The following is a 56,002-nucleotide window of genomic DNA, read 5'->3' on the forward strand; positions in this document are numbered from 1 at the left end:
TTGACCTGCTTCGCCACCAACACTCCCGGCGAGGCGATCGCCGGGCTCGAATTGCGCCACCGCCAGCGCGCCCGCTGCGAGGACCGCATCCGAGACGCCCGCTCCACCGGCCTGCGCAACCTCCCGCTCCACGGCTTCGCACAGAACCAGATCTGGCTGGAGATCGTCCAACTCGCTCTGGACCTGCTGGCCTGGATGCCGATGCTCGCCCTGCCCGGCAAGACCCGCCGCTGGGAACCCAAGAAGCTTCGCTTCCGCCTGTTCTCAGCCGCCGCACAACTCGTCACCACCGGCCGGCGCCGCTACCTCCGCCTCGCGGCGCACTGGCCCTGGACCCACGTGATCACCGCAGCGGCCGACCGGCTCCACGCCCTGCCGAATCCCGGCTGACCAGCACCTTCGAGTCCCCGCGGACAGCATCACCCCACCGGAGCAGTGGAACCCGGCGCCTACCCGACCCGACAGCCGGGCCACCACCATTCTCACAACCAGCCCACAACAGAGAAACGGCCCGCCGAAGAAACCGACGAACCGTCATGCAAGATCGAGGCTAGCGCAGATCACACGTATTAGCGTGACCAGGGCGGGATGCAGATGACGTCGCCGCGCCATCGAACGTCGAGATCGGCAGGCACAGGGATTTTGCCGCGCCGGGTCAAGACGTTCGCGTGGTTGTGCGCATGGGTCAACGCGCCGGATGGAGAAATCGGTTACGCGCCTCGTGGATCCGCGATGTCGAGCACGAGCTTAAGCCGGTGACGTGGCCGGGGACCACACGCCGAACCACTGCTCGGCGTTGTACGCCTCGAACCGTTCCAGTTCGGTGAAGCCGAGCTTCGCCGCGAGGCGCATCGAGCGGGCGTTGGCGGTCTGGGTGTAGAGCACCACCGGCTCACCGGGAAGCGCGGCGGCGAACCAGTCGAGTGCAGTTGTGCACGCCTCGGTGGCGTAGCCGCGCCCCCACGTCTGCGGCAGGAACAAGTAGCCGAGCTCGGTCTGCCCGGCTTCCAGACGGCGGTCACCCGGAGGCGAGGGGGCGTGCGGGTCGAGCTGGATCGTGCCGATCGTCGCCCCGTCGAGCTCGACCACGAAGAAGCCGGGGCGCTGCCCGGGCACCTCGGGCACCGTGCGTTCGAGCTCGGCACGCGGTCGAGGGCCACCGAGGTAGGTACCCACCTCCGGCGAGGCGTTCAGCTCGATGACCGCCGCACGGTCCCGGGCCTCGGACTCACGGAGCACGAGCCGCTCGGTCTTGATCGGAGCAGGCGGCCAGGCGAGGGGTCTGAGGTCAGCCATGGCGGGCAACCTATCCCACGCACGCCGGGCAGGAGCCTCGGGCGGCCGATGCCTCAGCGCAGAACCGCCGAGAGCAGGTCCGCGCCGAGCGTCGTCAGGGCGGAGGAGTCCAGCGTGTAGCGCACGTAGCGGCCGTGCCGCTCGGTGCCGAGCAGACCGGCCCGGCGCAGCTGCGCGAGGTGGCGCGAGACCTCGGGGGCCGTCAGCCGCCAGGCGCCGGCGAGTTCGCCCGTGGTGTGCGGGCCTCGGACCAGGGTGCGTACGAGCCTGAGACGTACCGGATGCGCCAGGGCCTTGAGCCGGAGTTCGACGACATCCAAGGACACCACGGGGTCTGCCGCCCCGGGCTCCTCGGCCACTGGGTACTGCAGAACCGGCTGCCTGCCGCGGGCGTGAACGGCCACGAGGTGCGGCGTGCCGAAGACGGTCGGGATGAACGTCACCCCGGTCTGCCTGGCGCTGGTCGCCGTGTCCTGGAGCTTGTCCACGACGATGCACTCGCCGCCGGCCGGACCGCGCCCTTCCCGGCCGCTCCCGGCGCCCGGAACCAGGACCATGGCGGCGGAGACCGACGCGAGGGCGGGGGCGAGCCCCTTGCGCGCGAGCAGATCGGTCTTCACCCGCACGTCCGTCGCGAGTCGCGCCGCCAGCCCCGGCCATGCGGCGTCGAAGAACGCCTCGGCGCACTGCTCCAGCGTCCCGCGCACCCGGGCGCGTACGGCCGCCGGATCCGCCAGCAGCCGCTCGGCGAACGCCTCCTGTACGGCGCCGCGCGCCTGCGCCCGGCCCAGCGCGCGCTCGCGGGCGGCGCCGTCGGTGAGCGGTGACGCGTCGCCGAAATGCACGCGGTCGTTGCCGCAGGTGGTCACCAGCGCCGACGCCACATACGTCTCGTCGTCGATCCGGTCGACGTCGTCCAGTTCCTCCTTCAGGCTCTGCCGCGGCCGGGCCGGCAGCAGGAAGTCCGCGCGCGAGGAACGCCACAGGAACTCCGCCTCCTGTAGGCGCTCGGCCAGCTCCGGCCGCAGCCGTCCGCGTACGTCCGCCGTCCAGGCGGCCAGGTGCGGGTGGTGGTCGGCGGCGGCGAGCGCGTGCAGCATCGCGGTCAGCTCCGCCAACGGCGACGCGGCGAACCGGAGCCGTGCGGCCGGCAGCCCCGTGATGTCGATGCGCAGCGCCATGCCCCGATTGTCGCCGGTGGCGCCGCTGCCCGGCACGTGGGTCGACCGGATCGGTCAACCCACGTGACCCGGTGTCCGCCCGCCCGCACGGTGGTCGGCATGAAGACGAGCCCGCCCACCACGTCCCCGCCGGGGCTCGACCCGGTGCCCGGCTCCACTCCCGTACCCGCCGACACCGGGCCGACTTCCGTTTCCGTACCCGCCGAAGCCGAGCCGGCTCCTGCACCCGCCGGAGCCGGCCGCGCCGCCGGGCGCCGGACCCTCCCGCGCCCGTACCCGGGGCCGCGGGTACGGGAGTTGCTGCGGGCCTCGGGCGGCGGACGCTACGCCGTCGCGCAGGGTGTGGACGCCCTCGGCAACGGCATGCTGCGCCCCTTCCTGCTGCTGTACGGGATCGATGTGCTGCGGCTGTCCGCACCGCTGGCCGGCACGGCCATGACCCTCGGCGTCCTCGGCGGGCTCTGCGCCACGCCCACAGTCGGCCGCCGGCTCGACCGGGGGCCGCGCAGCGCGGTCGTCGCCGCGTCGATGCTGGTACGGGTCCTCGGCACGCTGCTGTTGCTGGCGGCCCCGGCGGGCGGGATCGGGCAGTTCACGGCGGCGGCGCTCTTTCTGGGCATCGGCAACCAGGCCATGCCCGTCGCGCACGCCGCCCTCGTCGCCACCGTGTCCACGGGGCGTGAACGGGACGCGGCGCTGGCCGCCGCGCGCTCGGTCCGCAACGCGGGCATGGGCCTGGGAGCGCTCGTCACCACCGGGTGCCTTGCCGGCGGCGCACCCGCGCTGCGTGCCCTCGCGGCGGCGAGCGGCGCCGGCTTTCTGCTCGCGGCGGCGCTCGCGGCGTCCGTACGGGTAAGCGCGGACCCGGCGCCGGCCGGGCCGAACCGGAGGCGCTCCGGATCCGTGCCGAGGGTGCGCGCGCTGCTGTCGGCGAACGTCGTCTACGTGTTCTGCCTGAACGTTCCCGAGATCGCACTGCCGCTCGTCGTGGTGAGCACGCTGCACGCCTCACCGATGTGGGCCGCGGGGATCTTCGTCGCCAACACGGTGCTCGTGGTCGCGCTCCAGGTTCCGGTGACCGTCTGGATGGCGCGGTTGTCCAGGAACACGGCGATGGCGATGGCCGTCGCCGGCCTCGTCATCTCGGCGTCCTACATGGGCTTTCTCGCCGCCTCCGCGCTGGGTCACGGCATCGGGGCACCGGCCGTCGCCGCCGTGTCGGTGCTCTGCACGCTGGGAGAGATCATCTACGCCGGCAGTGCCGGGCCGCTGCTGCTGGAGCTCACACCCCAGTCCATGATCGGCCGGGCCCTCGCGCGCTTCCAGCTGTCCACCGGCCTGGGCCTGGCCCTCTCCCCCGTGATCATCACCGCCCTCGCCGCCCACGGCGCCGCCGCGCTCTGGCTCACCCTGACGGCCGTCACGCTCCCGGCGGCGTACGTGGTGGGCCGGCAGGCAGGCAGCCAGGGGGACTGACCGCGAACGCCGGGCCATGGCACCGAACTCCTCGGCGATGTCTGCGAACGCAGGGCCGCGGAAGTGGCTGGCTGTCATGCTCGTGCTGTCGAGCTGCTCACCGGGGGGTTGGTGCACTTGGAACGGGTGATCCGTGCGGCAGCCGCAGCCGTAGCCGTCATGGCGCTTCTCGCCGGGGCGGCCGGGTGCAGCGCCGGTGGGCACGCCAAGCCGACGAACACGGTGAACGCGGCGACCCGGCCGGCCAACCCGCCGCGACTGTCGGTGTCAGCCCCACCCGTACACACCGCCCCGCCCGTCGAAACGGACCCGGCACACCCCTTGTCCATGCCCGACCACCAGAAGGTCCTCTACCGGACCGAAGGCGGACGGGGATCGGCCCAACTCACCGTGCTCCCCCGCATTCCCCGCGGAACCCTGGGCATCGCGGTGCTGTGCGACGGTCCGGGGCGGATCCTGGTCCACCTCGGCGGCATCGCGTCGTTCGCCACCGTCTGCGGAACCGGAACCAGCCCGGGCGTCTACAACGAGATCGCCCTCGGCAGCGCCAAGAGATCGGTCGCGCTCTCGGTGACGGGAAGCAGTCACAACGAATGGGCCCTCACCGTGGGATGGACGTCGGTCATCGCCCCTCCCTCCTGACGGCCCAGGCCCGCACGCAGCAAGCTTGCACAGACCGTAACGATCCACGTACGTACAGCACTCCGCGTGTCCATCACGTACGCAAACGGCTCGGCACGACCCGACCAGCCGCCTGGCGACAGCCCGTGACGAGAGCGACCATGAAGGAAGAAGGCCCGCACCGCAGGACTCGGTCCGGGATACGGCACAAGCACCCGTGCGGAGCGAGCGAAGAACAACCGGCGTCCCTCGCAGGCAGGAGGAGACCATGGCCGGGAACATCAATCTCGCGTTCGACTATCCGCTCCTCGGCGTATTCTGGACGATCTTCTTCTTCGGCTTGGCCGTTTTGTGGTTCATGCTGCTGTTCCGGGTCGTCGCGGACATCTTCCGGGACCACGACCTGGACGGATGGGGCAAGACGGGCTGGCTGCTGTTCGTGATCCTGCTGCCCTTCCTCGGGGTCTTCGTGTACGTCGTCGTCCGCGGCCGGCAGATGAGCGCACGCGAAACGGCCCACGCCCAGGCCAGGCAGCGGGCATTCGACTCCTACGTCCGCACCACCGCCGGCACCGGCTCGTCCCGGACCGGTTCGTCCCAGGTGGAACAGCTCGCCAGGCTCACCGAGATGCACGACAAAGGCGCCATCTCCGACCAGGAATTCCAGGACGCGAAGACCAAGGTCCTCCACTGACCCCACCCACGGGTGGACGGCACTGGGCGCGGCCGTGCTCCGGGCACCTTGCCCGCCGAGGCCCGGAAGCGGGAGGGGGAACTCCCGCTTCCGGAGGCCGACGGCACAGGACCGGGCCCGTACCCCGGGGCGGGCGGCTACACGCGGGGCTGGGCCGGTTGGGGGGAGCGGTGGTGGGTGAGGAATGCACGGAGGGAGGTCGGGGGGCGGCCGGTGAGGTGTTCGATGTCGGTGGTGGGTGTGAACTCGCCGGCGGCGACGGCCTGGAACCAGGCGGCGGTGAACCGGGCCCAGGGGTCGGGCATCCCGGCCTGGACACGTGCGGCGACGTAGTCCTCGACCGGTGTGTCCTGGTAAGTGACGGGCGCGCCGGAGATTTCCCCGAGCGTCGTGGCGACGTCGTCGAGGGTGAAGGTGCGGGAGCCGGCGAGGCTGTAGCCGCGGCCCGCGTGGCCGTCGGTGGCCAGGACGGCGGCGGTCGCCTCGGCCATGTCGGCGCGGGTCGCCAGGGCGGTCGGGGTGCGGCCGGCGGGCACCCGGATGACGCGGTCCGGGGCGAGTTCGCCGATCAGCATGTCGAAGGACTCCAGGTACATCGAGTTGCGCAGCACGGTGACGTCGAGCCCGGACGCGGCCAGTTCGCGCTCGGTGTACTCGTCCCACTGCGTCGCCTGCGGGATCACGACGTCCGACCCGGCACGGCGCTGGACGGCGGTGTAGTGGAGGTGGCGCGCCCCGGCGGCCTTGGCGGCGTGGATCACGTTCCGGTGTGCGGTCTCGGCGTCGGTGAAGGCCCTCGCCGAGATCAGGAGAAGCTTCTCCACGCCGTCGAAGGCCGGTACGAGGCCGTCGGGGTCCTCGTAGTCGCCGCGCCGCACCAGGACCCCGCGTGCGGCGAGGTCGGAGAGGTCCTCGGGGCGGCGGGCCAGCGCCGCGATCCGGCCGGCGGGCACCCGCTGGAGCAGGAACTCCACGACGCGGCGGCCCAGTTCCCCGGTGGCGCCGGTGATCATGACGAGTCCGCTCATGCCCGGTCTCCTGTCGCAGCGGCCGGCTGTCCCGGCACGAAGGGAACGGTGTCGGGTGCCTCTCGACGCGCGGCGAGAATCGCGCGGGCGGCATCGCCGATCGGCAGACGCAGCGGGAGCGGCGAGGCCTCGGCGGCGTCCGCGATCTCGACGGCGGCCTGCTGCGGGGTGATGGCCCCGGTCATGCCGCCGCTGTCGGCGCCCGGCACGGCGATCGCGCGGTAGGGGTCGTCGGCCAGCGCGTAGTGGGCGACGTCGTCCAGCGCACCGGAGCTGACCGCGCCGGGTTCCAGCAGGGCCGCTTCGAGCCCGAACGGTGCCACCTCGATGGCCAGTGCCTCGACCAGGGCCTCCAGTGCCCACTTGGTCGCCTGATAGGCGGCGCCCGGGGGCAGCACGATGCGCCCGACGACGCTGGAGACGAACAGCAGCCGGCCGCGGCCGCGCGCCCGCATGCCGGGCAGGACGGCCTGGGCGACCCGCAGCGAGCCCAGGGTGTTCAGGTCGAACAGCTCGGCCGCCTGCTGCGCGGGCGTGGCCTCGACCGCGGCGAAGAAGATCGCTCCCGCGTTGGAGATCAGGACATCGATCTCGCCGGCCTCCTGGACCGCCGCGGCGACGCTTGCTTCGTCGGTGACGTCGAGCGCCAGCCGCTGGTCGACGTCGAGGCCGGTCAGCGACCGGGGGTCCCGGGCGGTGGCCACCACGCGGTGGCCGCGGCGGGCGAACTCTGCGGCGGTCGCGCGGCCGATACCCCGTGACGCACCGGTGATCAGTACGGAGGTCATGACATCTCCTGTCGGTTCGTCTTCTGTCGGTTCGTCTTCCGGGTCGAGGCACCGGGAACGGCGCGGGTGCCCGGCACAGCGGCAGCGGGTGGAATCGGGGACATGGTGGTGCTCCATTGACGGGTACTGACGGATACTGACCGGTGCTGACGGGTGCGCCTGCCGGTTGAGGATCAGGCGGTGGTGCGGGCACCGCGGGTCACGGCCACGGGTTCGGGGGTGAGCGGGGCACCGCGGTCGCGGCCCAGCAGCGGAAGGCAGGCCAGCGCGGCGACGAGGGCGAAGGCCGCGGCCCACCACCAGCTGCGGGAGAAGCGGTCGAGGTCGCCGGCGGTGACGGTCGAGGACCCCACCACGATCACGAGGATCGCGACTCCGACGACGTTGCCGAGCTGGCGGCCCATCTGCACGACGGCGCTGCCCGTCGACGTCTGCTGTGGCGCGAGCCCGGCGCTGGCGGCACGGATGATGGTGGGGATGGCCAGGCCCACCCCGACGCCCTCCACCAGCCAGCCGGGCAGGATCTGCGTCGCGTAGTGGGGGTGGACGGTCAGGGAGGTGCCGATCAGCAGCCCGCCGCCGCCCATGAGGAGGGAGCCGATGATCGTTTTGATGGCGTCGGGGAGCCTGTCGTGGTAGCGGCGCAGTCCGATCGCCGTGACCGAGACCATGACCGGTCCGGGAGCGATGGCCAGTCCGGTGCGGACCGCCGACCATCCCCAGCCTTCCTGGAGCCACAGGACCAGGCCGAGCAACTGGATGCCGAAGCAGATGCCGAGCGCGAGGTTGGCGAGGTTACCCCAGGCGAAGGCCCGGTGGCGGAAGAGGGCGAGATCGACGACCGGCGCCGCCGCCCGCGCGGAGCGCGCCAGGAACAGGGGGGCGGCGGCGACAGCGACGGCGAAGGCAATGAGGGTGCGGCCGCTCCCCCACCCCCACGTCGGCCCCTCGACCATGGCGAGGGTGAGGGCGCCGATGCCCATCACGAGCAGTGCTCCGCCGAGCAGATCGGGGGTGCCGGTCTCCGTGCTGTGCCGGGAGTCCGGTGCGACCAGCGCCGCCACGACGAGAGCGGCGATGCCGATGGGAACGTTCACGACGAAGATCCACCGCCACGAGACCTGCACCAGCAGCCCGCCGAGCGCCGGGCCTGCCGCCGCCCCGAGCGAGCCGCTGATCGCCCAGAGCTGGATCGCGCGCCGACGCCGTTCCTCGGGGATGGCGGTCAGCACCAGCCCGAGACTCGTCGGCACCAGAGCGGCGGCCCCGACCGCCTGGAGGCAGCGCAGCCCGACGAGCAGCCACAGGCCTCCGCTCAGGGCGCAGCCCAGGCTGCCGGCGGTGAAGAGGGCCAGGCCGATCAGGAACGCCGGCTTGACGCCGTAGCGGTCGCCGAGCCGCCCGGCCGGCACCAGCAGGGCGGCGAAGACGATGGCGTACGCGTTGAGAATCCAGCTCAGATCGGCGAGGGACCCCTTGCCCAGAGCCTGCCCGATCGGGTGCAGCCCGACGTTGACGATGAACACGTCCAGGCCGCTCATGAACGTCGCCATGCACAGGACGCCCAGGAGAACGGCGGGACGGGAGTGATGGCGCTGGGCGCCGGATTGACTCACGGTTGATCCCCAGAGGGTTTGACTTTCAGACTCACTGGCGAGCCTAACAGGTGAGTTTGAAAATCACACCTTGTGCCCGGAGAGGGGCGCTACGGGGCGCGAGCCGTCAGCGTCGCGCCGAGCAAGCGCCCGGTTCGGGGGCCGTGCACTGCAGCGGACGCGAACCGGAAGCGCGCCCGGGCCAGGGGTGAGCGCCGGCCCGGATCACCTCACGGCATCGGCAGCCGCCCACTAGAGGGCGTGGTTCTCGCCCCAGATCTCCAGCTCACGGAGCACCGGCGCGATGGCGCGCCCGGCGTCGGTGAGGATGTACTCGTCGCGCGGGGGGTGCTCGCTGTAGCGGCGCCGGGCGATCACCCCGCCCTCTTCGAGTTCACGCAGCCGGCTGGCGAGCCTGTCCCGGGGTGCCCCGGTGTTGGCCTGGATGTCGTTGAAGCGATGGACGCCCCGGGACAGATCACGCAGGACCAGCAGGGACCACCGGTCACCGATCACGTCCAGCGCAGCGGCGATCGGGCAGCCGCGTCCACCGCCGATCTCTATGGATTTGCTTTTCAGACTCACGCCATCCAGGATATCCCAGGCGTAGGTTTGACTATCAGACCCGCTCGGGACCGCGGTGCCGGGCCGGGCGCGCCCATGGAGGCAGCCGGCCGGCGCCGGAAGACCGAACGCCGATCCGTTCCCTTTCCCTCAGGAGATCGCACATGTCCGTGGCCGACCCGACCGGGAACGAAGCGCTGGTCCGGCGCTTCTACGAGCCGCTGAACACCGGTGACACCGACCCCGTGGACCAGTTGCTGGCGCCGGGCTGGGAAGTCGAGCCGCCCCTGGAGGCCGGCCCCGGTCCCGACGGATGGAAGGGGACCGTCGCCTACATCCGCGGCGTCCTGGGCGACCTGACGCTCACCATCGAGGACGTCGTCGCCGCCGGCGACCGGGTGGCGGTGCGGCTGGTCATGCGCGGCACCCAGCGCGGTGAGCTGCTGGGCGTTCCGGCCACCGGCCGCCAGGTCGCGATCCGCGCGTCCGACTACCACCGGATCGAGGGCGGCCGCATCGTCCAGAGCTGGCACCTGGAGGACTTCTACGGTGTCCTCCAGCAGCTCAACGCGGCAGCCGGCGCCTGACAGTGCCGACAACGGGGGTCAGTGCCAGGTCGTCCGGTGGTCGCGGTGGGTCGGGAGGTAGGCGCCGGGCGCGAAGTGATGGTCGTAGAAGTCCGGGTCCAGGTGCTGGGCCTGGAGGTAGTTGAGGATGTGGACGGTGGGCACGGTGCCGGGCACCTTGCCGAAGGTCTCGTCGATGTAGCGCACCTCGTCGGTCAGCAGACGCACGAAGCGTTCGTCGTAAGGGGCGGCGGAGGACCGTACGCGGCGGGTGTCGCGCCACGGGCCGGGCGTGTCGGGGTGGAACGGGCCGCCGGGGCCGAACTTCCGCTCGGTGAAGCGCCGCACCGCCTCGGTGGCGTCCCGGACGTGGGGGCGGGCCAGGGTCTCGAAGACGCCGGTGAGGCCGGTCGGGTTGGGCAGGGCCCACCTGTCGTCGTGCTCGGTGTGGAAGCCCAGCCCGGGGACGGCCGGGTCGCCGGACGCGCCGAGCACCGAGAGCCGGTCGATCCCGTCGAAGGTCCAGCCGCCGAGGCCCATGGCGCCGAGCAGCAGATGGCCGTTGTAGGGGCCGGTGATGAGTTCCGCGCTGGCCTCGGCCAGGGAGTACTGCTCCACGAAGGAGAGCGGGTACGGGTCGCCGGCGTGGCGCAGCGACGGGTCGTCCGCGCCGGGGACCGGGCGCCCGTTGATGTCGTCGTAGACGCCGTAGCCGTTCTGCAGGAAGAACGCGAGGTTGGCGATCAGGTGCTGGGCGAGATCCGCGACGGGGACGACCAGCAGCGAGCCGGGGTGGTTGGCGATCCAGGTGTTGTGCCCCTCCAGGTACGGTTCCTCGCGCGGCAGCCACAGGCGCTCGGGTGAGAGCTTGCGGTAGCGGGCCGTGGTGGCGCCCAGCCACGCGTCGACGTCGAAGTCGTCGCCCTCGAAGCCGTCGTCTTCGGTGTCGTCCCGGCCACCGCCCGGGACAACGCCGCCCGGGACGACACCGGCGGGGACCTCGCCGCCGGGCGGCGCGTCGCGGCTGGACAGGAAGTACGTGCCGGAGTCGTCGGTGAAGAAGAACTCGGTGGTGTGGAAGCCGGCGGCGGAGGGGAAGGTCCGGCCGCCTGCCGAGCCGGGATAGTTGGGCAGGGCCGGGGCATAGCCGGGGTGGTGGGAGATCCCGAAGTTCCATCCGGTCACGCCCGTGACAACGGCCAGGACGAGGGCCCGCTCCACCTCGCTGAGCGGCTGTACCGGCCTGCTGCTGGTGAAGGCCAGCTCGCCCGCCGGGATGCTGCCGCCGACCGGAAAGCGGCGCGAGCGGCGTCCGTTGACCGCGGCGACCAGGGGAAAGCGCAGCAGGGCGGCGATCGCGGCGCGCTCCTGGTCGGAAATGCGTAGCGCGGTGCTGGGGGTGCCGGACATGTGGGGTCTCCTTCGGTACGGGGGGGCGGACGGGCTGCGGTGACCAGCGTCCACGGGCTGCGGGCGCCGGCTACGCAAGCGGCGGCTTCTCGCTCGGCTCCCCACCCGGCTGCGCGGCGATCGGGTGCAGCGCCCTCCAGAGCACCGTGCCGGTCACCCGGCCGCGGTCCAGGACCGGCGCGATCTCGCCCTCGGCCCGGCTCCAGGCGGTCACGGCCCGGTCGGACAGGGGCAGCCCGATGCCGAGCCTCGGCCCGAACGGCCGGACGGTCCCAGTGACGGTCACCGCGCCGCGCAGCCGGCCGAGGGTGGTCCAGCCGATGAGGTCGGAGTGATGCGGCGCGAGCAGGCGTCCGCTGCGGCGGTACGCGGCCAGCACCACGTCGTCGTCCCCGAAGCCCTCGGCCTCGAGCCGCCGTACGGCCTCGGCGGGGTCCTCGTGCCGCTCCACCAGGGGTGCCGCGGTGGCGTGGTCGGCCGCCGTCGGGCCCTGGGCCGGCGCCGGCCCGCGGAAGCCGTTGGCGGCGAGCCACCCGTCGTTGAAGTACGTCGACAGGTAGGCCCTGCCCGAGTCCGGCAGCAGGGCGACCACGGTGTCGTCCTCGGTGAGGTGCTCGGCGACCCGGAAGGCCGCCGCCAGCGCGACGCCTGACGAGCCGCCCGCGAGGATGCCCTCGGTCCGGGCCAGCCGCCGTACGGCGTCGATCGCGTCCTGGTCCTCGACGGCGACATAACGGTCGATCACCCCGGAGTCGAGCGCGAGCGGCCAGACGTCGGCCGCGGCCTCGGGGTGAAGGAAGTGGCCGGCGCCCTCGATGTACTTCTGGCTGCCGTCGCCCCCGGAGTAGACCGACGTGACGGGATCCGCGCCGATCACCCGGACCCGGCCGCCGCTCACCTCCCTGAGGTAGCGGCCGGTCCCCGAGATCGTCCCGCCGGTGCCGACGGTGGCGACGAAGTGGGTGACCGCGCCGGCGGTGTCCGCCCAGATCTCAGGGCCGGTGGTGGCGTAGTGAGTGGCCGGGTTCGCCGGGTTGTCGTACTGGTCGACGAACCAGGCGCCGGGTGTCTCGGCGGCGAACCGCAGGCCCTGGGAGCGCATGCTGTCGGGGTGGTCACGGGGGACGAAAGCGTCGACCAGGCGCACCTCGGCTCCGTAGGCGGCCAGTTGGTCCCGCTTCTCCCGGGAGGTCTGGGAACCGGTGAAGACCACCATGCGGTAGCCGAGGTGAGCGGCCGCCAGCGCCAGGCCGATGCCGGTGTTGCCGCTGGTCACCTCGACCACGGTGCCGCCCGGGCGGAGCGAGCCGTCGGCCTCGGCCCGGCGGATCATCGACAGCGCCGCCCGGTCCTTCACGCTGCCGCCCGGATTCTGCCACTCGGCTTTGACGTACACGCGCGGGCGCAGTCCTTCGGCGGCGCGGGTGAGGCGGATCAGCGGTGTCGCGCCGATGGCGTCGAGCACGGACTCGTATCTGGCCATGGGCTCTCCGTAAGGTGTCGGGCGGCCCGGGTGGGCCGGATGTGGCTTGTGGCGTTTTGCCTTCAGCGGCTTCCATGAAGTGTCGAACTCCCGCGGCGGGCGGCGCGCCGCCTCCCGGCTCTTCCCGCCGGACGAGGGGCAGCGGGGCGGTCACGGTTTGCGCAGGCCGGCAGCCGACGCCGTTGCCGCGGGAGCGCGTACGTGCGGACGTACGGCGGTCGTGCGGGCCAAGGGATACGGGGACCTGCCGCGGGAAGCGGCGGACCGTCAGCGACAGAGCGCGGCGTGGGTGCGGCCCAGATCGACGTGCCGGCGCTTCGTCCGGCCGGGCCGCAGGGTGGTGGCCCCGGCCGGCGCGACGCGCGATGCCTTCACGACGACTCCGATCGGCCCGGGCACGAGGGCCGGGGCGGTGCGCTGCGGCCGCGGGAGTTGCTCCTACCGCGTGTTGACGGTGCGGAACGACGGTACGTGCCAGGTGGCGGGCTCCGTCAAGACCGCGCGACCGGGAGTCGGCCGAAGCGCGGGTGATCCCGTGATCGCCCGGATCAGCGGGAGACGGCGGCGACCGCCCGCAGCGCGATGTCCACCGAGGCCTGCAGGTCCTCGCGGCCGGCGCCGGCCGCGGCGTGGACGGCCAGGCCCTGGCCGAGGGTCACGACAAAGCGGGCCAGGGCCGCGGTGTCGGTACCGGGCGTGAGGTCGCCTTCCCGCGCCGCCCGGGCCAGCCGCTGCGCGAGCGTACTCTCGAAGGCCGACCGGTAATCGGCCAGGAACTCGGAGATGCCGCTGTTGGCCGGCGCGCAGGACAGGCCGCCCTGGATGGACAGGCAGCCGGGTGGGTGGCCGCCGCTGGTAAGGGCGTCGACGGCGGCGCGCAGATAGCTCTCGATGACGGCGTACGCGGTGGGCTGCTCCAAGGTGGCCGCCGCGTACGCCACGTAGGTGTCCCGGTAGCGGGCGACGGCGCGCCGGAACAGCTCTTCCTTGCTGCCGAACACGGCGTAAAGGCTGGGCTTGTTGATGCCCATGGCGCCGGTGAGCTCGCTCATCGAGGCGCCCTCGTAGCCGTGCTCCCAGAAGACGTGGACCGCCCGGTCGAGGGCCTCGAGTTCCTGGAAGCCCCGCGGCCGTCCCCTGCCGCGGCGGTCGTCAACGCTCATGAACCCCACTTTACCGCCCGGTACAAAAAAAGTGCTAGCGTGGCGCTGCAACCGATCGGTACAAAAATAGGGAGCCATCTCATGGGACAGCTCGACGGCAGGACCGCCCTGGTCACCGGCGCCACCTCCGGCATCGGCCTCGCGGCGGCCCGAGCGCTCGCGGCCGAAGGGGCGTACGTCTTCCTGACCGGACGACGCAAGGAGCAGCTGGACGAGGCCGTGGCCGGGATCGGCGCCGACCGGGCGACCGGGATCCGCGCCGACGTCACCGATCTCGCGGACCTCGACCGGGTCATGGCGGCCGTCGAGGAGACGGGCCGGGGCATCGACGTGCTGTTCGCCAACGCGGGCATCGGCGAATTCGCCGCCCTGGGCGAGATCACCTGGGGGCACTACGCGGACACGTTCAACACCAACGTCGGCGGCATCGTGTTCACCGTCCAGAAGGCCCTGCCGCTGCTGAAGAACGGCTCGTCGGTCATCCTTTGCGGCTCCAACATCGACATCAAGGCATTGCCGTCGATGAGCGTCTACGCCGCCTCCAAGGCCGCCATCCGCTCCCTCGGCCGCAGCTGGGCCGCGGAGCTGGTCGGCCGGGGCGTCCGCGTCAACACCATCGCTCCCGGGCCGACCGAGACCCCCGGCCTGCTCGGGCTGAGCCCCGACGAAGAGCAACTGCGCGCCGGCCTCATCGCAACGGTGCCGATGAACCGCATCGCCCGGCCCGAGGAAACCGCCGACGTCGTGGCCTTCCTCGCCTCCGACCGCAGCAGCTTCATGACCGGCGCGGAGGTCTACGTCGACGGCGGTGCCAGCCAGCTCTGACCGCGTCCCGGCGGTGATGCCCTGGGCACGGGGCGGCTTGGGGCCGGGCGCCCCCCTCGCCGCGCCCGGCCCCCCGCTCGACGGCCGGCCGAGGCTTCCGCACGCGCCTCGGCCGGCCGGTTCTCCTGGACTCATGCCGCCCCGTACGACTGCCGCGGGGCTTGCCGGCAGGCCAGGAAGAATCAGTAGTACTGGTACGCCCCGACCTGCTCGGTGTGGGTGCGCCCGTGGTTCTGCTGGACGACGACCTTGTACGGCGTGGCGGGCTTGACCTTGGTGCTCTTGAAGGTCCACCAGTGGCCGTTGCAGTAGGCGTAGGAGTGCGAGCCCAGCGTGCGGTACGGGTAGTCGGCCTCCACCAGGCTCGCCTTGGCCTTGGTGCCGTCGCCGCCGTTCCAGCACCGGTACTTCACGGTCACGTTGTAGGCGTGGACGCCGAACGCGCCCGAGACCCACTTGGAGTGCCGCGGCTTGAACTTCGACTGCCAGATCGTGTGCCACTTCGCGGCCGCCCGGGTCTGGGCCGCCGGGACCGCCTGGGCGTGAGCCGCCTGCGCCGCGGCCGCACGGGCCGGTGCGGGGGCGGGCGCGGGAGTGCCCGCGTGGGCGCTCCCGCCCCAGCCGAGGGCGATGGCCGCCGTGACAGCCGCCGCGGTTCCCAGTGAGCGTGTCTTTCGCATGGTGATCTGCCTTCCTTTCACCGGCCCGACGCCGGTGGACCCGCGCGTTGCCGTGCGGTCCTGCCGGTTGTGCCGTCCTGCCGGTTGTGGACACTGCGGAATCACGATGCACGGCCGATCGTGCGGAAACCGTGCGAACAACCTAAAATCGCCGGTCAAGCGGGGTATACCGGGAGGAACACCGGTAAGGTCGGGGGGTTCGTGATGGCGGTCAGGTTCCGATTACTGGGTGGCGTCGAGGCTCAGGTCGGCGGCGTGACGGTCGACCTGGGACATCCGAGACAGCGTGCGGTGCTGGGCGTGCTGCTGATGGAGGCCAACCGGCCCGTATCCACCACCCAGTTGCTCGACAGGGTGTGGGGCGAGCACTGCCCCAAGCGCGGGCGGGAGACCGTGTACACGTACCTGTCGCGGCTGCGTACGGCGCTGCGCGGCGTCGACGGCGAACTGCGCCTGGACCGCCGCTCCGGGGGTTACCTGCTCAGCGTCGACGAACAGGCCGTGGACGTCCATCAGTTCCGTCACCTGGTGTCCCGGGCCCGGACCGTCGGCGACGACCAGCAGGCGCTGGAACTCTTCGAGCAGGCCCTGGGGTTGTGGCGGAGCGAGCCGCTTTCCGGGCTGGACACGCCGTGGGCCACGGGCCTGCGCGTCGCTCTGGACGACGAACGGCTGGCCGCCGAACTCGACCACGCCGACGCCGCGTTGCGCCGCGGTCGGCACACCGTACTGCTCCCGAGCCTGTCCGCTCGCGCGACGCGACACCCGCTGGACGAGCGCGTGGCCGGCCAGATGATGCTCGCCCTGTACCGCAGTGGCCGTCAGGCCGATGCCCTGGAGCACTATCAGGGGCTACGCCGCCGGCTCGCCGACGAGTTGGGCGCCGATCCCGGTCCGGACGTACAGCGCCTGCACCATCGGATACTCACCGCCGAACCGTCGCTGGCCGCCCCGAGCGCCCCGTACGTCCCCGGGCCGCAGGCGGCGGTGGTCCCCCGCCAGCTCCCCGCGGCAGCCGGCCACCTCGTCGGCCGGGCCCCCGAACTGGCCGCGCTCGACGCCCGGATGGAGTCGGCGGCCGGCGCGGGGACCGTGGTGATCACGTCGGTCGGCGGGACCGCCGGAATCGGCAAGACCGCGCTGGCGGTGCACTGGGCGCACCGGGCCCGGGACCGGTTTCCGGACGGACAGCTGTACGTGAATCTGCGCGGCTTCGACCCGCGCAGGCAGCCGGTGGACCCGGCCGACGCGGTACGCGGCTTCCTCGACGCCCTCGGCGTCGCCCCGCAGCACCTCCCGCACAGCCCGGAGGCGCAGGCCGCCCTGTACCGCAGCCTGGTGGACGGCCGGAGAATCCTCGTAGTGCTGGACAACGCCCGGGACGCCGAGCAGGTCAGGCCGCTGCTGCCCGGCACTGCGGGCGCGGTGACCGTGGTGACCAGCCGCAACCCGCTGTCCGGCCTGGTCGCCGTGAACGGCGCGCACCCGATCAGCGTGGACCTGCTCACCGAGGACGAGGCGCGGCAGTTGCTGGCCGCCCGGCTCGGCCCCGGGCGGGTGGCCGCCGAACCCCAGGCGGTGCGGCAGATCATCGCCCAGTGCGCACGGCTGCCGCTGGCCCTGACCCTCGCCGCCACCCGCGCCGAACAGACCGGCTTCCCCCTCACCGCGCTGGCCGCGGAACTGGCCGAGGCCGGCCGACGGCTGGACGTCCTGTCCACCGACGACCCGGCCAGTGAGGTACGGGCGGTGTTCTCCTGGTCCTACCACGCCCTCACCCCACCGGCGGCCCGGCTGTTCCGGCTGCTGGGACTGCATCCCGGCCCGGACATCTCCGCCGCGGCGACGGCCGGCCTGGCCGCCCTGACACCACGTGAAGTACGCGCTCTGCTGGCCGAACTGACCCGGGCCGGCCTGCTGACCGAGCATTTGCCCGGCCGGTACGCCTTCCACGACCTGCTGCGCGACTACGCCGCCGAGCAGGCCGACACCGCCGACTCGGCCGGGGAGCGGCACGCGGCGGTGCACCGGATGCTGGACCACTACGTGCACACCGCGCGCACCGCCGCCGGGCTGCTGGAACCGGCCTGGGAACCGCCGGCCCCTCCCCCGCCGCAACCCGGGTTCCGCCCGGAACACTTTGCGGACCACGAGCGGGCGCTGGCCTGGTTCACCACCGAACACGCCGTACTGCTGGCCGCCGTCGCCCACGCCGCCGCCACCGGACGCGACGCCCACACCTGGCAACTGGCCCAGGCCCTGGCCACCTTCCTCGACCGGCGCGGACACTGGCACGACCTGGCCGTCGTCGGCAGTGCCGCGGTGGAGGCCGCCGACCGGCTGGCGGACTGCCTCGGGCGACCGGTCGCCCACCGTATCGTCGCCCGCGCCCATCACCGCCGTGGCAACCTGGACGACGCCCAAACCCACCTGCTGCGCGCCCTGGATCTGTACGGGCAGGCCGGCAACCTGCACGGGCAGGCCGACACCCACATCGACCTGGCCAGGGTGCAGGCGCGTAGGGGCCCGCGGGTCATCCCCGGCATCCTTCCTCATGTCCACCGGGCCCACACCCTGTACGAGTCCTCCGGCCACCGGCTGGGCCAGGCCCAGGCGCTGACCGCCATCGGCTGGTCCCACGCCCGCCTCGGCGACTTCACACAGGCCCTGGTCTGCTGCCGGCAGGCCCTGCCGGCGCTGGAGGAATTCGACGACCGCGAGGGCCAGGCCCATGCCTGGGACAGCATCGCCCATGCCCACCACCACCTGGGCCGGCGCCCCCAGGCCGTCGCGTGCTTCCACCGCGCCCTCGACCTGTGCCGCGCCCTGGGCGACCGCTACCTCGAAGCGGACATCCTCCACCGCCTTGGCGACACCCACCTCGCCGAACACGACCCCGACGCCGCACACGACACCTGGCAACAAGCCCTGGCCATCCTCACCGAACTCGACCACCCCCACGCCGCCCAGGTCCGCGCCAAACTCACCGCCCTCGACACGCTTGGCTCAACCGGTGGCCGTACGTCCGGCGCCCGGCTTTCCGACACGGCAGCCAGCGGCTGGGGCTGATCCGCACGGATCGTTCCGGGAGTTGACGCACCCACTTCCTGACTCTCAAGGCGATCGAGGCGCTGGCGGAACACGTCGGTCTGCTCCAGACATCGTCACTTCAGCAAAGCTGGTCGGCGGCGAGCGCCGGCTCAGGCCGTCACGTGCCGGAACCAGTACACGTAGGTCCGAGCGAGAACCGTCGCTTCCCGAAGTACATCGCCCCACCCGTCACCTCTGGTCAGCGAAACAATGTCGTCCCTTTGCCTCCGCGCCTCACCCTCCGCGAGGGGAGGAACCTCGGAATCATCGGAATCATCTTCCAGAAAGGCCGCCGCAGAATATGCGGCCAGCAACACATTGAAGCAGTTCCGAGCACTGTCCTCGACATCCGCCCACGTTCTCAGCACATAGTCGGCCAAGGATGCCACATCCATGGCCCAGGCCCCCCACCCAGGCAGCTCTTCGTAGGGAGCTTCGCGCGGCCCGAGGACATCGCGTACCCCCTGATTCAAAGCAGATGGATCCGTCTGCGGCGACCGTCCTTCGGCGCGGTCCACGGCATATTCCGAAACCTTGTGAACCAAGGCTGCAACCGCGCCGAAATCAGCTGAAACCCGGGGATCGTCCAGCAAATCAGCCACACGGACAAGGCAGGCTGTCGCAACCTGTCCCTGCTGGAAAGGGCTGATCGACGCCACTGCAGCAGCAGCGTACTCGCGATCGAACATTTCTTTTCCTCATCAATCCCAGACGAATTGACTCTGCCCTGTCAGTTTTCCACCGCCAGGCAGGGATTGATTCGACCAAGAATAGCAGTTCCGTCGCTGGGCCCCACCGACCGCGCGGGGCCGACGGATTTACTGAACGAATCGAAGAGCGCGTTTTGACACCAGGGGCACACAGGCCTGTTGGATGCACCAGCGATTGGTGTCCACCCCTGACTGCGGATGTGGCTGAGAGCGCTTGTCTCCGCATCGCCTGCCACCCTGTCGGACATCTCCTCTCCGTCCTGAAGCCCTTCCTTTATCAGGCGGTCCAGGCCACGCTTTGCACCTCCGCTCCATCCGACCACGTCATGGAAATTCCCGTCGCCGTCGACAGCACGGATTATCGCGGTGGAACGCCTGCCTTGCGCGCCCTCCGGAAGGAGGTTGTGCAAATCATCGACGCGCGACTTCAGTTGCGCGGCGATCTCTTCATTGCCGCAGTTGTGGACGAGGACTGGCGTCCCGCCGGCTTCCACATAGTACGTGTGGAGATCGCCGACGGTGAGGTCGTAGGTGGTGGTGTGGGCGTGGAAGAGGTGGAGGGAGGTGACCTGGGCGGAGCCGGTGGGGGTTTGGAGGAGGTCGCCGACGTGGAGGGACTTGGCCTCGACGAAGGCCGTGCGGGTCTCGTCGTAGAAGGGGTGGTGGAAGGTGGTGGTCAGCCGGCCGTCGGCCGGGGCGGACGGTGTGACTGAGGGCCCCGCGTGCGCGGCGGCCCGAGCCGAGTCCGCTCTGACCGGACCCGCATCCACCGGAGCCGGAGCCGTCGCCGCCACCGGTGCCGCCGACACATCGGCCGGCGAGAGCCCCGCGTGGTGCGAGGCGCCCAGCGCGCCCAGCACCGCCGCCGATGCCGCCAGGCCCAGCGCCGCCCGCCGGACCGCCTTGCGCGCCACGGAACTCACCGCCGACCGCGCCCCCGACGACGCCGAGGACGTCCACTCGCCCTTCACGGGGCGCACCGTCAGTTCGACGAAGTCGTGATCGGTCCGGGTGACGATCACCGCCGTGACCGCGTGGGACTGCGTGGCCGAGGCGCCAGGCACCGCGTCGGCGATCTTGTCGCCCACCTTCACCTGCTTGCCGCCGAGCGAGGACGGGGCACCTCCTACACCGGTGCCCGGCTTCTGGCGCCGGTCCTGCTGCCTCTCACGCTGCCGGTGATCACCAGGATGCTCACGGCGATGTTCAGCTCCCCCCTTCGTCGGAACTTCCCGGCGAAGGGCCGGCCCGGGCAGCCTCGCGCGAGTACGAGGCCGAGCGGCCCCGGGCGCGAGCGGGAAAACGCAAACGGCAGAGATGAACCCGGGCGGGTACCGGACACCCAGCCGAGCCCTTCACTCTGCCCGTCACCGGCCGCTGACATATTGATGCAAGGCACGCCACGCCGCGTGCAACGATCGCGGCATGACCGACCAGCATTTCCTCCTGCCGCCCGGCACCCCACCCGCGGGCGTGAACCGCGGATCGGCCATGGCGGCACTTGCGGCACTCTTGGACCGCTCGGTCGACCAGATCGCGGGAGCCGCGGCCGACGTCCGTTACTACGATCGGGAAGCGATTCGTGCGGCATCGGATGTGTGGGACAACAACCTGCTCCCGCTGTTCTGGGCGGCGAGCACGGCCAACGCAGGCAAGCGCGAGCGCCGGGCTCTGGCCGCGTTGGAGTGGATGGCCGCCCTTGGCGAGCGGCGGCGCAGGTGGATGATCGAGCAGGCCGCGATCGCCGGGGTCGGACTTGAGCCGCTCCTACCACCGGCCAGGCCTGACGCCCCGGGCCGCGGCTATCGCGGATACGTCATGACGCCGGTGTGCCGGCTCACTCGGCAGACCGTGGACGATCTGGTCCCTGACTACGATCTGGCGACAGCATCCGTCCGGTGCCTTCGCGTGGAGCGCGCCGGTACTCGCCTGACCGCCTTCCTCCAGTTGGTCGCTCCCCGCACGTACGCCGTCGGCCAGAGCGACGCGCAACCTGCCCTGCTGAACGTCATGCTGGAGGGCGTCACCGACGCCGTCTTCGACGATCTCTCCGACGTGCGGGGAGCGAACCTGGACCCCCGGGTGGACGGGATCGCGATATCCGTGGGCACGGGAAGCCGGCTCCGTGCCGCAAGCGGCGAATACCGTCTTGACGACCATTCCTGGCACCTGTCGACCGCCGGCCGCCGTGCTCACGCGGTCACTCCGCGCGCCTCAGACCGTATGCGTCCACCAACTACCCGAGGCCTGGGGGCCGATGCTTAGGCCGCCGCTGTCCTGCTCCGCCACGCCATGTGGGAGATGCGCTCCGTACGGTATGCCGCCCGCGCGGATCACGTCCCCGTACTCAGCCTGTGCCGGGCCTTCGCGGGAGCGGGGCAAGCGATCGTGGCCGCGGGATCCCGACGCGGCTCCCGTTCCCGTGAGGCAGCCTTCCGCGACCTGATCCACACCTGGGCCGACCAAGGCGGCCCGGCAATCGCCCGCTGGTTCGCCGACATCCTCAGGGAAGGCGCAGGCCGCTCCGATCTCATCGAAGTTCCCGAGGAGCCGGAGCCAACTCCCCCCTCCCTTGCCGAGCCCCGTCCCCCCTTGGACACACCCCCGCAGGCGGCCCTCGTCATGGCCACCTGGACGGCAGCACACACCGACTACGGCGAAGAGCGTCCAGCCGCCGCACAGCTCCAACTCGCCCTGCCGCCGCGCCCCGACGAGAGCCCATCGGCACCCTGGCGGCTACGGACCACCAGTTGCACCGAGCCCGCTGCCTTCCGCGTTCACATCGACGCTTTCCAGGGCCCCGGGCAACTCACCCAGACAGGAAGACCAACTGCCGCCTCGACCTGCACCACGGAGCCCTGCTCGTCGCTGCCGAAGGTGGCTGGAGCGCGTCGGTGAGCTGACGCTGCCGCGGTGTCGCCTCCTGTTCAATCGTCCGGCGCCCACACAGGCGCAGCGCCCATCTTGACGATCGCGAAAGGCACGGCGCGACCATGCGGACACGCGTCCCGGTGACCAGCACACCGCGGCTGATACTGACCAGGCCACACCCCGACGACGCCGACTGGGTCTTCGCCATACACGGGGATCCGGCGACCAACCGGCACAACCCGCACGGACCGCACACCTCGCTCCAGGAGAGCGCTGGGTTCCTCGCCTCCGTGCTCGCGGACTGGGACCGCGACGGCATCGGCTACTGCGCGGTCAGCGCCTGCCAAGACCCCGCCACCGTCATCGGCTTCGCGGGAACCCGGCTGATCGACCTCGCCGGCGACCGTGTGCTCAACCTCTACTACCGGTTCACGCCCTCGACCTGGGGACAAGGAATAGCCCAGGAAGCCGCCCGCACAGCACTCGACCACGCCCGGGCCCGCTTCCCCGGCACGCCCGTCGTCGCGCTGATCCGCGAGGACAACCAGCCCTCGAAGCGTCTTGCCGAACGCCTCGGCCTCCACCCCGCACACAGCCGGACGTGACATCTACCGCCTGCCGCCGACCGAGCCCGTCCACGTCGCGGCCCGATAGGCGGCGGGCATCCCGGCGCCCCGGGGCTGGGCCAGGGCGATGTCAGACCCCTGTGGAACAGTCGGGCTTCTCACCGCAGGTGGTCGAGGAAAGGGACGAGAACGTGCTGCCGGAGATTGTCGGGCGCGATGCATTCGCTGCTCTGGTCATCAGAACCGATTACGACGACGAGAGCGCGTGGCGGGCGGTGGTGGCGGAGGTCTCGCAGCCGTGGGGTTTGAACGGCGAGTACGAGGCCCGGGTGCACCTGGTCGACGATCCGGTGTGGGCCGGGGCCGCGCCTGATGCGGTCCTCGGCGTGGTGGAGCGGGATGAGGAGCTCAGCGTGGTCTTCGTCGCGGACAAGGTGACGATGCGCTCCGCCCACCGCGCTCTGCTCGCTCTCGACACCTTCGTCGAGGACGAGGACCTGGACCCGATGTACTACCAGGAACTCATCGACTCCCCGCCGGCCCGGGAGTTCCGCACCACCCCGGCCGCCGTGCACGACGTACACGTGAATCTGGCCATCGCGAACCTGGACTTCCAGGACTTCACCGAGGCAGCGCTCGCCGATCCCGAAGGCGTTCTCCGGCCCATGGGTTGAGGGCGGCTCGGGGGGCGGCCCCGGGTGCGTCGTCGGGGGTTGCTCGGGGGCGGGTCGGGGGTGTGCCCGATGTCCGGCGGGGGCGGGGCCGGACAGGATGGGGCGGGCCGGGTCCTTCCGGTCGTACGGATTCCAGGGAGTGTCACATGCAGTTGCGCGCCCGTCGCGTCGCCGCCCTTGGACTGGCCGGCTCGGTGCTGGCCGTCCTCGCCGTCGGGTTACCGGGACCGCGGGCAACGGCCGCGAGCGCCGCGCGTACGCCCGCTTCAACGGCGGCCGCCTTCCCACCCCTGGCCCCGGCCGCGCTGCGGGCCGCCATCGAAACCCGGCCCGGTGACGACGCCTCGGGGGCGGTCGCGCGAGTCGGCGAGCCGGGCGAGGTCTGGCGGGGCGCCACCGTGGACAGCCGGACCGGCCGGGCGATCCCGCGGAACGCGCACTTCCACATCGGCAGCGTCTCGAAGGTGTTCGAGACCACGGTCGTGCTGCAACTGGCCGCGCAAGGGCGGATCGACCTGGACCGTACGGTGCAGGACTACCTGCCGGGACTGCTGCCGGACACCTTCGGGCCGATCACCGTGCGGGAGCTGATCACGTACACCAGCGGCCTGCCCGATGTGGACGAGGGCAAGCCCGCCGACAGCGTGGACGACACGATCGCGCGCCGTTTCGACTACCGCACCTTCGACGAGATCGTCCGCGGCACCCTGCGCCCGGCCGGCCGCCCCTGGCCCGGCCCGCACTTCGCGCCCGGCACGAAGCAGGAGTACAACTCCCTCGCCTTCCGGATCGCCGGCGAGCTGATCGAGCACGTCACCGGCCGCTCCTTCAAGCAGGAGGTCACCGCTCGCATCCTGGCGCCGTTGCGCCTGGAGCAGACCTCGGTGCCCGAGCGGGACCCCGTGATGCCCCGCCCGTACCTGCACGGCTATCAGATCGACAGCCAGGGCCGGACGGTGGACGTCAGCGCACAGGAGGGTGACCCGACGAGCATGATCTCCACCCCGGCCGACCTGGACCGCTTCCTCACCGCCCTGTTCCGCGGCCGCCTGCTGCCGCCCGCGCAGCTCACCCTGATGTTCACCGTGCCGACCGACGCGCAGGGCCGGCCCCTCCCCTTCGTCGGCGGCACGTCCTGCGGCCCGCAGGCCTGCTTCGGCGCCGGCCTGATGTCCACGCCGCTCCCGGGCGGCGGCGTCCTGTGGGGCAAGACCGGCCACGACGCCGGCTACGCCAACGGCATGTTCGCCACCCGCGACCTGTCCGTGCGGGGCGTCTACTCCGTCTCCGACCAGAGCCCGGACCAGAGCGCGCCGCCCCCGCTGGCCTCCCGGCTGCTGGCCGCGGTGCTCACCCCGCAGGGCACGGCCGGCTGAACAGCTGAATCAGTTGTGCCGCGTACGACGCCGGGCACGGCGCCGTACGCGGTCACCGACGGCCGCCCGCCGGACCGCCCGCGCCGCCCGACGCCCGCTGTCCTACGGCCACCGGCCGGTGGCCAGGAGCACCTGCGGGACCGGATCCGGTCCTGGCGCCCCCCGAGGCACCGGCTCCCGCCCGGCGGCCGGGCACCCGCCACCGCCCTGCGCTGGGAGATCGCCGAACTCGCCGCCCAGGCCCGCAGCCGCTGCACGCTCCTGCCCTGCGTCTCGCCCGCCTCATCGGTTCCGGGCAGCCGGGTCGATCGAGCCGATGACGTGGCCGGTGGCCGGGCACTGCCATACGGCGGTGGCGGAGATGATACGGGGGTGCGCGCCGTTGTTGTGGGTACGGCAGACCGGCCAGATCAGGGCGCGTACGTCGGCGACGTACGTCTGGAAGCCGTCGCCCGCCTGGACGGCGATGTCCTGCGGGTCGAGCCCCTGGATCTCCTGGTCGCCGACCTGGACCCGTCCCATCGTCAGTTCGGGGGACGGCGGCTCCAGGAGGACGGGCACCGCCAGGTCGCGTCGGCCGTCGGCCATGAAGGCGGCGCGGATGGCCGCGGTCACGGCGGTGGCGATGCGTGCGCGCCTGGCGAGGACGAGCGGGGCGAGGTGGTCGACCGGCAGGTCGCCGTTGTCGCGGTGCACCGCGCGCAGCCAGTTCTGGACGTCCTCGCTGGGATCGTACGGGCTGAAGTCGGTTTCGAGACTGTCGAAGAGTCGCTGCTGCCATTGCCGGTAGGCAAGGGTGGAGGCGTCCTCGAAGGAGTCCGGGGGCGTTCCCATGACGCCATTTTCCCCCCACGAGCGGATCGGCTCCGGCCGTGTCCGGGGGAATCTCCGCCGGTGGAACCGGGTTGCTCGCGAGGGCAACGACGACAACGGGGAGCGCGGTCCGCCGCGGGGAGGAACGGGAGCCGATGAGCCTTCGTCAGTTCGAGTACGCCCTGGCCGTCGCCGAGGAGGGCTCGGTGACAGCGGCGGCGGAGTTGCTGCACGTCGCTCAGCCGTCGGTGTCCCAGCAGATCCGCGGCCTGGAGCGGGAGCTCGGCGTGGAGCTGTTCGCCCGCACACCGACCGGACTGGTGCCCACCGCGGTCGGCCGCGCGTTTCTGCGGGAGGCGCAGGTCGCGGTGAACGCGGCGCGCAGAGCGAGGGCGACCGCGCGGGCCGGCGCCGACGACATGGTGGGCGAGTTGGTGGTCGCGGTGCAGATGGGCTTCGGCACGCGGCAGCTGCCGGCCGCGCTGAGCGCGCTGCGTCGCCGCTTCCCGCGGCTGGAGGTCACCGTCTTCGAGGAGCCGAGCTCCGCCGAGCTGGAGCGGCTGGGGCGCCGGGACGTGCTGGACCTCGCCCTGATGGCGGCGTGCGAGCAGACCCCCGCCGACGCCCACCGCCTCGGCGAGGAGGAGTTCGTCGTGGTGCTGGGCGCCGGGCACCGGCTGCTCGCCGCGGACCGGGTCGAGCTGCGCGACTTGGAGCGTGAGCCGTGGGTGAGGTTCGACCACGACAGCGCGCTCGACGGCGTACTGCTGAGCGTGCTGCGGGACAACGGTCTGGCCCCGGCCACGGTCGCCCGCGTGTCCCAGACCGCGACGGCCGTGCGCTGGGCCGCCCACGGGCTGGGGGTCACCCTGGTCCCTGCCTCCGCGGTGCCCCACGACCACGAGCACCTCGCGCGCCCGGTGCTGCCCGCCGTGTCCCAGCCGGTCGTCGCCGTGATCCGGTCCGGCGCCGGGCCGGCGGAAACGGCCCTGCTCGAACTCCTGCGCAAGGAGACCTGGTCCGATTCCGCCGATTTCTCACCGGTGTCCTGACGGCCGTAAAGGAAACGAGCGACGCCGAATTCTGATTGTCCGAACCGGCGTTCCGGAATTGTATCGGCGTCAGCCCCTGGGGAATTCACCGCCGTCCACGACGAGATTGCTCCCGGTCAGCCAGCTCGCCCGCTCCGACACGAGGAACAGCACCGCGTGGGCGATGTCGTCGGGCCGGCCGTCGCGCCCCAGCGGCACGGTGTCGTCGGCGTTGGTCTGCCCCGGCGCCGCGTCCAGGCGCGCCCACTGCTCCCGCGTCGCCTCTCCGCCGGGGGTGGCGACTCTGCCGGGCGTCACGGTGTTGACCCGGATGCCGAACGGGGCCAGCTCCAGGGCCAGTCCGCGGCTGTAGGTCTCCAGCGCCGCCTTCGCCGCCACGTAGTGCAGGAACGGTCCCACCGGGGTGAGGACCGCGGCCGAGGAGACATGCACGATCATCCCCGACCGCTGTTCCCGCATCCCCCCGACCAGCAGCGAGTCCAGCCGCACCGACGCCAGGTAGTTCAGGTCCAGCGCGTCCTGCCATTCCTCGTCGGGGATGGCCGAGGCGCTTGCGTGGGGCCGGGCCCCACCGGCGTTGTGGACCAGGATGTCCACCCCGCCGAGCACCTCCCGCACGGCCGCGGCAAGCACCTCTGCTCCGGTCCGGGTCCGTACGTCGGCCTCGACGAAGGCGGCCCCCTCCGGCACCGTGGCCGTCCCCGACCGGGCGGTCGTGAGCACCTGCGCGCCGGCGTCCAGGAGCTGGCGCACGACGGCCGCTCCGATTCCGCGCGAACCGCCCGTCACCAGGGCCCGCTTTCCCGCGAGTTCTCGCGTTTCCGATCCGTTCTCGATCGTGGTCATGCCGCACCGGTCCTCTCGATCGCGTGTCTGCCTGCTCGACGGAAGAAGGAGCGGCGCGCGCGGCACGCGAATCCCCGGAGAATTCGCGGCGAGCACCTCGTCGAGCGGTTTCACGGTACGGCCGGAAAAGAGCGGCCGACAAAGACGAAATGTCAGCAGGGGCCATAGGGAATTCCTATGGCGTCACGCGTCGGGGCTCCACGGCAGCACCCCTTCACCCGGCCGGGGGGAGTGGCGAGAGCCATGGTGGGTACGGTCCTCGCTGAAGACGGCTCACAGCGCAGGAGAGGGGTCGCGTCGTGCACAAGGAAATGGTTGATCTCGCTCTGTCCACGGATGTACGGGACGACATCATCTGGTACGCGATCGTCGCGGCAATCTTCCTGATCGCCGTGATCTTCGCGATCCGCAGCAACTAGGTCCGGGCGAGCAGCAGGCCGCGCACCAGGGCAAGGGGCGGCCACTGGAAACGGCCGTATCGGGCGACTGCGTAGGCGCGCAGCACGACGGGCGGGTCGTTCAGGGGGACGAAGCGGACGCCGGGCAGGGCGGTGCGTCCGGCCGGCAGCATGCCGACGCCCAGGCCGGCGGCGATCATGTGCTGCACCAGGTCGAGGCTGTCGGCCTGGTGGGAGAGCCGCGGGGTGAACCCGGCCATCGACGACAGCGTACGGATCACCGTCTCGTCCGCGGTGTTGCGGGAGTTGACGATCCAGTCGAGTCCGGCGCAGCGCGAGAAGACCTCGGCCGAGTCGCCGGCGGGGACGTCCAGGCTCTCGGGAACAGCCAGCCCCCACCTCGCGGTCCACAGGGGCTCCGCCGTCATGGACCGGTCCACCGGCGCCGGGGCCAGGTTGTAGTCGTAGGTCAGCGCCAGGTCCACCTCGTCGGCCGCCAGGAGCTCAAGTGCCTCGGCGGGTTCGTGCTCCCGGACCAGCAGCCGGACCCGGGGGTGCTCCGTGCTCAGCCGGGCGAGAAGCGGCAGCAGGAAATCGCGGATGGCGGTGAAGTAGCCCGCCACGCGCACGGTGCCGCTGGGCTCCGCGCCGACGTCGAGGTCCGACTGCGCGGCCTCCACCGCCTCCAGGATCCGCGTCCCGTGCTCCACGAGGCGGCGGCCGGCCGGGGTCAGCCGCACGCCGCGCCCGTCGGCCTCCACCAGCGACCGGCCCACCTCTTTGGACAGCGCGGCGATCTGCTGCGAGACGGTGGAGGTCGTCAGGTGCAGGCTGTCGGCGACAGCGCGCATCGTACCGAGACGCGACAGCTCGCACAGCAGAGCCAGGCGGCGGGTGTCCACCCCCTCATTGTTCATGATTCGTGAACGGATTGTCGGGAAACAGCACGTGGACCGCAACGCTCGTGGCTTGTTCTACTGCACCCATGACCGTGCTCGACCGGATATCCGTGCAGGCCGGGCCCCGGGCCGCCGGCGGCGCCGCGATGGCGCTGGGCTCGATGACCTCGGTGCAGCTGAGCCTGGCGCTGTCCGCGGACCAGTTCGACCGGATCAGCCCGATCGGCGCCGCCTGGCTGCGCATGGCCTGGGGCGGACTGCTCCTGCTGGTGCCGGCGCGGCCCCGGCGCGCGGACTTCACCCGCGCCGGCTTCCGGGTCTGCGTGGTGCTCGGCCTGGTGAGCGCGGCCATGATGACCTTCTTCATGCTGGCCGTCGCCCGTATCCCGCTGGGCACGGCCAGCGCGCTGGAGTTCCTCGGACCGCTCGGGGTGTCCCTGTACGGGGCACGCGGCAGCGGCCTGCGGCGGTGGAGCGGGCTCGCGGCCGCGGGCGTGGTCCTGCTCACCCGGCCGTGGCACGGCGGCACGGACCTCGCCGGCATCGCCCTGGCGCTGGGCGCCGGCGCCTGCTGGGCCGGCTACATCCTCCTCACCCAGCGCGCGGGCGACGAGGTCGACGGACTCAAAGGGCTCGCCGTCTCCCTCACCGTGGCCGGGATCGCCTCGACGGCCGTGGCCGGGCCGGGGGTGATCGGTGGCCTCACCCCGTCGCTGCTGGCCGTCGGCCTCGGCCTGGCCGCGCTCGCTCCCCTGATCCCCTTCAGCCTGGAGCTGCTCGCCCTGCGCAGGCTCACCGCCTCCTCCTTCGGCACGCTGATGAGTGTGGAGCCCGCCATCGCCATGGCCATGGGAGCGGTCCTGCTGGGCCAGGTCCCCGGGCCGACCGCCGCGATCGGCGCCGCGTGCGTCATCGGCGCCGGGATCGCCGCCGTCCGTACGGGAGACCGCACGGGAGACCGGACAGCCGCCGTCGGCCCCCCGTCCGGCCGCCCCGCAACGTCGCTGCCGGCGCTCGACGACGGCCGGGCAGCTGCCGACCGGGTGTCCGGTTAGTGCCGCGCGGCAGGAGGATCAGCGCAGTGGCAGGCTTTCGAGGGTGAACACCGGGCTGGTCAGCGGGGTGCCGTACAGGAAGGTGTCCATCTGGGAGTTGGTCACCAGCAGCCGGTCCCGGCTCACGGCGATTCCGGTGGTCGTGTCGGCCCCGGGGTAGGTGCGTTCGGAGACGGCGGTGGCCCGGGTGTCGTCGCCGGACAGCCGTACAGTGGCGATCTCGTTGTTCACCGAGCGGGCGACGTACAGCGTGTTCCCTCGCAGTGCCATGCCGTCGGCGCTGGTCAGGGGCGGTGCGGCGACCTTGCGGATGTCGCCGGTGGCGAGGGTGAGCCGGTAGAGCGCGCCGCTGTACCAGTAGCCGATGAGCAGGGACGTGCCGTCGGGGGTGGCGACGATGCCGTTGCCGTTGGACTGGCCGGCCACGTAGTCCGGCAGGTGGTAGGCCACTTGCAGGGTCCGGTGGGCGCCGGTGGCGGGGGCGTTCACCTCGGCGGCCGGAATCCGGTAGACCACGGCGCGGTAGGAGTCGGTGATGTAGACGTCCCCGTTGGGGGTGACGGCCGCGTCGTTGACGAGGGTCGGCTCGCCCGGATCGGTCACGGTGTACGTGGAAACGAGCTTTCCGCTGGTGGTGTAGACGAAGAAGCGTCCGGTGAAGGAGCCGGCGACCAGCAGGCGGTTGCCGGTGACCTTGATCCCGGTGGCGCTGGTCCGGCCGTCCTGGCCGCCCGGCAGGAAGGGCTCGAGCGTCTTCGCCCCGAGGCGCCCGCGGTAGACGGTGCCGTCGCCGATGCTGGCGGTGTAGACGTAGCGGTGGTCGGCCGCGACGCTTTCAGGGAAGGCCTGGCCGCCGTTGACCGTGATCGTACGGTCGCTGTCCTCGCCGTCATGGACCGGCGCGGCGGCGGCGGGAAGGGTGAGGGCGGTCAGGGCGGCGGACGTCGCGGTGAGGGTGAGGAGCGCGCGGCGCCACGTGGCGTGAACGGTGGGGCGGGTGGACATGGCGGAAGGACCTTTCCGGGTGACGGGGAGGGATGTGAGTGACCCTCGGAATGCGGGTGGGTGGTCATCGGCCTCGGCCGCTTCCGGCCGGCCGGGTGTGTCGGGCGGCGACAACTGCCGCGTGGCGGCACGGCGTCGAAGAACTCCGCCGACCGACGTGGCCTCGGGCGGGCGGCCCCGGGTCAGCGCAGCGCGTCGGCGATCGCGTCGGCCAGGGGTGTGGCCGGGCGGCCGATCAGGCGCCGCAGGTCACCGGAGGCCGTGAACAGCTCGTCGCGGCTCATGCCGAGGTCGGCGTCGGCGAGGACGTCCGCCAGCCCGGCGGGCAGGCCGGCGCCGGTCAGCACGCGGGCGAACTCGGCGGCCGGCAGGTCGGTGCAGGTGATCCGCTTCCCGGTGGCGGCCGAGATCGCCTCGGCGAGGCCGGCGAGGGTGAACGCCTCGTCGCCGCCCAGCTCGTACACCTGGCCGGCATGACCTTCGGTGGTCAGCACGACCGCGGCGGCCTCGGCGTAGTCGGCACGGGCCGCGGCGCTGATCCTTCCCCGCCCTGCGGCCCCGACGACGGCTCCGCCGCGCAGCACCAGCGGCAGCTGATCGGTGTAGTTCTCCAGGTACCAGCTGTTGCGCAGCAGCACGCTGGGTACGGGGCGCTCGCGCAGGTATTCCTCCGTGGCGCGATGGGTGGCGGCGAGGATCGTGGTGGCCGTGTCCGCGTGCGACATGCTCGTGTACGCCACCAGCGACACGCCTGCCGCCACCGCGGCGTCGATGGCGCGACGGTGGTTGGCGACCCGCTCGTCCACGGTCGTGGTCGATATCAGCAGCAGCTTGTCCGCTCCCTCGAAGGCCGCCGCGAGACCGTCCGGGTCCGCGAAATCGGCCCGGCGCACCACGACACCGAGGTCGGCGAGATCCTTGATCCTTGCGACGTCCCGGCCGGTCGCGACGACGTCCGAGGCCGGCACTCCGCGCCGCAACAGCGCTTCGACGGTGAGCCTGCCCAGCCGGCCGGAGGCTCCGGTGACAACGATTGACATGGGGGTGCCCTTTCCTGCCGCGAACCTCCCGCGGCAGGAACCAACGATGACCTGCTCACTCTCCAGCGGTAAGTAGCCACCTGGTTGTAAGGTGGCAACCTGAAAGAAAGTATCGAGGTGAGCAGCGTGGCGACCGCCAAGGATGTGACCGAGCCCATACCGTCGTGGGACCCGTACACGCGCGGCTGCCCGTCGCGCGACCTGCTGGACCAGATCGGCAGCAAATGGGCGGTGCTCGTGCTGGGCGAACTCGGCAGGCACGGGGCGTGCCGGTTCACCCAGCTGCGGCACCGGCTGGCGGGTGTGAGCGAGAAGATGCTCACCCAGACACTGCGCACCCTCGAACGCGACGGGCTGGTCCGGCGGACCGTGTTTCCCGAGGTGCCGCCGCGCGTGGAGTACGAGCTGACCGCGCTCGGCCAGACACTGCGGGACCCCCTGAGGGCGCTCACCGAGTGGTCGGTGCAGCACATCGGGGAAGTCGTCGCCGCCCGCGAGGAGTACGACGTCCGCGCCGAGGGCGCCGGCTGAGCCACTGGCCTGGACTCGTGAGACGTGCGGCGGGATCCCCGCGGCGGGCGTAATTGCCTTGAGAGTTGCGGGCGTCGACCGGGATGATCGGCCGCATGTTCGCACGCAGGAACCGCCGTCCGAAGTCCGCTGAGTCGCTGAAGGCGTGGGAGTGCCTGGACGACGGTGATCTTCCGGGTGCGGCACGGCAGTTGCGGGCCGGTGGCGAGGACACGCCGGCCGGCGATGTGGCGCTGGTCGTCGAGCGTGCCGCCGAGATGGCCGGCTTCGACGATCTCAAGGCGGCAGCCGGGGCGTTGGCCGGCAACCCCACCGACGCCGAGGCGCTTTACCGCTTCGCCTACGCCTGCGTCGAGCGCGGTCTGTCCTTCGTCGCGGTGCCGCCGCTGCGGGAGGTGCTGCGGCAGCACCCGGGCGCGCTCGGGCCGCTGCGGGAGTTGGTGTCGGCCTACGAACGCGAGGGGCGGCATCGGGAAGCCGTCGACGCGCTGCTGGCGCACGAGAGCGGGCTCGTGGACTGGCCCGACCGCTATCTGCTGGTCTTCAATGCGCTCATGGCGGGCGACCTGCCGCTGGCGCGCAGCCGGCACGCCGGGCTCACCGACCCGACGGACCCGATGTGGCTGCCGGTGCAGGCCAGGCAGCGGCGGATGCTGGAGCGGGCGGCGAGCGCCGAACGGACCAGCCCGCTGGACGGCACCGACCTGCGGGGATGGAGTTACGTGGCGGGCGGCACGGTGCTGGGCACGCTGTCCCCGTACGGCTTCGCCGCCGGCATGACCGGCAGGTACGCGTGGCTCCAGGACACCCACGAGCAGTGCCTGCAGGGCCTGCTGCGGCTGCGGGCCGCGGTGGAGGCCGCTGGGCTGCGTCCGCGGTCGGTGTCGCTGCTGCCGGACCGGGGCAGCCGGATCCTCGGCCTGGCGGCCGCCGGGATTTTCGGCCTGCCGGCCGAGCCCTTCGCCCCCGGCCGCGAGGACACCGTCGTGATCGCGTACGACCTGAACGCGCTGGCCGGAACGGACGAGGGACCGGCTCTGCTCGGGCAGCTCCTCGAGCGGGCGCCGGGCCAGGTGCTGCACGAGCACGCGAGCTGCTGGACCGACACCCCGGTGGTCACACCGGACAGTGTCTGCCTGTTCCAGCAGTCGGTGGTCGCACCCTGGGAGGGGAGGCTGCGCCAGGCGACGGAGGGAGGCGTGGAGAAGACCGCGCCCGACCAGCGCCCGCCCGCCGAGATCGCCGCCGACATCATCGCCGCCGACCCCACGCCCGACGAGGGCGACGGCGATACCCCGGCCGACCCGGACGAAGCCTTCGGTGCCTTCGTCGCCGCGGTTCGCACCACCTGGCTGCAGGGCCCGCGCGACCGCGTGCATGCCCCGAGTGCGGTGCGCAGCTCGCGTTTCGCCTGAGCGGCAGGGCACTCGGGCGCGCCCGGACGTGCAAGGCCGGGAGGCAGCGCCAGGCGCTGGTCAGGGCCCGTGGACGGGGGACGTACCGACCCAGCGGTGATAGGCGTCCATGTCGACGTTGCCGCCGCACACGATGGTGAGGACGTGCCGGCCGGCGAAGCGGTCGCGGTCTTCGAGGATCGCCGCTATGCCGAGTGCGGCCGAGGGTTCGACGACGAGGCCGGCGTGGTCGAGGAGTATCCGCATGGCGGCGGTGATCGACGTCTCCTGGACCAGGACGGCATCGTCGGCGGTCAAGAGGAGGTCGTCCAGGACGGCCGGGATGGGAAACCGGCCGGCGACGCCGTCGGCGATGGTGTCGGCCGAGTCGGTGGTGACGACGCGCCGCCGGTGCCACGAGTGCGTCATCGCCGGTGCGCCCAGCGGCTGGACGCAGATCACCTCGACATCGGGGGCCAGTTCCTTCAGGACATGGCCCACACCGGTGGCCAGCGCCCCGCCGCCGAGAGCTATCAGGACGGCGTCGAACGACGGCGCGGCGTCGACCAGTTCCAGGCCGATGGTCGCCGCGCCCTCGCAGGTCTCGATGTCCAGGCTGTCCTCGAGCAGCCGGATGCCGTCGTGCCGCGCGATGGCCGCCGCGCGCTCGCGGGCCGACTCGTGGTCGCCGTCCACCAGTTCCAGCCTGGCGTCCAGCGCGCGGATACGGTCGAGCTTGACCGCGGGCGCGAAGCGGGACGCCACGACAGTGACGTCGAGCCCCCGACGGCGACCGGACCAGGCCAGCGCCTGACCGAGGTTGCCCGCGCTGGCGCACACCACGGCACGTGAACCGCTGCCGGCGAGCAGGCTCGCGACGACCTCGGTGCCGCGGCCCTTGAAACTGCGAACCGGGTTCGCCGTCTCCAGCTTGATGCTCACCGCGCACCCGAGCCGGGGCTCCAGCGCCTCGCAGCGGTAGAGCGGAGTGTCGAGGAAAACCGGGTCGATCACCCGGCGAGCCGCCCGGATCCGGGCCGTGTCCAGGCGCGTCTGCGGCATGGCACAGCAGCGTAGCCGCGACGGCCGCGTCACCGTACGGGAGCGTCAACTTCGCGGTGGCCGATTCACCCTGAGCAAGGATGAGCGCACCGGGTTCGACGGGGATTTTCGGCCACGACGGAGGTGGGGGGAATGACGGGAGAGGCGTATGCGGCGGGAGCGGCGTGCGCGCGGCGGGACGGGGACGGCGTGACGAGGGGCCGCCAGGGGCGGAATCCGTAAACCCGTCGCGGGGAGGCTGGCCGGACCCGTACGCACGTCACTTTACGTGACATCACGGATGCGTTGCGCTACTCGGTGTTACGGCTCCGCCACGGCACGCACGCCGCGTGACCGGTCGGCGGTGCCTTCCAGCAGCACCGATTCGAGGGGGAATCAACCATGGCCACACCTGCTCCGCTCCGGGTCGCCCTGGCCAACGGCAGCTTCGAACAGCCCGACGTGACGAATGTGGAGATCCTGCCGGACGCCTCGCAGACGCAGGCAGCCAAGCGGGTCCCGGGCTGGCTCACCACCGCCTCCGACCACATGATCGAGCTGTGGCATTCCGGCTTCAACGGTGTGCCGGCGGCCGACGGCGTCCAGTTCGCCGAGCTCAACGCGTACCAGGTCTCCACGCTCTACCAGGACCTGCCGACCACTCCTGGGACGAAGCTCTACTGGCGGCTGTACCACCGCGGCCGCCAGGGGGACGACACCATGGCGCTGGACATCGGCGCGCCGGGCTCCGCTGTAGAGCAGCGGCGCTTCACCGACGGCAACACCGCCTGGGGTTACTACACCGGCACCTACACCGTCCCGGCGGGCCAGACGCTGACGCGTTTCGCCTTCCGTTCCGTCTCCGCCGCGGGCGGCAACCCCAGCGTCGGCAACTTCCTGGACGGCATCTTCTTCGGCACCGCCCCCTATGTGGTGCTCGACAAGACCGCCGTCCCCGCCGGGCCGCTGGAGGTGGGCGACGTCGTCACGTACCGCGTCACCGCCAGGAACGAGGGCGGCGGCGCGGCCGAGAACCTCGTCCTGACCGACGCCGTGCCGGACGGTACGACGTATCTGCCCGGCTCTCTGCGCATCGTCGACGGCCCGAACACCGGGACCAAGAGTGACGCGCAGGGCGACGACCAAGCGTACTACGACCCCGCGGCCGACAGTGTCGTCTTCCACCTCGGCGACGGCGCTTCCGGCGTGCAGGGCGGCAGCCTGACCAGCACCGAATCCCTGCCGGCCGGAACCACGGTGGAGTACCGGGTCACCATCGACCGGGCCAGCGGCGGCAAGCAGATCAGCAACACCGCGACCGCCTCCTACGAGAACCACCTCGGCGACACGCCCGAGCCGCTGACGTCCACCTCCAACGAGCAGGTCACACAGGTCAAGCCGGCCGCGGACCTGACGGTGACGAAGGCGGCCGACGCGACCACCGTCACCGTCGGCCAGACCGTGACGTACCGCGTCACCGTCCGCAACTCCGGCCCGAACCAGGCCACCGGAGTCACCGTCACCGACCAGCTCCCGGACGGCCTCGCCTTCCTGTCCGCCGACGGCACGTCCGGCAGCTACGACCCGGCCACCGGGCAGTGGACCGTGGGCGACCTGGCCGAGGGTGCCACCGCCACCCTCGTACTGCGGGCCAAGGCCACCACGGCCGGCCCGATCAGCAACACCGCCACCGCCACCGGCAACGAAAAGGATCCCGACACCACCGACAACTCCGATACCGTCACCGTCTGCGTCGCGCCGGCCCCTTCCTGCTGCGACCCCTGCGCCACCCGGCAACCTGCCTGTTCCTGACCATCCACCGATCCCGGGCCCGCCGGGCGCCCCTGTTCAGGAGGGGCGGTCGGCCCGGCCCGGGGCCTGGGGCAGGGCGGTCGCCCGGATGCCGTTGAGCAGGGCCCGGGTGGTCCAGGCCGTCCGCTCCCGCGGTGAGCCGGAGACCAGGGTGGCGGCCAGCGCCGCGACGTGGGGATGGGTGTCGGCAGGCGCTTCGCGCAGGGCCCGGGTCAGGGCGTCCCACTCCCCCTGCTCGTCCCCGGACTGCTGCCGACCGGCGTGCTCGGCCGCGCCGGCGGTGGCGTGCTGGAGCAGCGGGTCGATGCCCCAGGCGGCCTGGCCGGCGGGGAAACCGCCCTCGTCGAGCAGGGCGAGCAGCGTCTCGACCAGGCGCAGGTAGTTCGGGCCGCTGGGGCCCACCGTCTACTTCCACTCCGGTGCCCCTGCCCACGCGATGACCGTCAGCCTCGTCACCGTGCTGGCCGTCACCGCCCTGTGCCTGCCCGCCGTCCGCCTCCTCCCCCGCCGCGCCCCCACGGAGCACCACGACCACTGACCGGCGCCGGCAGCACGTCAAACACCACCGGAGGGTGACGTCGTGTGTGGTGGGGGTGGTGTGGAGGCGCTGGGCAACGGGCGAGCGCTTCTCGAGCCGTCTGTGGGCGGCCGCATCGAATGGCTACCGTCTGTAATTGAGTGATGGCGCACAGGAATGGCGTGGAACGGAGTCGTTCCCCGGGTGCGCCGTCGAGGACGGGAGGAACAGAGAGCATGAAGACGTCCAAGCGGTGGGCCGTGGTCCTGGGGACGGCCGTGCTGGGGGCCGGTGCGATGGCGGGGTCCCTCGGGCAGGCGGCCGCCAGCGGTTCCGGCGGCGCGGCCCCGCGGGCCATCGTGGCGCAGCAGTTCACCCTGCGGCTGGCCGGCAATGCCGGTCAGGTCGCCAACGTGCAGGGGGCATCCACCCAGGACGGTGCTCCGGTCATCCAGTACCCGTGGTCCGGCACGACCAATGAGCGCTGGGAAGCGGACTCGGCCCTGGGCGGCTACTACCGGTTCAAGGCCGTGCACAGCGGCAAGTGCCTCAACGTCAGCGGGGGCGGCACCGCCAGCGACACCCCGGTCATCCAGTACACCTGCGGCAGCGCCGACAACGAGCTGTGGAAGTTCGTGCCCAAGGGCATCGGCTACCAGATCGTCGCCAAGTCCAGCGGCAAGTGCCTCAACGTCAGGGGAGGGGTGGGCGTGGGCAACAGCCTCATCCAGTACGACTGCACCACGCAGGGCGCCCCCAACGACGTATGGCTGCCCGTCTGGGAACCCAACACCCTCTGAATCCCGTGGCCGTGCCCCCGCACCCGCGGGTGAGGGGGCACGGCCGGTCAGCGGACCGTCCAGATGACCGCGTGGCGTTCGTCCGCGGTGTCGGCGTAGCCGAGGACGTCGCCCCGGTCGGTGAGCCAGGCGGCCGAGGTCGACACGTAACCGCCGCCGGGCGGGTCGATGGCGATCGGTTCGCCGTCGCGCCACAGGAAGGCGCGCCGGGTCCCGTCGGGAACGTCCGAGGTGCCCGCCACCTGGCCGAGGTTGTTGACGGCGAGCGGCTCGGCGCCCGGACCGCCGAGGGTGCCCAGGTCGAGGACGGCGCCGCCGGACCACAGGAAGGGGTGCTTGTCGATGCCGTCGTGGTAGTACCAGCCGGCCACGTGCCCGAGGTCGCTCAGCGGACGCGGCACCTCCTGGATGCTCGAGGAGCCGTCCGTGGGCCCGAGGACGGCGGTCACGGTGTCCGCCGTGGACGTGAAGAAGTAGACGTGGTGCTCGCCGAAACTGTCGCGGCCGAGCACCACTTGGTCGGCGGCGTTGAGGGCGCCGGATCCCAGGTCGTAGTCGCCGGCGAGCCGGTTGAGGTTGGTGGCCGTCTCCCCCTTCCGCCACAGGAAGGCGCCCGTGGACGGGTAGCCCTCGGTGCCGCCGTATCGCATGAGCACCGTGCCGCGGTCGTTGAACCCCAGCACGTGGTTGCCGGGGTGGTCGCCCGGCGCCGGGTCGATGGAGACCGCCTGGCCGCCGTCGGAGAAGTACGGCGTGGCCAGCGGGCCCTCGGCGCCCATGGTGTCCCAGCCGAAGCCCACGATCCGGCCGGCGCCGTTCACTGCGGTGGCGTTCGCGTTCGTCCGCCCGAAGCTCACCTCGCGCGGAGCCGCGTCGTACCGGTCCCAGACCAGGGCGTGCTGCGTCCCGGTGCCGTCGTCGTACGAACCGGCGAGTTGGCCGCTGTCGTTGATCCAGACGGCGCCGTCGAGCACGCTGTACGGTCGCGCCGCCGGCGGCAGCGGCGGGACGACGAGCCGGTCCCCGGTCCACACGATCGTCCCCTCGCGGGACTCGCCGGCGTCGGTGATGGTGCCGGCGCCGAGGATCGCGCCGTACCGGTTCGCGGCGACGATCCGGTTCATCGTGACGGATCCGTCCGCGGTGGCCAGCCGGATCGTACGGACCCGGTGGCTCCTGCCGCCTGGGCCGGCCGTGTCCGCCGCGGTCGCCGTGGTGACCGGTCCGGCCAGGGCGCCGGCCGCGCCCAGCAGTGCCCCGGCGACGAGGCTGCGCCTGCTCAGCCGGCTCACGACGGGCCGGCCGTGCAGGTGAGCGTCGCCGTGGGGCTCGTCGTGGGGCTCGTCGTGGTGGCCGAGGTGGTGGCGAGGAATCCGAACGTGGTGCTCGCGCCCGGGGCGAGGGTGCCGTTCCAGGAGGCGTTGCGTACGGTCGCGGTGCCGTCGGCGGCGGTGCTCAGGGTGCCGTTCCAGACCTGGGTGAGCCGCGCGCCGTTGCCGGGGGCCACGGTGACGCTCCATTGGGCGGTCGGCGAGGTGGCGGTGCTGGTCACCGTCACGGATCCCTGGTAGCCGCCCTGCCAGACGTTCGTGGCGGTGAACGAGGCGGTGCAGCCGCTGCTGCCGGTGCCGCCCGTGGTCGTACCGCCGGTGCCGGTCGTACCGGAAGTCGTACCGCCGGTGGTCGTACCGGACGTGGAGCCGCCGGTCGTCGTACCGCCGGTCGTGGAGCCGGCGGACGTGCCGCCCGTCGTGGCGCCGGTGCCGGTGAGCGCGGCCGACAGGGGGGTGAACCAGCGGCCGGCCATCTTCGCGTTGCCGGAGTCGTTGGGGTGGACGCCGTCGGCGGTGTCCGTGGCGTCGTTGAAGCCGGTCCACTGGTCGACGACGGTCACCGGGGACTGCGCGGTGCTGATCGACTGCGCCCACGCCGGGATCTGCTGGTTGAGGGCGACCACGCGCTGCGCGCAGTCCGCGCAGTTGCTCGGGTTCATCGGGATGAGCTGCGCGACGAGGATCTTCATCGCGGGGTTGCCGGCCCTCATCTGTCCCACCAGCGTGCTGTACGCGGCCAGGATCCGGGTCGGGGCGAGGTTGTTCCACACGTCGTTGGTCCCGAAGTGCATGATCACGACGTCGGGGGTGGTGGCGGCGAGCCAGCCCGGCAGCAGGTTCTGGTCGGCGACGTTGGTGACCAGGTAGCCGCCGTGCCCTTCGTTGTCCCCGTCGTACGGCACCGCGCAGCCCTGCGGGGGCAGCGTCCCCACGAAGTCGATGTTCGTGAAGCCGGCGTTCTGCAACTGGTTCCACAGCAGGGCCCGCCAGCAGCCCGGCGATCCGGTGATGGAGTCGCCGAGCGGCATGATCCGCACCGGCGCCGAGCCGGCCGCAGTCGTCGTGGCCGCGGCCGGACGCGCCCCGTGCACGGCGAACAGCGCGGCGGCCAGGGCCAGCAGGACGACGAGCGAACGTAACAAGGGCCGGGCCGAGCGTTGATTGACGGGCATGGTGCGGGTCCTTCCTGTGGGGGGATGAGTGGGAGCGCTCCCATGCAACGGGCCCCCCATCTATCGCACCCCTTCCGCTCCTCGTCAACCCACCCCGTCGGCACGTCCCGTGACGCCGTTTCGGGTGCCGAAAGCACCCGTCACCGGTCCGACCGCACCCGCACCCGTTCCACCAAGGCGCCGGCCTGCTGCGGGTTCTCCTCCAGCCACGCCCCGAGGTGGTCCCGGACGGCCTCGGTGACGCAGGCGCGCACGGCGTCGCCGCCCAGCAGGCCGCGGGTGGCGCCGAGGAACTCGGGGTGGTCCAGCTTCACCGACACCACCGCCGTCAGGCCCGGTCCGATCCGGTCGGCGCTCGGGTCCGGCTCGCCGGCCGGCAGCAGGCGCCGCCGCCGGGCGTATGCGCCGAGCGCGGCTGCCACTCCGTCACGCAGACCCAGCAAGTGCGTGCCGCCCTCGGCAGTGGGCCGGCTGTTGGCGAAGCCGAGCACCTGCTCGTGACCGGGATCGCGCCATTGCAGGGCCGCTTCCACCGTCCCGGCCATCCGCGGGTCCTCGGCCTCGAATGCGATGACGCCGGTATGGGCAGCAGTCCCCGCCCGCGCGCCGAGGTGGGCGACGAAGTCCCGTACGCCGCCGGGGAAGTGGAACCGCAGCGAGTGAGGCCGGTCCGGGGTGCGCTCATCGGTCAGCGAGACGTCCAGGGCCCGGTTCAGGAAGGCCAGTTCCCTGAAACGCTCGGCCAGCACGGCGAAGGAGAACTGCGCCGTGCCGAAGATCTCGGCGTCGGGCCGGAACGTGATGGTGGTGCCGCTCCCGGTCGCCGGTCCCATCGCGGTGGCCGGGCCTGCCGCGATGCCGCGCGCGTACTCCTGCACCCACCGGGTACCCTCGCGCCGTATCTCGGCCGTCAGGCGGCTCGACAAGGCGTTGGTGACGCACGGTCCGATCCCGAACAGGCCCATGCCCACGGTCTGCCGGCCGCCCGGACCCGGGCCGGTCCGCACGCTGGTGAGCAGCGTCTCCAGGCCGGGGCCGCCGGTGTGTCCCGCACCTTCGACGGGGATGCCCGGACCGTCGTCGGCGACCCGTACCCCGCCTCCGGGGGTGAGCGTGATGCCGATACGGCCGGCGCGGCCGGCCAGCACCTCGTTCACGGCCAGGTCGGTGATCTCGAACACCAGCGGGTACAGGCCGCGCTCGCCGGTCGAACCGACATACATTCCCGGCCGCTTCCGGATCGCTTCCCGCGGCTCCAGAACCTGGATATGGGCGGCTTCGTACCTGCTCGCGTCCTCGCCCACGATCTGACCCTCCGCCTGTGTCCGGTAGCGCCCCCAGCCTAGCCGGATTCCGCAAAACCTCCAGGTCAGAGCGGGTTTGACGAGGGCGCGGACGGACGGGTGACCGCCTGTCGGCGGCCTGTCGGCCCATCAGGTCGCGGGTCGCGGTCACGTGCCGCGGCAGGCCCGCGACAGCCCTGTACGACCCTGTTCCGCGCGGACCGAAGGCCGCTGATTTCCCGGGCCGGCGGAAATGCCGTGGCAGCTCGGGCACCTGTACGCCGGCGCCTGACCGAAGTCGGTTTGCGCTTGCGAGGTCAGGGCGGCGGCCGGCGCACTGGCGGCCGCCCTGCCTGCTCGAACGGGTCGCACGCCGGCCGGTCCGGCGCCGGCCCTCATCGCTCGGGCAGGGCGCGCAGCCAGGCGAGCGCGGCGACCGGGTCGGGCGCAGTGGGGACGCCCGGCGGGAGCGGGGGGCGGGTCACGATCAGGACGGGAATCTCGGCCGCGCGGGCGGCGGCGAGTTTGGGGGCGGTGGCGGGGCCGCCGCTGTCCTTGGTGACCAGGACGTCGATGCGGTGCTCGCGCAGCAGCGCGCGCTCCCCCGCCAGGGTGAAAGGACCGCGGTCCAGGAGCAGGTGATGCCGTGACGGCAGCGGCGGGTCCGGCGGCTCGACGCTGCGGATGAGGAAGAACAGGCCCAGGCCGGCAAATGCGGCGAGGCCGCCGCGGCCGGTGGTCAGAAAGGCGCGGCTGCCGAGCCCCGGAAGCAGCGCCGCCGCCTCGGCCAGCCCGTCCACCAAGTGCCAGCGGTCACCGTCCCCCGCCGTCCAACCGGGCCGTCTCAGCACCAGCAGCGGAACCCCGGCATCGGCGGCGGCCACCACGGCCTGGGCGGTGATCCGCTCGGCGAACGGATGCGTGGCGTCCACCACGGCGTCCACCCGTTCCTCGCGCAGATACGCCACCAGGGCCGCCACTCCCCCGAAGCCCCCTGTCCGATGCCGCCCGGCCGCCGGCACGGGCGCGACCGTACGCCCGGCCAGCGAGGTGATCGCCTCCGTCCCGGGCTCCCCTTCGGCCACCATCCCGGCCAGCACCCGGGCCTCCCCGGTACCACCGAGAATCAGCACCCGCCGCATCAGCCCGGGCCGTCGGCCGAAGCCGAGCCGTCCCCGGACTCCCCGCTCACATCACCGGCCTCGCCCGGGCGCGCAGCGCCGGAACCCGGGCCGGACGCACCCTGCGGGCCCTCCACCCCTGCTGGTCCGAGCCTGCGCAGCAGATACGTGTCCATGATCCAGCCCTTGCGGGCGCGGGCCTGGTCGCGGGTGGTGCGGATGCGGTCGGCGACTTCGGTGAGGGGGCCGGAGATGAGGATCTCGTCGGGGGTGCCGAGGTAGGCGCCCCAGTAGATGTGGAGGTCGTGGTCGGTGAAGCGGGCGAAGGTCTGGTGGGCGTCGAGCATGACGACCAGGTCGTCCACGTCCGGGGGGAGGCCGGTGTCGGCGAGGCGGCGGCCGGTGGTGATCTGGACCGGGCGGCCGACCTGGTTCAGGCCGGTGCGGTGCCGGGCGGCCAGGGCGGAGACGCTGCTGATACCGGGGATCACGGTCCAGGTGAAGTCCGTGGTGCCGCGGGCGTGGACCTCCTGGAGGATGCCGAGCGTGCTGTCGTACAGGGCGGGGTCGCCCCACACCAGGAAGGCGCCGCGTTCGCCGTCGGCCAGTTCCTCGCCGATCAGCCGCTCGTAGACGTCGGCGCGGCGCCGGCGCCAGTCGTCGACGGCGGGCGCGTACCCGCGGGTGGGCGCGGTGCGGTCGCGGTCCGGGTCGCGGGCGACGGCCACCCGGTGGCCGGGGCGGGCGTGCCGGGCGAGCAGCAGTTCGCGCAGCCGGATCAGGTCCGCCTTCTCCTCGCCCTTGTCGAGCAGGAAGAACACGTCGGTGGCGGCCAGCGCGCGGACCGCCTGGAGGGTGAGCTGCTCGGGGTCGCCGGACCCGATGCCGATGACGTGGATCTCCTTCACGGGCGCTGAGTCTGGCACACCCACGGTGCCGGCAGAGGACGGGGCGACCGGCGGGACCGGTGTGATCGCCGGTGCATGAGAGCAGGTCGGCGGGGGTAGAGACGCACCGCCCAGCCTTATTGCGAGTCAGTTGCAATTAGTAGGATGCTGCGGCAAGGTTGTCCGCGCTGCCCGACGGAGGACGTACGCATGACGAGCACCACCGCCGCCCCGGCTCCGGCCGGCCGCGGCCGACGGCGGATTGCCGGGGCCATGACCCGGGCGGAGTGGATCCGGCTCGGCACCATGGCGGCATTCATTGTCGCGTTGCACGTCATCGGCTGGTTCACCCTGGTCGGCGTGGTGGCGCCGCGGCACTATCAGACCGGCACCGGCGTGTTCGGGGTGGGCATCGGGGTGACCGCCTACACGCTGGGCATGCGGCACGCCTTCGACGCCGACCACATCGCGGCGATCGACAACACCACCCGCAAGCTGATGGGCCAGGGCAAGCGCCCGCTGTCGGTGGGCTTCTGGTTCTCCCTCGGCCACTCCTCGATCGTGTTCGTGCTGGCGTTCCTGCTGTCGATCGGCGTGAAGTCGCTGGCCGGCCCGGTGGCCGACGACAACTCCAAGCTGCACGACGTCACGGGCTGGATCGGCACCACCGTCTCGGGCGCCTTCCTGTACCTGATCGCGTTCATCAACCTGCTGATCCTGGCCGGGATCTGGAAGGTGTTCCGGCGGATGCGGGAGGGCGACTTCGACGAGGCCGCGCTGGAGGAGCACCTCGACAAGCGCGGCTTCATGAACCGGCTGCTCGGCCGGGTCACCAAGTCCATCACCAAGCCGTGGCAGATGTACCCGCTGGGCCTGCTGTTCGGCCTGGGCTTCGACACGGCCACCGAGATCGCCCTGCTGGTGCTGGCCGGTTCCGGCGCGGCCTCCGGGCTGCCCTGGTACGCGATCCTGTGCCTGCCGGTGCTGTTCGCGGCCGGCATGTGCCTGCTGGACACCATCGACGGCTCGTTCATGAACTTCGCCTACGAGTGGGCGTTCTCCAAGCCGGTCCGCAAGGTCTACTACAACCTGACGATCACCGGCCTGTCGGTCGCGGTGGCCCTGATCATCGGCACGGTGGAGTTGCTCGGCCTGCTCTCGCAGAAGGCCGGGCTGCACGGGGCGTTCTGGGACTGGGTCGGCGGCATCGACCTCAACGTCGTCGGCTACGTGATCGTGGGGCTCTTCTTCGGCACCTGGGTGATCGCGCTGGCGGTGTGGAAGTTCGGCAACATCGAGGAGAAGTGGTCGGCGGGGCTGCGCCCGGCCCGGCAGCAGGCCGAGTGAGCCGCCCCGCCGGCCCGTTACGGGGATTACGGCCTGGTGCCGGTGACCACGGTCGCGCCCAGTTCGTCGTCCTCGGCGACCCGCGGCGCGAGCCCGGCGGCCCGTACGATCCGCACGGCCTCCCGCGCCTGCCGTTCACCGGTCTCGAACAGCAGGGTCCCGCCGGGCGCGAGCCAGCCGGCCGCCTCGGCAGCCACCTTGCGGAGCATGTCCAGGCCGTCGGGTCCACCGTCGAGGGCGATCAGGGCCTCGTGGTCGCGGGCCTCGGCCGGCAGCAGGCCGATCGAACCGGTGGGCACGTAGGGGACGTTGGCGGCCAGGACCCGGACCCGGCCGCGCAGGCGCGCGGGCACCGCGGCGAACAGGTCGCCCTCGTGGGCGGTGCCGCCGTACGGCGCGATGTTCCGGCGGGCGCAGGCGACGGCCGCCGGATCGAGGTCGGCGGCGTGCAGTTCGACCTCACCGAGGGCGGCGGCGAGCGCGGCGCCGACCGCGCCGGAGCCGCAGCACAGGTCGAGCACGACCGGCCGGGTGCCGGGCGCCGGGTCGGGTGCGGCCAGGGCGGTGCGGACCAGGAATTCGGTGCGGCGGCGCGGCACGAAGACCCCGGGGTCCACGGCGACGCGCAGCCCGCAGAACTCGGCCCACCCGACGACGTGTTCCAGCGGGAATCCGGCGGCGCGGCGCGCCACCATGGCGTCGAGTTCCCGCGGGGTGCGGGCGGCGGAGATCAGGAGCTGTGCCTCGTCCTCGGCGAAGACACATCCGGCCGCCCGGAGCGCGGCGGTGACGGTGGTCGCGATGTCGGGCGTATCGGACTGCGGCATGGACGGTGACGACAAGAAGAACGCCTTTCGGGGAGCGTCTTCGGGCGCTCCCCGGCCCGGGCGCGGCGCTGTCGGATCAGACCGCGGGACCGTACGGCGGGAGCACCCGCTGCGAACGTGCGGTGATGGATCCCACCTCCTCGGTCGTGGCCGGCTCGCGCGCACATTGCGCGCGAACTCGCAGCTTACCCCACCCGGGCCGGGTCCCGCGGTCGTCAGCCGAGGGACGACGTGACCGCCGAGTTGACGCAGAACAGCGCGGCCGCCGCCGCGTCCGCGTCGGGGGTATCCCAGCCGCGGACGGTCACGGTGACGCTCTCGCCGGGCAGCAGGGTGACCAGGCCGCGGTCGGCGCGGGCGGCCGGGGCCAGCCGGTCGGCCTGGAGCAGCAGGTCGCGCAGCAGGGTGCGGGCGGTGACGGTGACCTCGGCGGTGCCGCCGCCGAGGTCGGTGACCGTCACCTCGTAGCCGGGCGCGGGCCAGGCCGTGTCCTTGTCGGCGGCGGGGAACCACCAGGCCCGCTCGTCGCCCGCGGTCACGGTGAGCAGTTCGGTGCCGTCTTCCGGTCGCAGGCCCGGCGGTACGGGCAGGGTGGCGACGGCGTCGGCGGCCGCGGTGAACGGCAGCCGGGCCTCGGCGCGTACGACGCCGTCCAGGCCCACCAGGCGCAGCACCGCGGTGCCGGTCCAGTCCCGTGAGCCGTTGTTGACCAGGGCCGCGACCGGGCCGTCCGGCCGCCGCTGCACGGTCAGCAGCCGGTCCGCGTACAGCCGCTCGATCTCGTGGTAGAGCGGTTTCTCGCGTTCGTCGCCGTCCACGGCGGCCCAGGAGGTCACCGGCCAGCAGTCGTTGAGCTGCCAGACGATCGTGCCCGCGCACAGCGGCCAGTGGGAGCGCCAGTGCTCGATGCCGGTGGCGATGGCCCGGGCCTGGTTGACCTGGGTGAGGTAGTGCCAGGTGTCGAAGTCGGCGGGCACCGGGAAGTGGTGGGCCAGGCCGCGGGCCAGTTTGCCGTTGCCGTCGCCGGCCTTCTGGTGGTGGAGCATGCCGGGCGAGTCGGGGGTGAGCGGGTCGTCGGCGATGGCGCGGCGCACGGTGGCGTACGCGGGCGGGGCCTGCCAGCCGAATTCGGCGACGAACCGCGGGACACTGTCCAGGTAGGCGGTGTAGTCCAGCCGGTTCCACACGTCCCAGGAGTGGGCGGTGCCGTGCGCGGGGTCGTTGGGGTGGTGCCGCCAGGAGCCGGACCAGGGGCTGCCGGCCCAGTACGGCCGGGTCGGGTCGGTCTCGGCCACGATCCGGGGCAGCAGGCCCAGGTAGTAGCCCTCCCCCCAGGACTCGCCGGCCAGGGTGTCGGCCCAGTCCCAGTCGCGGAAGCCCCACAGGTTCTCGTTGTTGCCGTTCCACAGCGCCAGGCTCGGGTGCGGGGCGAGCCGGGCGACGTTCTCCCGCGCCTCGGCCTCGACCTCGCCGCGCAGTGGCTGTTCCTCGGGGTAGGCGGCGCAGGCGAACGGGAAGTCCTGCCAGACCAGCAGGCCGAGTTCGTCGCACACGTCGTAGAAGTCGTCGCTCTCGTAGAGGCCGCCGCCCCACACCCGGACCAGGTTCACCCCGGCGGCCGCGGCCTGACCGAGGCGGCGGCGGTAGCGGGCGGCGTCGACGCGGGTGGGCAGCACGTCGTCGGGGATCCAGTTGACGCCGCGGGCGAACAGCGGGGCGCCGTTGACGACCAGGGTGAAGGGGGTGCCGTGCGCGTCGGGGGCGGTGTCGAGGGCCACCGTGCGGAAGCCGATCCGGCGCTGCCAGCGGTCCAGCGGCGTGTCGCCGTCGAGCAGGGTGACCTCGCAGTCGTACAGCGGCTGTCCGCCCCGGCCGCGCGGCCACCACAGCAGCGGGTCGGGCACGTGGGCGGTGACGGAGTAGCGGTCGGCGCCGGCCGGGATGTCGGCGGTCGTCTCGGTCTCCCCCACCCGCAGGCGTACGGTCAGCGGCCGATCGGAGGCGGTGCGCTCCAGGTCCAGCCGGGCCTCGACGTGGCCGCCGTCGGCGTCCACGGTGACCAGCGGGACGACCTGGGACAGCCGGGCCACCGACCAGCGCTCGATCCGCACCGGCCGCCAGATCCCGGCGGTGACCAGGGTCGGCCCCCAGTCCCAGCCGAAGGAGCAGGCCATCTTGCGGATGTACTGGAAGGGCTCGGGGTAGGCGTTGGGCCGCTCGCCGACCAGGTCGCGCACCCGCTCGGCCTCGGTGTAGGCGGAGGTGAAGGTCACCTGGAGCGGGGCGCCCGCGGTGTGCGGCAGGCCGGTGAGGTCGAAGCGGTGTCCGCGGTGCATGTTGCGGGTGGTGCCGAGGACGGTGCCGCCCAGGCGTATCTCGGCGACCGTGTCGAGGCCGTCGAAGACCAGGTCGGTGCGCTCGTGGCCGTCGCCGGCGGCGGCCGGGAGGGGCGTCTCGTACGTCCAGTCGGCGCGGCCGACCCAGGCGGCGTCGGTCTCGTTGCGGTCCAGGAAGGGGTCGGCGAGCAGTCCGACGGCCATCAGGTCGGTGTGCACGCAGCCCGGGACTGCGGCGGGGACGCTCTCCCCGGCGCTGCCCGCGAGGATGTCCGGCGGTCCGCCGGGCAGGCTGTCCGGGAGCAGCAGCCTCCAGCCGTCGGCGACCGGCGTGACGTCCTTCATGGGCTGCTCCTCGGGGTGCGGCTGCGGGTCGGGCCGGGTGCGCCGGCCGACTGGGCGGTTAAACGGTAAAGCACCGTTGTCCCTGTTTGGAAGCGTCTCCGGGCATGGAAGCGGGAAGTTCGCTGAACCGAGCCAGCGGGCGTCCGGGCGGTGCTCGCGGCGCCGGGCTGCGGCTGCGGAAGCGGGCGTATTGATATATCCATGAAGGGACACAAGAGACCTGCGAAGGGAAAACAGGGCCCACGCACGCCGTCGCCGGAAAGGTCCGCCATGCCGTCCATGCACCAGCCGCTGACCCCCGCCGCCCTCGCCGAGCTGCGGCGCCCGCGCAAGTACCCGGCCGTGTCGGTGCTGCTCCCCACCCACCGGCGGGAGCCGGACAACGCGCAGGACTCCGTACGGCTGCGCAACCTCCTGGAGGAGGCCAAGAACGCCGTGCACCACGATCCGGAGGTCTCCCGGACCGACCGGATCGACGTGATCGGGCAGCTCGACCAGGCCGGCGGCGAGGTGGACCTGACGTACGCCGAGGACGGGCTGGCGATCTTCGCGGCGCCCGGTGAGCACCACGTGTGGTCGCTGGACCGCTCGGTGCCGCCGCGGGTGCTGCTGGCGCAGACCTTCCTGACCCGCAACCTGGTCGCCGCGCACGCCGCCAACCAGCCGTTCTGGGCGCTGGCGGTGTCCGCGGACGTGGCCACGATGTGGAGCGGCGGACGGGGCCGACCGCTGGAGCGGTTCGGCGGCGGTTTCCCGGTGCACCGCCCGGAACTCGACTTCGACCCGGAGCGGCAGGAGCGCATCGGCGACATGCCGAGCACGTTCAGCGACGAGGAGACCCGGCGCTTCCTGCGCGAGGTCACCGAGGCCACCGCCGCCGTCCAGGCGTCCGATCCGCGGCCGCTGTACGTCATCGGTGACGTGGAGGCGCTGGCCGCGCTCGGCGACGCGGGGCCGGTGATCGCCGAGGCCGCGGTCCGGATCAACCACGGCGGGCTGGCCGAGGGGCCGGGCGAGGCGCTGCGCAAGGTGCTGAACGACGCGGCCCGGGCCCGGGACCGGGAGCAGATCACGGCGGTGCTCGGCGACCTGGACGAGGCCCGGGGCCGCAAGTCCTTCGCGGGCGGGGTGGACGAGGTGTGGCAGTCGGTCACCGAGGGCCGCGCGGCGCTGGTCGCCATCGAGGACGACTTCCGGGCCACGGTCCGCGACGACGGGGAGCACCTGGTGCCGGCCGGCTCGGACGAGCGCGGCGCCCGCGAGGACATCGTCGACGAGATCGCCGAGCAGGCCCTGGACACCGGCGCCCGGGTGCACTTCGTGCCCGACGGCATGCTGGAGAACTCCGGTCACATCGCGGCGGTGCTGCGCTACTGACCCCGGCCGGTCGTCGGGAGTGCGGGCCGTACCGCCGCGTACGATCGTGTGAGCCGCGCCACTTTCGGCGCGGTGGATGTCACACCGGGCCGTGTCGTGCCCCTCCCGGGGGAAAGCCCCGCGGGGCGTGACGTACGGGAGGTCCGACGTGTCCGAGGTGCCCGGGGTGTCCGGCGGTCCGGAGCGGCGCCTGGCGGCCGCTGACGAAGCGGCGACCGAGGTGTTCACGGCGCACCGGGAACTGCTGTTCTCGGTGGTCTACAACATGCTCGGCAGCGTGGCCGACACGGAGGACGTGCTCCAGGAGACCTGGCTGGCGTGGCACCGGCGGGCGGCGCGGCCGGACGGTGAGGACGTCGGCAATCCGCGGGCGTACCTGGTGCGCGTCGCGGTCAACCAGGGACTGGCGCGGCAGGCTGCCATCAGCCGGCGCCGGGAGACGTACGTCGGGCCGTGGCTGCCGGAGCCGCTGCTCACCGGCGGGCCCGGCCTGCGGGAGGACGGCGCGGGCCCGGCGCAGGCCGCCGACGCGGCGGAGCCGGCGCTGCGCGCGGAGTCGGTGTCGATGGCGCTGCTGGTGGTGCTGGAGACGCTGACCCCGCTGGAGCGCGCGGTGTTCGTGCTGTTCGAGGTGTTCGGCTACAGCCACACCGAGATCGCCGGCATCCTGGACCGCACGCCGGCCGCGGTCCGGCAGCTCGCCCACCGGGCCCGTGAGCACGTACGCGCCCGCCGGCCGCGGTACCGGGCCGATCCGCGGGTGCGGCGGCAGGTCACCGAGCGGTTCGTCGCGGCGGCGCTCGGCGGCGACCTGGCCGGGCTGATGAGCCTGCTGGCGCCGGACGTGACGCTGTGGACGGACGGCGGCGGCAAGGCCCGCAGCGCGCCGCGCCCGGTGCGCGGCCGCGACAAGGTGGCCCGCACGCTGAGCGGTTACGCCGCCAAGCGCCTGCCGGGGACGCTCGACATCCAGTACCGGCAGGTCAACGGCGACCCGTCGGCCGTGGTCTTCTCCGGCGACTCGCCGTACGCGGTGATGGTGATCGACCTCGATCCGGACGCCGACACGGTCACCGACGTCTACGTGGTCACCAACCCCGACAAGCTCTCCGGGATGCGCCCGGAGAGCGAGGCCGGCGAGCGGCGCTGAGGCGTGCGGTGCCTGCCGGACGGCCTCGTCCGGCAGGCACCGTGGCGCTGTCCCGGTGCCGTCGTCGGTGTCGGCCCGGGTGGGAGCGGCGCTCAGGCCTTGGCGGTCATCCGCCGTGCGGGGGCCTGCGCCCCGGGGGCCGAGCGGACGTGGTGCCGTACGAAGGCACGCACGTGGCGGAGCATGCGGTACTCGTAGCGCGGGCCGCGGCGCACCTGGAGGAAGGAGGCGTCGGCCAGCTCGGCGAGCAGGCAGACGGTCTCGGTCCGGGTGAACTCCGGTTCCCAGGCGGCCAGTTCGGGTCCGTCGCTGGCGACGGGGTCCGGCGCGGCGGCGAGCCGGGTCATGAACTGCCGCTGTCGCTGGGTGAGCATGGCCCAGCTCCATTCCAGGCTGCCGCGCAGCGAGCGCTGATGCGGCTGCACGGAGAAGTCCGGGATGCCCAGGAGCTCCAGCAGGTGCTCGGGGGACAGCAGGGTGGTGGCCGGTACGCTGCGCAGCCGGTGGGCCGCGAATTCGATCAGCCGGGGCATCCCGTCCAGTTCCTGGCACAGGGCCCGTATCACGTCCGGCGACCCGGTCAGGTCGTGGTCCAGCGCGCTGCTGGCCAGCCGGCGGTGCAGCAACTGGACGGCGCTGTCCAGCGGCAGGGGTGCGGCTTCCCAGATCCTCGCCTCGGGCAGGACCGGGGGGCGCCGGGTGGTCAGGATCATCCGCAGGTCCGGCCAGGCGCCGCGCAGGTGTTCCACCAGCAGGGCGGTGGCCTGCGGAAGGTGCTCGGTGGTGTCCAGCACCAGCAGGGCCGGAGCGGCGCCCTGCGGCTGCTGTTCGTCGCCCAGGACCTCGGTCACCGCCTGGCGGGCGGCCGCCAGTGCGGTGGGACCGTCGCCGGTGGGCTGTCCGGGTACGATCCGGCCGAGTTGGACCACGGCCACGAAGCCGCGCAGGCCGGCCGCGGCGCGTTCGGCGACGGCCAGGGCGAGCCGGGTCTTGCCGACTCCGCCCGGGCCGGTGATGACGGTGACGGGGTTGCCGGTCACCAGGTCACACAGCCGGTCCAGGTCGCCGTCCCGGCCGACGAGCGTCGTGCGCGGCGGCCGTGGGCCGCGCCAGCGGGCCTGTGGGCCCGCCGTGCCGCCGGCCGCCACCGCCACGACGGGCACCGCGACCGGGACGGTAACGGAACCCCGCTGCGGGATGGCCGCGGTCTCCTCGCCCCTGCCCCGCAGTTCCGGATCGAGTACCGAGAACAGCAGGTCGAGGGAGCTGCGCCGGGGGCTCTGTATTCGCCCCCGCTCCAGATTGCGTATCGTGCGCACGCTGATTCCGGAACGCACGGAGAGTTCTTCCTGGGTCCAGCCGCGCTGGGTTCTCAGGGCAAGCAGTAAGTCGCTTCTCATGCCGGCACCTCCCCGTCGGAGCGGGGTGGCCGGGACGGCCCGGCGGGATTGCCGGACAAAGGTCTGAACCTGTGAAAAATCTGGCCCGAATCATCTGACACGGTTTCATGCCCCCCTAGATATTCGCTCGCATGTCTGTCTGCACTCCCCGGTCATTTGTCAGTAGTGCGTCATGGGCGAAACAGCGAGGGTCCCCGTCCCCCACAGCGCCCCATCAGGTGAAAGGCAAGGTTCACGCCCCTGGTCGCCGCGGCTCGGGCGCCGGACCGCGCCCGCGGCCGCTCGACCGCGCCGCATCATGGCACGGGGGATCAAGGGCGGACGAGTACCGCCCGGCAAGTGGTTTTCCGGCCGCCGCGGCGGCTGCCGGTCACCCGGCTGAACCCTGACCAGTACCGGTTGTTGCCCGGGCAGGCTCGAGGGGCAGTCTTGCCCGGCCTTCGCTTGACCAATATTTTGCAAAGTTGACGTGAATACGCACGCCAAGCTATGCGAGTAGATGTCGGCTTGATGGCGTTTTGCCGAGTGGCGCAGATCACATCCACTTCGGACCGCTACTGCGCGGTGGCGCAGCGCTCAGCCTGCCGGGACCCCGTCGCGACCGCACCGGCAGCCCCCGCGGGGCGCCGGCCGGGCGGGCCGGAAATGGTCGCCCCCGACAAATGCCGGTGTTCGACTGCGACCGAATTCCCGCCCTCATAGCGGCAATTCGGCGGAATATCCAGGTGATGTCCGGACACGCAGGTGAGACCGGAAGGGGCACGACCGGCAGGGCACACGCAACCCTTCCGGCCACCGGCTGGAAACGCTCATTTACGGTCGGCCACGGTCACTCAGGGAACCGCGAGCGGACATGCGGGAATTCCGCGCACATGACGTACACACAACGCACACAAGTGGAAGCCCCGGCCGGGACGGGGGAACCTGGCCGGGGCGGTCAGTCGGCGGGCAGGCCGGCGCGGCATCGCCGCACGCAAGGCCTCGAGGGCGCGTGACTCGCGCCTACTCGCGAGTATAGTTTAACACTCAATGAGCGTAGTCGAAACCGTTCGGTACCCCTGACGGCACGGGAGCGCCCCCCGGGGCGGCAGCGGCGCTCTGCACCGGCGACGGGGACGGCGTGGCCGCGGCGGGGGCCAGCGCGGCAGGAGCGGGCGCCAAGGCGGCCGGCTGGACCGCGGTCACGGTCGCGGTCGCGGCGGGCAGCACGCCGCCCAGCAGCTCGCAGAACTTGCTGCCGTCGGTCGGCAGGTCGCGCCGCCAGGCCATCGCCACAACGGGCGCCAGCAGCGCCAGGGCGGCGGTGAGCCGGCTGTTGACCGACAGCCGCACCAGAGTGCCGTCGGCGTGCGGGAAGAGATCGAAGCCGTACACCGGCACCTGGCTGCCCAGCGGGCCCCACATCCGCTGGCCCCGGAAGGCTATCCGCCGGCAGGGCTGGAAGTCGGAGCACACCAGCTGGTGGGTGCGATGCCGGCCGGGAAATCGGTAGCGATACCGGGCGTCGGCGCCGGGAGCCACGTACGCGGGATCGACGGAGGCGACGCCCGAGCTCCACAGGGCCAGATTGCGGGCGTCGGCGAGGAAGTCGAAGACCTCCGCGGTCGTCCTCGGCACGAACACGTTCGCGGACACGCTCGGCATCAAAAACCTCCCCGGTAGCGGCGTGGGGCGGCCGGCCGTGCCCACGGGCCGCGGACCTCACGGTGCGTGCGCCGGGCGGGGCATCGGCCGCCTGTTTCACTCCTCTCCGAAAGCGTGCCCCGCAAAAGTGCGCATGTCGTGGCAATAGGTCCGTTCGGGTGAGAACGCTCCGTGTCCGGGGGTGAGAGCTCAGGCCATGGGCCGATAGCCTGACCTTGTGGAAGAGCAGCAGGTGCCCACCACGTTCGAACGCGGTACGGACGGGCCCAAGGTGATCGTCGCCGGACTGGACGGCTCGGAATCCTCCTGGCGGGCGGCCGCCTACGCGGCGGGTCTCGCGCGCCGGCAGCATGCCCTGCTCGCCCTGGTGTACGTCCAGCCCTATCTGCCGGGCGGAGCCGCCATGGGCGTGCCGGTGTCGGACGCCGAGACCGGGATGGCCCAGCAGTTGCTGGCGGAGATATGGGAGGCCGTGGAGCGGCTCCAGGGCGCCTTCCACGTGCGCTGGGAGTTCCACACCTTCCGCGGCGACCCGTACAACGGCCTGGCGATGGCCGCCGACCAGCTCACCGCGGACGCCGTGGTGGTGGGCGCCTCCGAGCGCGCCGGGCACCGGCTGATCGGCTCGGTGGCGGTGCGCCTGGTGAAGACCGGGCGGTGGCCCGTCACGGTCGTGCCGTGACGGACGCACCGCCCGTCGGTCCGCGGGCCGTGGCTCTGCGGGCCGTGATTCGGTTGGCCGTGGTTCGGTTGGCCGTGGTTCAGCGGGCCTGGGGCGCGTACTTGTAGCCGACGCGGCGCACCGTCACGATGCTGCCGCGGTGCTCGGCCCCCAGCTTGCGGCGCAACCGGGCGATGTGCACGTCCACCGTTCGGCCGTCGCCCACATGGCCGTACCCCCAGACCGTGGTGACGAGCTGGTCGCGGGAGTGCACCCGGTGCGGGTGGGCGACGAGGTGGGCCAGCAGTTCGAACTCCAGGTAGGTCAGGTCCAGCGCCCGGCCGTCCACCGCGGCGGTGCGCCGCTCCTGGTCGATCCGGACCGCGGGCAGGGCCTGCGGCGGCTCGGCGGGCGGGGGCGCGGCGTTCGGCGCGTGCTCGGCCGGCACCAGCACCAGGTAGCCGACCATCGGGGCGCCGCCCGCGACAGTGGGCAGGACGTGGCCGGGGGCGGGCATCCACGTGGCGCCGGGCGGCAGGAAGTCGGGGGCGGGCGGGGCCTCGTCGGGCCGGACGGCCCGCAGCCGCTGCCGGCCGGCGGGGGCTGCCGCGGCGGGCGCGGGACCCGGCGCAGTCGTGGTCAGGGACTGGACGTGCGGGACGTTCGACATGGTTTCGGCTCTTTCGCGCGAAGGGTCGTGGGACGCCGTGGTGCGCGGGACCGGTCGCTGGCGACGCGGGGGGCGGCGGCCGGCCGGAAGGCCGGGGCCGCGGCCGGGTGCGTGGGGCTCAGCAGCAGACGCGGGTCCGCGCGGGGATCGCGCGACAACACCGGCGGTCGAAGTGGTACTCCTGCCGGGACGGCCAGAAGGGCTCGAGGTCGTTACGACCTGTCCCGGTGTCAGTAGTGCTGGCCATGTCCCCCATTGAACCAGACCTACCGCCGCGGATGTGAGGGACCGGACGTAGGTCACACCCGGGGTGACGGGCCCGGGCACGGGCGGACCCGCGGGCGGGACGGTTCCCCGCCCGGGATGTGGGCGGCGACCTGCGGCAGGTGCCTGGGCGGACCCTATTGTGTGGACCATGACCTGGTTGCGCTCGCTGCGGCAGACGGCCCGGTCCGGGCTGCGGGTGCAGCGCGGCCGGCCGGAGCCGCTGGCGGCGCTGCGGGCCGCGGGCGGCGTGGCGGTGGTGGTCGGGCTGTCGCTGTGGCTGTGGTCGCCGGCGGTCGCGGCCTCCTCCGCGTTCGGCGCGTT

The 56,002-nt window shown here is 72.4% G+C and carries 51 protein-coding genes (1 of these 51 cut by a window edge); 22 read left to right on the forward strand and 29 right to left on the reverse strand.

Going from position 1 to position 56,002, the window contains the following annotated elements; genetic code table 11:
• A partial coding sequence (locus tag ITX44_RS33950) for a transposase (RefSeq protein ID WP_205362626.1) occupies positions 1-390 on the forward strand: 390 nt, incomplete at its 5' end.
• A 357-nt stretch (positions 391-747) separates the two neighbouring features.
• On the opposite strand, the gene ITX44_RS33955 is transcribed toward ITX44_RS33950, so the two are convergent.
• Positions 748-1,296 (reverse strand): GNAT family N-acetyltransferase, encoded by a 549-nt coding sequence (locus ITX44_RS33955; protein WP_205362628.1) that lies wholly within the window; start codon positions 1,294-1,296, stop codon positions 748-750.
• Between the two features lie 53 nt (positions 1,297-1,349).
• Positions 1,350-2,477, reverse strand: a complete 1,128-nt coding sequence (locus ITX44_RS33960; RefSeq protein ID WP_205362631.1) for a DUF5937 family protein — start codon at positions 2,475-2,477, stop codon at positions 1,350-1,352.
• A 99-nt stretch (positions 2,478-2,576) separates the two neighbouring features.
• Here ITX44_RS33960 and ITX44_RS33965 point away from each other — a divergent pair, with 99 nt between their 5' ends.
• The 3 genes from ITX44_RS33965 to ITX44_RS33975 all read left to right on the forward strand — a co-directional run bounded on the left by ITX44_RS33965 (position 2,577) and on the right by ITX44_RS33975 (position 5,268).
• Positions 2,577-3,953: an MFS transporter gene (locus ITX44_RS33965; RefSeq protein WP_205362633.1), complete on the forward strand. Its 1,377-nt coding sequence runs from the start codon at positions 2,577-2,579 to the stop codon at positions 3,951-3,953.
• A gap of 327 nt (positions 3,954-4,280) precedes the next feature.
• Positions 4,281-4,595: a hypothetical protein gene (locus ITX44_RS33970; RefSeq protein ID WP_205362635.1), complete on the forward strand. Its 315-nt coding sequence runs from the start codon at positions 4,281-4,283 to the stop codon at positions 4,593-4,595.
• Positions 4,596-4,842: 247 nt separating this feature from the next.
• On the forward strand, positions 4,843-5,268 hold the full coding sequence (locus tag ITX44_RS33975; protein ID WP_205362636.1) for an SHOCT domain-containing protein: 426 nt from the start codon (positions 4,843-4,845) through the stop codon (positions 5,266-5,268).
• 137 nt (positions 5,269-5,405) lie between these two features.
• Here the strand turns inward: ITX44_RS33975 and ITX44_RS33980 are convergent, their stop codons facing one another.
• From ITX44_RS33980 to ITX44_RS33995, 4 genes are all read right to left on the reverse strand, one after another.
• Complete coding sequence (locus tag ITX44_RS33980; protein ID WP_205362637.1) at positions 5,406-6,296, reverse strand: SDR family oxidoreductase; 891 nt, start codon at positions 6,294-6,296, stop codon at positions 5,406-5,408.
• On the reverse strand, positions 6,293-7,084 hold the full coding sequence (locus tag ITX44_RS33985; protein WP_205362638.1) for an SDR family oxidoreductase: 792 nt from the start codon (positions 7,082-7,084) through the stop codon (positions 6,293-6,295). Before ITX44_RS33985 ends, ITX44_RS33980 begins: the two co-directional genes overlap by 4 nt.
• 173 nt (positions 7,085-7,257) lie before the next feature.
• Complete coding sequence (locus tag ITX44_RS33990) at positions 7,258-8,700, reverse strand: MFS transporter (RefSeq protein ID WP_205362639.1); 1,443 nt, start codon at positions 8,698-8,700, stop codon at positions 7,258-7,260.
• A gap of 231 nt (positions 8,701-8,931) precedes the next feature.
• Positions 8,932-9,264 (reverse strand): winged helix-turn-helix transcriptional regulator, encoded by a 333-nt coding sequence (locus ITX44_RS33995; RefSeq protein ID WP_205362640.1) that lies wholly within the window; start codon positions 9,262-9,264, stop codon positions 8,932-8,934.
• A gap of 143 nt (positions 9,265-9,407) precedes the next feature.
• On the opposite strand from ITX44_RS33995, the gene ITX44_RS34000 reads away from it, so the two are divergent.
• Positions 9,408-9,830 carry an ester cyclase gene (locus ITX44_RS34000; RefSeq protein WP_205362641.1) on the forward strand — a complete coding sequence of 141 codons (423 nt, stop codon included), beginning with the start codon at positions 9,408-9,410 and terminating at the stop codon, positions 9,828-9,830.
• A gap of 18 nt (positions 9,831-9,848) precedes the next feature.
• Here ITX44_RS34000 and ITX44_RS34005 read toward each other — a convergent pair whose 3' ends face one another.
• The 3 genes from ITX44_RS34005 to ITX44_RS34015 all read right to left on the reverse strand — a co-directional run bounded on the left by ITX44_RS34005 (position 9,849) and on the right by ITX44_RS34015 (position 13,865).
• Positions 9,849-11,219, reverse strand: coding sequence for a hypothetical protein (locus ITX44_RS34005; protein WP_205362642.1), 1,371 nt, complete (start codon positions 11,217-11,219; stop codon positions 9,849-9,851).
• Positions 11,220-11,289: 70 nt separating this feature from the next.
• Positions 11,290-12,702, reverse strand: a complete 1,413-nt coding sequence (locus ITX44_RS34010) for a PLP-dependent cysteine synthase family protein (RefSeq protein ID WP_205362644.1) — start codon at positions 12,700-12,702, stop codon at positions 11,290-11,292.
• Between the two features lie 548 nt (positions 12,703-13,250).
• Entirely contained in the window at positions 13,251-13,865 is a 615-nt protein-coding gene (locus tag ITX44_RS34015; RefSeq protein WP_205362646.1) for a TetR/AcrR family transcriptional regulator, read from the reverse strand.
• Between the two features lie 81 nt (positions 13,866-13,946).
• Here ITX44_RS34015 and ITX44_RS34020 point away from each other — a divergent pair, with 81 nt between their 5' ends.
• Complete coding sequence (locus tag ITX44_RS34020; protein WP_205362653.1) at positions 13,947-14,690, forward strand: SDR family oxidoreductase; 744 nt, start codon at positions 13,947-13,949, stop codon at positions 14,688-14,690.
• Between the two features lie 182 nt (positions 14,691-14,872).
• Here the strand turns inward: ITX44_RS34020 and ITX44_RS34025 are convergent, their stop codons facing one another.
• Complete coding sequence (locus ITX44_RS34025) at positions 14,873-15,370, reverse strand: hypothetical protein (RefSeq protein WP_205362655.1); 498 nt, start codon at positions 15,368-15,370, stop codon at positions 14,873-14,875.
• Positions 15,371-15,574: 204 nt separating this feature from the next.
• On the opposite strand from ITX44_RS34025, the gene ITX44_RS34030 reads away from it, so the two are divergent.
• Complete coding sequence (locus ITX44_RS34030) at positions 15,575-18,439, forward strand: AfsR/SARP family transcriptional regulator (RefSeq protein ID WP_205362657.1); 2,865 nt, start codon at positions 15,575-15,577, stop codon at positions 18,437-18,439.
• A 131-nt stretch (positions 18,440-18,570) separates the two neighbouring features.
• Here the strand turns inward: ITX44_RS34030 and ITX44_RS34035 are convergent, their stop codons facing one another.
• A complete protein-coding gene (locus tag ITX44_RS34035; protein ID WP_205362659.1) occupies positions 18,571-19,149 on the reverse strand; it encodes a hypothetical protein in 579 nt (192 codons plus the stop codon).
• Between the two features lie 41 nt (positions 19,150-19,190).
• Positions 19,191-20,258, reverse strand: a complete 1,068-nt coding sequence (locus tag ITX44_RS42870; protein WP_307795620.1) for a polymorphic toxin-type HINT domain-containing protein — start codon at positions 20,256-20,258, stop codon at positions 19,191-19,193.
• Positions 20,259-20,595: 337 nt separating this feature from the next.
• On the opposite strand from ITX44_RS42870, the gene ITX44_RS34045 reads away from it, so the two are divergent.
• The 4 genes from ITX44_RS34045 to ITX44_RS34060 all read left to right on the forward strand — a co-directional run bounded on the left by ITX44_RS34045 (position 20,596) and on the right by ITX44_RS34060 (position 24,657).
• Positions 20,596-21,435 carry a hypothetical protein gene (locus tag ITX44_RS34045; RefSeq protein ID WP_205362660.1) on the forward strand — a complete coding sequence of 280 codons (840 nt, stop codon included), beginning with the start codon at positions 20,596-20,598 and terminating at the stop codon, positions 21,433-21,435.
• A 746-nt stretch (positions 21,436-22,181) separates the two neighbouring features.
• Positions 22,182-22,646, forward strand: a complete 465-nt coding sequence (locus ITX44_RS34050) for a GNAT family N-acetyltransferase (RefSeq protein ID WP_205362662.1) — start codon at positions 22,182-22,184, stop codon at positions 22,644-22,646.
• Between the two features lie 101 nt (positions 22,647-22,747).
• Positions 22,748-23,281 (forward strand): DUF6924 domain-containing protein, encoded by a 534-nt coding sequence (locus ITX44_RS34055; RefSeq protein WP_307795621.1) that lies wholly within the window; start codon positions 22,748-22,750, stop codon positions 23,279-23,281.
• Positions 23,282-23,427: 146 nt separating this feature from the next.
• On the forward strand, positions 23,428-24,657 hold the full coding sequence (locus tag ITX44_RS34060; RefSeq protein WP_205362664.1) for a serine hydrolase domain-containing protein: 1,230 nt from the start codon (positions 23,428-23,430) through the stop codon (positions 24,655-24,657).
• A gap of 282 nt (positions 24,658-24,939) precedes the next feature.
• Here ITX44_RS34060 and ITX44_RS34065 read toward each other — a convergent pair whose 3' ends face one another.
• Positions 24,940-25,491 (reverse strand): hypothetical protein, encoded by a 552-nt coding sequence (locus tag ITX44_RS34065; RefSeq protein ID WP_205362666.1) that lies wholly within the window; start codon positions 25,489-25,491, stop codon positions 24,940-24,942.
• 134 nt (positions 25,492-25,625) lie between these two features.
• Here ITX44_RS34065 and ITX44_RS34070 point away from each other — a divergent pair, with 134 nt between their 5' ends.
• Complete coding sequence (locus tag ITX44_RS34070) at positions 25,626-26,522, forward strand: LysR family transcriptional regulator (protein ID WP_205362668.1); 897 nt, start codon at positions 25,626-25,628, stop codon at positions 26,520-26,522.
• 69 nt (positions 26,523-26,591) lie between these two features.
• Here ITX44_RS34070 and ITX44_RS34075 read toward each other — a convergent pair whose 3' ends face one another.
• Together ITX44_RS34075 and ITX44_RS34080 are read right to left on the reverse strand one after the other, a co-directional pair.
• Positions 26,592-27,368: an SDR family oxidoreductase gene (locus ITX44_RS34075; protein WP_205362670.1), complete on the reverse strand. Its 777-nt coding sequence runs from the start codon at positions 27,366-27,368 to the stop codon at positions 26,592-26,594.
• A gap of 415 nt (positions 27,369-27,783) precedes the next feature.
• The gene (locus ITX44_RS34080) at positions 27,784-28,683 is read right to left on the reverse strand and encodes a LysR family transcriptional regulator (protein WP_236062197.1); all 900 of its coding nucleotides are present in this window, start codon (positions 28,681-28,683) and stop codon (positions 27,784-27,786) included.
• 68 nt (positions 28,684-28,751) lie between these two features.
• On the opposite strand from ITX44_RS34080, the gene ITX44_RS34085 reads away from it, so the two are divergent.
• Positions 28,752-29,720 carry an EamA family transporter gene (locus ITX44_RS34085; protein WP_236062198.1) on the forward strand — a complete coding sequence of 323 codons (969 nt, stop codon included), beginning with the start codon at positions 28,752-28,754 and terminating at the stop codon, positions 29,718-29,720.
• An 18-nt stretch (positions 29,721-29,738) separates the two neighbouring features.
• Here ITX44_RS34085 and ITX44_RS34090 read toward each other — a convergent pair whose 3' ends face one another.
• Entirely contained in the window at positions 29,739-30,725 is a 987-nt protein-coding gene (locus ITX44_RS34090; RefSeq protein WP_205362672.1) for an SMP-30/gluconolactonase/LRE family protein, read from the reverse strand.
• 182 nt (positions 30,726-30,907) lie between these two features.
• On the reverse strand, positions 30,908-31,765 hold the full coding sequence (locus ITX44_RS34095) for an SDR family oxidoreductase (protein ID WP_205362674.1): 858 nt from the start codon (positions 31,763-31,765) through the stop codon (positions 30,908-30,910).
• A gap of 126 nt (positions 31,766-31,891) precedes the next feature.
• On the opposite strand from ITX44_RS34095, the gene ITX44_RS34100 reads away from it, so the two are divergent.
• Both ITX44_RS34100 and ITX44_RS34105 read left to right on the forward strand, forming a co-directional pair.
• Positions 31,892-32,296 carry a winged helix-turn-helix transcriptional regulator gene (locus ITX44_RS34100; RefSeq protein ID WP_205362676.1) on the forward strand — a complete coding sequence of 135 codons (405 nt, stop codon included), beginning with the start codon at positions 31,892-31,894 and terminating at the stop codon, positions 32,294-32,296.
• A gap of 95 nt (positions 32,297-32,391) precedes the next feature.
• Positions 32,392-33,711 carry a hypothetical protein gene (locus tag ITX44_RS34105; RefSeq protein WP_205362678.1) on the forward strand — a complete coding sequence of 440 codons (1,320 nt, stop codon included), beginning with the start codon at positions 32,392-32,394 and terminating at the stop codon, positions 33,709-33,711.
• Positions 33,712-33,771: 60 nt separating this feature from the next.
• Here ITX44_RS34105 and ITX44_RS34110 read toward each other — a convergent pair whose 3' ends face one another.
• Positions 33,772-34,752 (reverse strand): threonine ammonia-lyase, encoded by a 981-nt coding sequence (locus ITX44_RS34110; RefSeq protein WP_205362680.1) that lies wholly within the window; start codon positions 34,750-34,752, stop codon positions 33,772-33,774.
• Positions 34,753-35,133: 381 nt separating this feature from the next.
• Here ITX44_RS34110 and ITX44_RS34115 point away from each other — a divergent pair, with 381 nt between their 5' ends.
• Positions 35,134-36,543, forward strand: a complete 1,410-nt coding sequence (locus ITX44_RS34115; RefSeq protein ID WP_205362682.1) for an isopeptide-forming domain-containing fimbrial protein — start codon at positions 35,134-35,136, stop codon at positions 36,541-36,543.
• Between the two features lie 36 nt (positions 36,544-36,579).
• Here the strand turns inward: ITX44_RS34115 and ITX44_RS34120 are convergent, their stop codons facing one another.
• The gene (locus tag ITX44_RS34120) at positions 36,580-36,945 is read right to left on the reverse strand and encodes a TetR/AcrR family transcriptional regulator C-terminal domain-containing protein (RefSeq protein ID WP_205362691.1); all 366 of its coding nucleotides are present in this window, start codon (positions 36,943-36,945) and stop codon (positions 36,580-36,582) included.
• Between the two features lie 351 nt (positions 36,946-37,296).
• On the opposite strand from ITX44_RS34120, the gene ITX44_RS34125 reads away from it, so the two are divergent.
• Complete coding sequence (locus ITX44_RS34125; RefSeq protein WP_205362694.1) at positions 37,297-37,860, forward strand: RICIN domain-containing protein; 564 nt, start codon at positions 37,297-37,299, stop codon at positions 37,858-37,860.
• 47 nt (positions 37,861-37,907) lie between these two features.
• Here the strand turns inward: ITX44_RS34125 and ITX44_RS34130 are convergent, their stop codons facing one another.
• The 5 genes from ITX44_RS34130 to cobF form a co-directional block, all read right to left on the reverse strand.
• Entirely contained in the window at positions 37,908-39,152 is a 1,245-nt protein-coding gene (locus ITX44_RS34130; protein ID WP_205362696.1) for a hypothetical protein, read from the reverse strand.
• Entirely contained in the window at positions 39,149-40,366 is a 1,218-nt protein-coding gene (locus tag ITX44_RS34135; protein WP_205362704.1) for a GDSL-type esterase/lipase family protein, read from the reverse strand. The genes ITX44_RS34130 and ITX44_RS34135 overlap by 4 nt, the downstream gene beginning before the upstream one ends.
• 140 nt (positions 40,367-40,506) lie before the next feature.
• A complete protein-coding gene (locus ITX44_RS34140) occupies positions 40,507-41,589 on the reverse strand; it encodes an ATP-binding protein (protein WP_205362706.1) in 1,083 nt (360 codons plus the stop codon).
• A gap of 455 nt (positions 41,590-42,044) precedes the next feature.
• Positions 42,045-42,791 (reverse strand): cobalt-precorrin-6A reductase, encoded by a 747-nt coding sequence (locus tag ITX44_RS34145; RefSeq protein ID WP_205362708.1) that lies wholly within the window; start codon positions 42,789-42,791, stop codon positions 42,045-42,047.
• Positions 42,791-43,678: a precorrin-6A synthase (deacetylating) gene (gene cobF, locus ITX44_RS34150; protein WP_205362710.1), complete on the reverse strand. Its 888-nt coding sequence runs from the start codon at positions 43,676-43,678 to the stop codon at positions 42,791-42,793. The genes ITX44_RS34145 and cobF overlap by 1 nt, the downstream gene beginning before the upstream one ends.
• Before the next feature lie 252 nt (positions 43,679-43,930).
• Between cobF and nicT the strand changes: the two genes are divergently transcribed.
• Positions 43,931-45,004, forward strand: coding sequence for a Nickel transporter NicT (gene nicT / locus ITX44_RS34155; protein WP_205362897.1), 1,074 nt, complete (start codon positions 43,931-43,933; stop codon positions 45,002-45,004).
• Between the two features lie 26 nt (positions 45,005-45,030).
• On the opposite strand, the gene ITX44_RS34160 is transcribed toward nicT, so the two are convergent.
• Both ITX44_RS34160 and ITX44_RS34165 read right to left on the reverse strand, forming a co-directional pair.
• Positions 45,031-45,831 carry a putative protein N(5)-glutamine methyltransferase gene (locus tag ITX44_RS34160; protein WP_205362712.1) on the reverse strand — a complete coding sequence of 267 codons (801 nt, stop codon included), beginning with the start codon at positions 45,829-45,831 and terminating at the stop codon, positions 45,031-45,033.
• A 215-nt stretch (positions 45,832-46,046) separates the two neighbouring features.
• Positions 46,047-48,512, reverse strand: coding sequence for a glycoside hydrolase family 2 protein (locus tag ITX44_RS34165; RefSeq protein WP_205362714.1), 2,466 nt, complete (start codon positions 48,510-48,512; stop codon positions 46,047-46,049).
• Positions 48,513-48,791: 279 nt separating this feature from the next.
• On the opposite strand from ITX44_RS34165, the gene ITX44_RS34170 reads away from it, so the two are divergent.
• Positions 48,792-49,889 carry a baeRF3 domain-containing protein gene (locus ITX44_RS34170; RefSeq protein ID WP_205362898.1) on the forward strand — a complete coding sequence of 366 codons (1,098 nt, stop codon included), beginning with the start codon at positions 48,792-48,794 and terminating at the stop codon, positions 49,887-49,889.
• A gap of 148 nt (positions 49,890-50,037) precedes the next feature.
• Entirely contained in the window at positions 50,038-51,039 is a 1,002-nt protein-coding gene (gene sigJ, locus ITX44_RS34175; RefSeq protein ID WP_372441072.1) for an RNA polymerase sigma factor SigJ, read from the forward strand.
• 92 nt (positions 51,040-51,131) lie between these two features.
• Here sigJ and ITX44_RS42430 read toward each other — a convergent pair whose 3' ends face one another.
• Positions 51,132-52,439, reverse strand: coding sequence for a helix-turn-helix domain-containing protein (locus ITX44_RS42430; protein WP_205362718.1), 1,308 nt, complete (start codon positions 52,437-52,439; stop codon positions 51,132-51,134).
• Positions 52,440-53,465: 1,026 nt separating this feature from the next.
• Positions 53,466-54,083, reverse strand: a complete 618-nt coding sequence (locus tag ITX44_RS34185) for an SRPBCC family protein (RefSeq protein WP_205362719.1) — start codon at positions 54,081-54,083, stop codon at positions 53,466-53,468.
• A 217-nt stretch (positions 54,084-54,300) separates the two neighbouring features.
• On the opposite strand from ITX44_RS34185, the gene ITX44_RS34190 reads away from it, so the two are divergent.
• Entirely contained in the window at positions 54,301-54,765 is a 465-nt protein-coding gene (locus ITX44_RS34190; RefSeq protein WP_205362720.1) for a universal stress protein, read from the forward strand.
• Between the two features lie 79 nt (positions 54,766-54,844).
• On the opposite strand, the gene ITX44_RS34195 is transcribed toward ITX44_RS34190, so the two are convergent.
• Positions 54,845-55,414, reverse strand: a complete 570-nt coding sequence (locus ITX44_RS34195) for a winged helix-turn-helix domain-containing protein (protein WP_205362721.1) — start codon at positions 55,412-55,414, stop codon at positions 54,845-54,847.
• 415 nt (positions 55,415-55,829) lie between these two features.
• Between ITX44_RS34195 and ITX44_RS34200 the strand changes: the two genes are divergently transcribed.
• Positions 55,830-56,002: the beginning of an FUSC family protein gene (locus tag ITX44_RS34200; RefSeq protein ID WP_205362722.1), read on the forward strand. Its footprint extends 1,948 nt past the window's final position; 173 of the gene's 2,121 nt are visible here — the first part of the coding sequence; the start codon lies at positions 55,830-55,832; its stop codon lies beyond the right edge, outside the window.

The sequence above is a fragment of the Actinacidiphila acididurans genome (assembly GCF_016918855.1).
Classification (GTDB): domain Bacteria; phylum Actinomycetota; class Actinomycetes; order Streptomycetales; family Streptomycetaceae; genus Actinacidiphila; species Actinacidiphila acididurans.

What these genes read in the sequence shown, in the direction of transcription:
- ITX44_RS33955 (WP_205362628.1), bottom strand. Translation starts at nt 1,296, where the DNA reads ATGGCTGACCTCAGACCCCTCGCCTGGCCGCCTGCTCCGATCAAGACC.
- ITX44_RS33960 (WP_205362631.1), bottom strand. Translation starts at nt 2,477, where the DNA reads ATGGCGCTGCGCATCGACATCACGGGGCTGCCGGCCGCACGGCTCCGG.
- ITX44_RS33965 (WP_205362633.1), top strand. Translation starts at nt 2,577, where the DNA reads ATGAAGACGAGCCCGCCCACCACGTCCCCGCCGGGGCTCGACCCGGTG.
- ITX44_RS33970 (WP_205362635.1), top strand. Translation starts at nt 4,281, where the DNA reads ATGCCCGACCACCAGAAGGTCCTCTACCGGACCGAAGGCGGACGGGGA.
- ITX44_RS33975 (WP_205362636.1), top strand. Translation starts at nt 4,843, where the DNA reads ATGGCCGGGAACATCAATCTCGCGTTCGACTATCCGCTCCTCGGCGTA.
- ITX44_RS33980 (WP_205362637.1), bottom strand. Translation starts at nt 6,296, where the DNA reads ATGAGCGGACTCGTCATGATCACCGGCGCCACCGGGGAACTGGGCCGC.
- ITX44_RS33985 (WP_205362638.1), bottom strand. Translation starts at nt 7,084, where the DNA reads ATGACCTCCGTACTGATCACCGGTGCGTCACGGGGTATCGGCCGCGCG.
- ITX44_RS34000 (WP_205362641.1), top strand. Translation starts at nt 9,408, where the DNA reads ATGTCCGTGGCCGACCCGACCGGGAACGAAGCGCTGGTCCGGCGCTTC.
- ITX44_RS34005 (WP_205362642.1), bottom strand. Translation starts at nt 11,219, where the DNA reads ATGTCCGGCACCCCCAGCACCGCGCTACGCATTTCCGACCAGGAGCGC.
- ITX44_RS34010 (WP_205362644.1), bottom strand. Translation starts at nt 12,702, where the DNA reads ATGGCCAGATACGAGTCCGTGCTCGACGCCATCGGCGCGACACCGCTG.
- ITX44_RS34015 (WP_205362646.1), bottom strand. Translation starts at nt 13,865, where the DNA reads ATGAGCGTTGACGACCGCCGCGGCAGGGGACGGCCGCGGGGCTTCCAG.
- ITX44_RS34020 (WP_205362653.1), top strand. Translation starts at nt 13,947, where the DNA reads ATGGGACAGCTCGACGGCAGGACCGCCCTGGTCACCGGCGCCACCTCC.
- ITX44_RS34025 (WP_205362655.1), bottom strand. Translation starts at nt 15,370, where the DNA reads ATGCGAAAGACACGCTCACTGGGAACCGCGGCGGCTGTCACGGCGGCC.
- ITX44_RS34030 (WP_205362657.1), top strand. Translation starts at nt 15,575, where the DNA reads ATGGCGGTCAGGTTCCGATTACTGGGTGGCGTCGAGGCTCAGGTCGGC.
- ITX44_RS34035 (WP_205362659.1), bottom strand. Translation starts at nt 19,149, where the DNA reads ATGTTCGATCGCGAGTACGCTGCTGCTGCAGTGGCGTCGATCAGCCCT.
- ITX44_RS34045 (WP_205362660.1), top strand. Translation starts at nt 20,596, where the DNA reads ATGACCGACCAGCATTTCCTCCTGCCGCCCGGCACCCCACCCGCGGGC.
- ITX44_RS34060 (WP_205362664.1), top strand. Translation starts at nt 23,428, where the DNA reads ATGCAGTTGCGCGCCCGTCGCGTCGCCGCCCTTGGACTGGCCGGCTCG.
- ITX44_RS34065 (WP_205362666.1), bottom strand. Translation starts at nt 25,491, where the DNA reads ATGGGAACGCCCCCGGACTCCTTCGAGGACGCCTCCACCCTTGCCTAC.
- ITX44_RS34070 (WP_205362668.1), top strand. Translation starts at nt 25,626, where the DNA reads ATGAGCCTTCGTCAGTTCGAGTACGCCCTGGCCGTCGCCGAGGAGGGC.
- ITX44_RS34075 (WP_205362670.1), bottom strand. Translation starts at nt 27,368, where the DNA reads ATGACCACGATCGAGAACGGATCGGAAACGCGAGAACTCGCGGGAAAG.
- ITX44_RS34080 (WP_236062197.1), bottom strand. Translation starts at nt 28,683, where the DNA reads ATGAACAATGAGGGGGTGGACACCCGCCGCCTGGCTCTGCTGTGCGAG.
- ITX44_RS34085 (WP_236062198.1), top strand. Translation starts at nt 28,752, where the DNA reads ATGACCGTGCTCGACCGGATATCCGTGCAGGCCGGGCCCCGGGCCGCC.
- ITX44_RS34090 (WP_205362672.1), bottom strand. Translation starts at nt 30,725, where the DNA reads ATGTCCACCCGCCCCACCGTTCACGCCACGTGGCGCCGCGCGCTCCTC.
- ITX44_RS34095 (WP_205362674.1), bottom strand. Translation starts at nt 31,765, where the DNA reads ATGTCAATCGTTGTCACCGGAGCCTCCGGCCGGCTGGGCAGGCTCACC.
- ITX44_RS34105 (WP_205362678.1), top strand. Translation starts at nt 32,392, where the DNA reads ATGTTCGCACGCAGGAACCGCCGTCCGAAGTCCGCTGAGTCGCTGAAG.
- ITX44_RS34110 (WP_205362680.1), bottom strand. Translation starts at nt 34,752, where the DNA reads ATGCCGCAGACGCGCCTGGACACGGCCCGGATCCGGGCGGCTCGCCGG.
- ITX44_RS34115 (WP_205362682.1), top strand. Translation starts at nt 35,134, where the DNA reads ATGGCCACACCTGCTCCGCTCCGGGTCGCCCTGGCCAACGGCAGCTTC.
- ITX44_RS34125 (WP_205362694.1), top strand. Translation starts at nt 37,297, where the DNA reads ATGAAGACGTCCAAGCGGTGGGCCGTGGTCCTGGGGACGGCCGTGCTG.
- ITX44_RS34135 (WP_205362704.1), bottom strand. Translation starts at nt 40,366, where the DNA reads ATGCCCGTCAATCAACGCTCGGCCCGGCCCTTGTTACGTTCGCTCGTC.
- ITX44_RS34140 (WP_205362706.1), bottom strand. Translation starts at nt 41,589, where the DNA reads ATGTATGTCGGTTCGACCGGCGAGCGCGGCCTGTACCCGCTGGTGTTC.
- ITX44_RS34145 (WP_205362708.1), bottom strand. Translation starts at nt 42,791, where the DNA reads ATGCGGCGGGTGCTGATTCTCGGTGGTACCGGGGAGGCCCGGGTGCTG.
- nicT (WP_205362897.1), top strand. Translation starts at nt 43,931, where the DNA reads ATGACCCGGGCGGAGTGGATCCGGCTCGGCACCATGGCGGCATTCATT.
- ITX44_RS34160 (WP_205362712.1), bottom strand. Translation starts at nt 45,831, where the DNA reads ATGCCGCAGTCCGATACGCCCGACATCGCGACCACCGTCACCGCCGCG.
- ITX44_RS34165 (WP_205362714.1), bottom strand. Translation starts at nt 48,512, where the DNA reads ATGAAGGACGTCACGCCGGTCGCCGACGGCTGGAGGCTGCTGCTCCCG.
- ITX44_RS34170 (WP_205362898.1), top strand. Translation starts at nt 48,792, where the DNA reads ATGCACCAGCCGCTGACCCCCGCCGCCCTCGCCGAGCTGCGGCGCCCG.
- ITX44_RS42430 (WP_205362718.1), bottom strand. Translation starts at nt 52,439, where the DNA reads ATGAGAAGCGACTTACTGCTTGCCCTGAGAACCCAGCGCGGCTGGACC.
- ITX44_RS34185 (WP_205362719.1), bottom strand. Translation starts at nt 54,083, where the DNA reads ATGCCGAGCGTGTCCGCGAACGTGTTCGTGCCGAGGACGACCGCGGAG.
- ITX44_RS34195 (WP_205362721.1), bottom strand. Translation starts at nt 55,414, where the DNA reads ATGTCGAACGTCCCGCACGTCCAGTCCCTGACCACGACTGCGCCGGGT.